This is a genomic window from Salinithrix halophila, assembly GCF_042650125.1.
GTDB classification, from domain to species: domain Bacteria; phylum Bacillota; class Bacilli; order Thermoactinomycetales; family DSM-45169; genus Salinithrix; species Salinithrix halophila.
In genome coordinates this window covers 403,025-459,611 of sequence record NZ_JBHSAP010000007.1, presented here as the reverse complement: position 1 = coordinate 459,611, position 56,587 = coordinate 403,025, and the positions used below count along the sequence as shown (strand labels likewise).

At 50.3% G+C, this 56,587-nt stretch carries 57 protein-coding genes (2 of these 57 cut by a window edge); 34 read left to right on the top strand and 23 right to left on the bottom strand.

The window, feature by feature from the left end:
- The 5 genes from ACFOUO_RS04320 to ACFOUO_RS04300 form a co-directional block, all read left to right on the top strand.
- On the top strand, positions 1-447 hold the final stretch of the coding sequence (locus ACFOUO_RS04320) for a LutB/LldF family L-lactate oxidation iron-sulfur protein (RefSeq protein WP_380702511.1). Its footprint begins 978 nt before the window's first position; only the last 447 of its 1,425 coding nucleotides appear in the window; the start codon falls outside the window, past its left edge; the stop codon is at positions 445-447.
- Positions 440-1,120: a LutC/YkgG family protein gene (locus ACFOUO_RS04315; protein WP_380702509.1), complete on the top strand. Its 681-nt coding sequence runs from the start codon at positions 440-442 to the stop codon at positions 1,118-1,120. Before ACFOUO_RS04320 ends, ACFOUO_RS04315 begins: the two co-directional genes overlap by 8 nt.
- Positions 1,121-1,286: 166 nt before the next feature.
- A complete protein-coding gene (locus ACFOUO_RS04310; protein ID WP_380702507.1) occupies positions 1,287-2,765 on the top strand; it encodes a 4-hydroxyphenylacetate 3-hydroxylase family protein in 1,479 nt (492 codons plus the stop codon).
- A 356-nt stretch (positions 2,766-3,121) separates the two neighbouring features.
- The gene (locus tag ACFOUO_RS04305; protein ID WP_380702505.1) at positions 3,122-5,032 is read left to right on the top strand and encodes an OPT family oligopeptide transporter; all 1,911 of its coding nucleotides are present in this window, start codon (positions 3,122-3,124) and stop codon (positions 5,030-5,032) included.
- A gap of 15 nt (positions 5,033-5,047) precedes the next feature.
- Entirely contained in the window at positions 5,048-5,407 is a 360-nt protein-coding gene (locus tag ACFOUO_RS04300; RefSeq protein WP_380702503.1) for a PqqD family protein, read from the top strand.
- A 55-nt stretch (positions 5,408-5,462) separates the two neighbouring features.
- On the opposite strand, the gene ACFOUO_RS04295 is transcribed toward ACFOUO_RS04300, so the two are convergent.
- Entirely contained in the window at positions 5,463-5,822 is a 360-nt protein-coding gene (locus ACFOUO_RS04295) for a DUF3899 domain-containing protein (RefSeq protein WP_380702501.1), read from the bottom strand.
- 379 nt (positions 5,823-6,201) lie between these two features.
- Between ACFOUO_RS04295 and ACFOUO_RS04290 the strand changes: the two genes are divergently transcribed.
- The 5 genes from ACFOUO_RS04290 (at position 6,202) to ACFOUO_RS04270 (ending at position 12,208) form a co-directional block, all read left to right on the top strand.
- A complete protein-coding gene (locus ACFOUO_RS04290; protein WP_380702499.1) occupies positions 6,202-7,830 on the top strand; it encodes a peptide ABC transporter substrate-binding protein in 1,629 nt (542 codons plus the stop codon).
- Between the two features lie 476 nt (positions 7,831-8,306).
- A complete protein-coding gene (locus ACFOUO_RS04285; protein ID WP_380702497.1) occupies positions 8,307-9,236 on the top strand; it encodes an ABC transporter permease in 930 nt (309 codons plus the stop codon).
- A gap of 5 nt (positions 9,237-9,241) precedes the next feature.
- Positions 9,242-10,162 (top strand): ABC transporter permease, encoded by a 921-nt coding sequence (locus tag ACFOUO_RS04280; protein ID WP_380702495.1) that lies wholly within the window; start codon positions 9,242-9,244, stop codon positions 10,160-10,162.
- Positions 10,163-10,178: 16 nt separating this feature from the next.
- Positions 10,179-11,207 (top strand): ABC transporter ATP-binding protein, encoded by a 1,029-nt coding sequence (locus ACFOUO_RS04275; protein ID WP_380702493.1) that lies wholly within the window; start codon positions 10,179-10,181, stop codon positions 11,205-11,207.
- Positions 11,204-12,208, top strand: a complete 1,005-nt coding sequence (locus ACFOUO_RS04270; protein WP_380702491.1) for an ABC transporter ATP-binding protein — start codon at positions 11,204-11,206, stop codon at positions 12,206-12,208. Before ACFOUO_RS04275 ends, ACFOUO_RS04270 begins: the two co-directional genes overlap by 4 nt.
- 139 nt (positions 12,209-12,347) lie before the next feature.
- Here the strand turns inward: ACFOUO_RS04270 and ACFOUO_RS04265 are convergent, their stop codons facing one another.
- Both ACFOUO_RS04265 and ACFOUO_RS04260 read right to left on the bottom strand, forming a co-directional pair.
- The gene (locus ACFOUO_RS04265; protein WP_380702489.1) at positions 12,348-13,625 is read right to left on the bottom strand and encodes an Nramp family divalent metal transporter; all 1,278 of its coding nucleotides are present in this window, start codon (positions 13,623-13,625) and stop codon (positions 12,348-12,350) included.
- Positions 13,626-13,746: 121 nt separating this feature from the next.
- A complete protein-coding gene (locus ACFOUO_RS04260; protein ID WP_380702487.1) occupies positions 13,747-13,968 on the bottom strand; it encodes a NifU family protein in 222 nt (73 codons plus the stop codon).
- Positions 13,969-14,228: 260 nt separating this feature from the next.
- Here ACFOUO_RS04260 and ACFOUO_RS04255 point away from each other — a divergent pair, with 260 nt between their 5' ends.
- The 4 genes from ACFOUO_RS04255 (at position 14,229) to ACFOUO_RS04240 (ending at position 17,273) form a co-directional block, all read left to right on the top strand.
- Positions 14,229-15,152, top strand: coding sequence for a PLP-dependent cysteine synthase family protein (locus ACFOUO_RS04255; RefSeq protein ID WP_380702485.1), 924 nt, complete (start codon positions 14,229-14,231; stop codon positions 15,150-15,152).
- A 2-nt stretch (positions 15,153-15,154) separates the two neighbouring features.
- Positions 15,155-16,288: a bifunctional cystathionine gamma-lyase/homocysteine desulfhydrase gene (locus tag ACFOUO_RS04250; RefSeq protein ID WP_380702483.1), complete on the top strand. Its 1,134-nt coding sequence runs from the start codon at positions 15,155-15,157 to the stop codon at positions 16,286-16,288.
- A 62-nt stretch (positions 16,289-16,350) separates the two neighbouring features.
- On the top strand, positions 16,351-16,683 hold the full coding sequence (locus ACFOUO_RS04245; protein ID WP_380702481.1) for a YuzD family protein: 333 nt from the start codon (positions 16,351-16,353) through the stop codon (positions 16,681-16,683).
- Positions 16,684-17,003: 320 nt separating this feature from the next.
- Complete coding sequence (locus ACFOUO_RS04240) at positions 17,004-17,273, top strand: HPr family phosphocarrier protein (protein ID WP_380702479.1); 270 nt, start codon at positions 17,004-17,006, stop codon at positions 17,271-17,273.
- A 337-nt stretch (positions 17,274-17,610) separates the two neighbouring features.
- Here ACFOUO_RS04240 and ACFOUO_RS04235 read toward each other — a convergent pair whose 3' ends face one another.
- Positions 17,611-18,222, bottom strand: coding sequence for a sortase (locus ACFOUO_RS04235; RefSeq protein WP_380702477.1), 612 nt, complete (start codon positions 18,220-18,222; stop codon positions 17,611-17,613).
- A gap of 153 nt (positions 18,223-18,375) precedes the next feature.
- Entirely contained in the window at positions 18,376-19,785 is a 1,410-nt protein-coding gene (locus tag ACFOUO_RS04230; protein ID WP_380702475.1) for a hypothetical protein, read from the bottom strand.
- A 390-nt stretch (positions 19,786-20,175) separates the two neighbouring features.
- Between ACFOUO_RS04230 and ACFOUO_RS04225 the strand changes: the two genes are divergently transcribed.
- Together ACFOUO_RS04225 and ACFOUO_RS04220 are read left to right on the top strand one after the other, a co-directional pair.
- Complete coding sequence (locus tag ACFOUO_RS04225) at positions 20,176-23,499, top strand: phosphodiester glycosidase family protein (RefSeq protein WP_380702473.1); 3,324 nt, start codon at positions 20,176-20,178, stop codon at positions 23,497-23,499.
- Between the two features lie 134 nt (positions 23,500-23,633).
- Positions 23,634-23,894, top strand: coding sequence for a DUF1450 domain-containing protein (locus tag ACFOUO_RS04220; protein WP_380702471.1), 261 nt, complete (start codon positions 23,634-23,636; stop codon positions 23,892-23,894).
- Between the two features lie 51 nt (positions 23,895-23,945).
- On the opposite strand, the gene ACFOUO_RS04215 is transcribed toward ACFOUO_RS04220, so the two are convergent.
- Positions 23,946-25,013, bottom strand: coding sequence for an aminopeptidase (locus ACFOUO_RS04215; RefSeq protein ID WP_380702469.1), 1,068 nt, complete (start codon positions 25,011-25,013; stop codon positions 23,946-23,948).
- A gap of 319 nt (positions 25,014-25,332) precedes the next feature.
- Between ACFOUO_RS04215 and ACFOUO_RS04210 the strand changes: the two genes are divergently transcribed.
- From ACFOUO_RS04210 to ACFOUO_RS04195, 4 genes are all read left to right on the top strand, one after another.
- A complete protein-coding gene (locus ACFOUO_RS04210; RefSeq protein WP_380702467.1) occupies positions 25,333-25,557 on the top strand; it encodes a Spo0E family sporulation regulatory protein-aspartic acid phosphatase in 225 nt (74 codons plus the stop codon).
- Between the two features lie 122 nt (positions 25,558-25,679).
- A complete protein-coding gene (locus ACFOUO_RS04205; RefSeq protein ID WP_380702465.1) occupies positions 25,680-26,036 on the top strand; it encodes a HesB/IscA family protein in 357 nt (118 codons plus the stop codon).
- Positions 26,037-26,297: 261 nt separating this feature from the next.
- The gene (locus ACFOUO_RS04200; protein ID WP_380702462.1) at positions 26,298-26,585 is read left to right on the top strand and encodes a hypothetical protein; all 288 of its coding nucleotides are present in this window, start codon (positions 26,298-26,300) and stop codon (positions 26,583-26,585) included.
- 166 nt (positions 26,586-26,751) lie between these two features.
- A complete protein-coding gene (locus ACFOUO_RS04195; RefSeq protein ID WP_380702460.1) occupies positions 26,752-27,261 on the top strand; it encodes a DUF2179 domain-containing protein in 510 nt (169 codons plus the stop codon).
- A gap of 34 nt (positions 27,262-27,295) precedes the next feature.
- On the opposite strand, the gene ACFOUO_RS04190 is transcribed toward ACFOUO_RS04195, so the two are convergent.
- From ACFOUO_RS04190 to ACFOUO_RS04180, 3 genes are all read right to left on the bottom strand, one after another.
- Entirely contained in the window at positions 27,296-27,559 is a 264-nt protein-coding gene (locus ACFOUO_RS04190) for a hypothetical protein (RefSeq protein ID WP_380702458.1), read from the bottom strand.
- Positions 27,560-27,564: 5 nt separating this feature from the next.
- Positions 27,565-27,756, bottom strand: coding sequence for a hypothetical protein (locus tag ACFOUO_RS04185; RefSeq protein WP_380702456.1), 192 nt, complete (start codon positions 27,754-27,756; stop codon positions 27,565-27,567).
- Positions 27,757-27,847: 91 nt separating this feature from the next.
- Entirely contained in the window at positions 27,848-28,852 is a 1,005-nt protein-coding gene (locus ACFOUO_RS04180; protein WP_380702454.1) for an NAD(P)/FAD-dependent oxidoreductase, read from the bottom strand.
- A 457-nt stretch (positions 28,853-29,309) separates the two neighbouring features.
- Here ACFOUO_RS04180 and ACFOUO_RS04175 point away from each other — a divergent pair, with 457 nt between their 5' ends.
- Entirely contained in the window at positions 29,310-30,506 is a 1,197-nt protein-coding gene (locus tag ACFOUO_RS04175) for an NAD(P)/FAD-dependent oxidoreductase (protein ID WP_380702452.1), read from the top strand.
- An 85-nt stretch (positions 30,507-30,591) separates the two neighbouring features.
- Here ACFOUO_RS04175 and ACFOUO_RS04170 read toward each other — a convergent pair whose 3' ends face one another.
- Positions 30,592-31,422: an aldo/keto reductase gene (locus tag ACFOUO_RS04170; RefSeq protein ID WP_380702450.1), complete on the bottom strand. Its 831-nt coding sequence runs from the start codon at positions 31,420-31,422 to the stop codon at positions 30,592-30,594.
- A gap of 212 nt (positions 31,423-31,634) precedes the next feature.
- Between ACFOUO_RS04170 and ACFOUO_RS04165 the strand changes: the two genes are divergently transcribed.
- Positions 31,635-31,769, top strand: a complete 135-nt coding sequence (locus ACFOUO_RS04165) for a YuiA family protein (protein WP_380702448.1) — start codon at positions 31,635-31,637, stop codon at positions 31,767-31,769.
- Positions 31,770-31,808: 39 nt separating this feature from the next.
- On the opposite strand, the gene ACFOUO_RS04160 is transcribed toward ACFOUO_RS04165, so the two are convergent.
- Complete coding sequence (locus ACFOUO_RS04160) at positions 31,809-32,555, bottom strand: chlorite dismutase family protein (protein WP_380702446.1); 747 nt, start codon at positions 32,553-32,555, stop codon at positions 31,809-31,811.
- Between the two features lie 223 nt (positions 32,556-32,778).
- Here ACFOUO_RS04160 and ACFOUO_RS04155 point away from each other — a divergent pair, with 223 nt between their 5' ends.
- A complete protein-coding gene (locus tag ACFOUO_RS04155) occupies positions 32,779-33,036 on the top strand; it encodes a YuiB family protein (protein ID WP_380702444.1) in 258 nt (85 codons plus the stop codon).
- Positions 33,037-33,237: 201 nt separating this feature from the next.
- On the opposite strand, the gene ACFOUO_RS04150 is transcribed toward ACFOUO_RS04155, so the two are convergent.
- Positions 33,238-34,044 (bottom strand): cobalamin-binding protein, encoded by an 807-nt coding sequence (locus tag ACFOUO_RS04150; RefSeq protein WP_380702442.1) that lies wholly within the window; start codon positions 34,042-34,044, stop codon positions 33,238-33,240.
- Positions 34,045-34,113: 69 nt separating this feature from the next.
- On the opposite strand from ACFOUO_RS04150, the gene ACFOUO_RS04145 reads away from it, so the two are divergent.
- Positions 34,114-34,677: a GNAT family N-acetyltransferase gene (locus tag ACFOUO_RS04145; protein ID WP_380702440.1), complete on the top strand. Its 564-nt coding sequence runs from the start codon at positions 34,114-34,116 to the stop codon at positions 34,675-34,677.
- Positions 34,678-34,688: 11 nt separating this feature from the next.
- Here ACFOUO_RS04145 and ACFOUO_RS04140 read toward each other — a convergent pair whose 3' ends face one another.
- Positions 34,689-35,171 carry a divergent PAP2 family protein gene (locus tag ACFOUO_RS04140; RefSeq protein WP_380702438.1) on the bottom strand — a complete coding sequence of 161 codons (483 nt, stop codon included), beginning with the start codon at positions 35,169-35,171 and terminating at the stop codon, positions 34,689-34,691.
- Positions 35,172-35,327: 156 nt separating this feature from the next.
- On the opposite strand from ACFOUO_RS04140, the gene ACFOUO_RS04135 reads away from it, so the two are divergent.
- From ACFOUO_RS04135 to ACFOUO_RS04125, 3 genes are all read left to right on the top strand, one after another.
- A complete protein-coding gene (locus tag ACFOUO_RS04135; protein WP_380702435.1) occupies positions 35,328-35,771 on the top strand; it encodes a hypothetical protein in 444 nt (147 codons plus the stop codon).
- A 34-nt stretch (positions 35,772-35,805) separates the two neighbouring features.
- Entirely contained in the window at positions 35,806-37,647 is a 1,842-nt protein-coding gene (gene ctaD / locus ACFOUO_RS04130; protein WP_449329108.1) for a cytochrome c oxidase subunit I, read from the top strand.
- Positions 37,648-37,819: 172 nt separating this feature from the next.
- Positions 37,820-39,901 carry an amylo-alpha-1,6-glucosidase gene (locus tag ACFOUO_RS04125; protein WP_380703249.1) on the top strand — a complete coding sequence of 694 codons (2,082 nt, stop codon included), beginning with the start codon at positions 37,820-37,822 and terminating at the stop codon, positions 39,899-39,901.
- Between the two features lie 48 nt (positions 39,902-39,949).
- Here ACFOUO_RS04125 and ACFOUO_RS04120 read toward each other — a convergent pair whose 3' ends face one another.
- From ACFOUO_RS04120 to ACFOUO_RS04105, 4 genes are all read right to left on the bottom strand, one after another.
- Positions 39,950-40,243, bottom strand: a complete 294-nt coding sequence (locus ACFOUO_RS04120; RefSeq protein ID WP_380702431.1) for a hypothetical protein — start codon at positions 40,241-40,243, stop codon at positions 39,950-39,952.
- A gap of 144 nt (positions 40,244-40,387) precedes the next feature.
- The gene (locus tag ACFOUO_RS04115; protein WP_380702429.1) at positions 40,388-40,900 is read right to left on the bottom strand and encodes a GDYXXLXY domain-containing protein; all 513 of its coding nucleotides are present in this window, start codon (positions 40,898-40,900) and stop codon (positions 40,388-40,390) included.
- Complete coding sequence (locus ACFOUO_RS04110; RefSeq protein ID WP_380702427.1) at positions 40,897-42,129, bottom strand: DUF2157 domain-containing protein; 1,233 nt, start codon at positions 42,127-42,129, stop codon at positions 40,897-40,899. The genes ACFOUO_RS04115 and ACFOUO_RS04110 overlap by 4 nt, the downstream gene beginning before the upstream one ends.
- A 158-nt stretch (positions 42,130-42,287) precedes the next feature.
- Positions 42,288-43,085: a hypothetical protein gene (locus tag ACFOUO_RS04105; RefSeq protein ID WP_380702425.1), complete on the bottom strand. Its 798-nt coding sequence runs from the start codon at positions 43,083-43,085 to the stop codon at positions 42,288-42,290.
- Positions 43,086-43,285: 200 nt separating this feature from the next.
- On the opposite strand from ACFOUO_RS04105, the gene ACFOUO_RS04100 reads away from it, so the two are divergent.
- Entirely contained in the window at positions 43,286-43,648 is a 363-nt protein-coding gene (locus tag ACFOUO_RS04100) for a VOC family protein (protein WP_380702423.1), read from the top strand.
- A 198-nt stretch (positions 43,649-43,846) separates the two neighbouring features.
- On the opposite strand, the gene ACFOUO_RS04095 is transcribed toward ACFOUO_RS04100, so the two are convergent.
- Positions 43,847-45,172 carry a tetratricopeptide repeat protein gene (locus ACFOUO_RS04095; RefSeq protein WP_380702421.1) on the bottom strand — a complete coding sequence of 442 codons (1,326 nt, stop codon included), beginning with the start codon at positions 45,170-45,172 and terminating at the stop codon, positions 43,847-43,849.
- Between the two features lie 158 nt (positions 45,173-45,330).
- Between ACFOUO_RS04095 and ACFOUO_RS04090 the strand changes: the two genes are divergently transcribed.
- Entirely contained in the window at positions 45,331-45,564 is a 234-nt protein-coding gene (locus ACFOUO_RS04090) for a hypothetical protein (RefSeq protein ID WP_380702419.1), read from the top strand.
- Between the two features lie 98 nt (positions 45,565-45,662).
- On the opposite strand, the gene ACFOUO_RS04085 is transcribed toward ACFOUO_RS04090, so the two are convergent.
- On the bottom strand, positions 45,663-46,772 hold the full coding sequence (locus tag ACFOUO_RS04085) for an endonuclease/exonuclease/phosphatase family protein (RefSeq protein WP_380702417.1): 1,110 nt from the start codon (positions 46,770-46,772) through the stop codon (positions 45,663-45,665).
- A 335-nt stretch (positions 46,773-47,107) separates the two neighbouring features.
- Here ACFOUO_RS04085 and ACFOUO_RS04080 point away from each other — a divergent pair, with 335 nt between their 5' ends.
- Both ACFOUO_RS04080 and ACFOUO_RS04075 read left to right on the top strand, forming a co-directional pair.
- Entirely contained in the window at positions 47,108-47,686 is a 579-nt protein-coding gene (locus ACFOUO_RS04080) for a TetR/AcrR family transcriptional regulator (RefSeq protein ID WP_380702415.1), read from the top strand.
- 178 nt (positions 47,687-47,864) lie between these two features.
- Positions 47,865-49,088 (top strand): cytochrome P450, encoded by a 1,224-nt coding sequence (locus ACFOUO_RS04075; RefSeq protein WP_380702413.1) that lies wholly within the window; start codon positions 47,865-47,867, stop codon positions 49,086-49,088.
- Positions 49,089-49,129: 41 nt separating this feature from the next.
- Here ACFOUO_RS04075 and ACFOUO_RS04070 read toward each other — a convergent pair whose 3' ends face one another.
- Both ACFOUO_RS04070 and ACFOUO_RS04065 read right to left on the bottom strand, forming a co-directional pair.
- The gene (locus tag ACFOUO_RS04070; RefSeq protein ID WP_380702411.1) at positions 49,130-49,900 is read right to left on the bottom strand and encodes a DUF4184 family protein; all 771 of its coding nucleotides are present in this window, start codon (positions 49,898-49,900) and stop codon (positions 49,130-49,132) included.
- Positions 49,901-49,919: 19 nt separating this feature from the next.
- Positions 49,920-50,651: an AAA family ATPase gene (locus tag ACFOUO_RS04065; protein ID WP_380702409.1), complete on the bottom strand. Its 732-nt coding sequence runs from the start codon at positions 50,649-50,651 to the stop codon at positions 49,920-49,922.
- A gap of 252 nt (positions 50,652-50,903) precedes the next feature.
- Here ACFOUO_RS04065 and ACFOUO_RS04060 point away from each other — a divergent pair, with 252 nt between their 5' ends.
- Complete coding sequence (locus ACFOUO_RS04060) at positions 50,904-51,419, top strand: hypothetical protein (protein WP_380702407.1); 516 nt, start codon at positions 50,904-50,906, stop codon at positions 51,417-51,419.
- 100 nt (positions 51,420-51,519) lie between these two features.
- Here ACFOUO_RS04060 and ACFOUO_RS04055 read toward each other — a convergent pair whose 3' ends face one another.
- On the bottom strand, positions 51,520-53,133 hold the full coding sequence (locus ACFOUO_RS04055; RefSeq protein WP_380702405.1) for a M1 family metallopeptidase: 1,614 nt from the start codon (positions 53,131-53,133) through the stop codon (positions 51,520-51,522).
- Between the two features lie 239 nt (positions 53,134-53,372).
- Here ACFOUO_RS04055 and ACFOUO_RS04050 point away from each other — a divergent pair, with 239 nt between their 5' ends.
- A complete protein-coding gene (locus ACFOUO_RS04050; RefSeq protein WP_380702403.1) occupies positions 53,373-53,591 on the top strand; it encodes a hypothetical protein in 219 nt (72 codons plus the stop codon).
- A gap of 301 nt (positions 53,592-53,892) precedes the next feature.
- The gene (locus tag ACFOUO_RS04045) at positions 53,893-56,187 is read left to right on the top strand and encodes a glycoside hydrolase (RefSeq protein WP_380702401.1); all 2,295 of its coding nucleotides are present in this window, start codon (positions 53,893-53,895) and stop codon (positions 56,185-56,187) included.
- A 68-nt stretch (positions 56,188-56,255) separates the two neighbouring features.
- Here the strand turns inward: ACFOUO_RS04045 and ACFOUO_RS04040 are convergent, their stop codons facing one another.
- Positions 56,256-56,587: the final stretch of a VanZ family protein gene (locus tag ACFOUO_RS04040; RefSeq protein ID WP_380702399.1), read on the bottom strand. It continues 376 nt past the right edge of the window; only the last 332 of its 708 coding nucleotides appear in the window; the start codon falls outside the window, past its right edge; it ends in the stop codon at positions 56,256-56,258.

Here is a 56,587-nt window from a genome sequence, read left to right as displayed (position 1 = left end):
CAGATTGGGGGACATGCTTATGGGGGTGTCTATCCCGGTCCGATTGGGGCCGTGCTGACCCCCTTGTTGGAGGGATTCGATGAGTGGGAGGAACTCCCCTATGCCTCCAGCCTTTGCGGTGCCTGTACGGATGCCTGCCCTGTCCGTATCCCTCTTCATGAGTATCTCCTCGACCTGCGGGCTGATGAAGTGGAGGAGAAACGGACACCGTGGGCAGAACGCCTCGCCTTCAAAGGATTTGGCTTGGCGACGGAAAACCCTGCCCTCTTCTCTGCTGGTGCCAAGGGCGGCCGTCTGGCCGCCGGGCCTTTCACCGATGAGGAGGGGATGGTTAAGAAGGGGCTGGGCCCTCTCGCCGAATGGATGGAAACCCGGGACTTTCCGGCACCCGCTCGTCATTCCTTCCGGGAATGGTGGAAGAAAGAAGGGAGGGAAGGGGGTGACTGATACCGATAAGAGCCAATTTATCGCACGGCTTTCCGAACGCCTTGGCCGTCCCCTCCCGACGGCTGTTGCTCCTCCGGAATGGGAGAACCACCCTTGGGATGATCTGAACGATGGGCATGACCGGGAAGACGTGATCCGACAGTTCATCGACAACCTGTCCGCCGCCGGTGGCGAAGCGGTTCGTGTCCCGGACCGTGCCGCGTTGAAAGAACAGATCCATCGGGATCTGGTAGAGAAGGACTTAAGAAAGCTTGTTCTGTGGGAAGAGGAAAACCTTGCTTCTCTAATCCGCGAGGCGGATTTGTCGGAAGTGACCTTGTGGGATTCCAAATCGGAGGCAGAAGCGTTGATCACCCGCGCGGAGCGGGCGGACGCCGGGCTGGTTGAAGCAGAATGGGGCCTCGCTTTCTCAGGGACAGTCCTTCTGTGGAACGAACAGGGACGCGGTCGCAGTGTCAGTCTGCTTCCCAGTCACTGTCTAGTCGTCCTCTCCGAGGATCGGATCGTTCCTCGGATGGAACCGGCTTTAAGCTGGATTCGGGATCAGCGGGATGTTCCTGCATGTGTCAATTTCATTTCCGGCCCCAGCCGAACGTCAGATATTGAGAACGACCTCAGTATCGGCGTGCACGGCCCGGGTTTCCTCCGCGTCTATATCGTGGGCGAAGAATAAGGGGTATCATGCAAATATCAAAAGCTCGGTGAGCCAACGGATGTTGGAACACCGGGCTTTTTATTGCCTTGGTATACGTATCCAATTGCTGTTTAGGACAAGCACAAGCTATTTAAAAGCTGAATAAACTTGATGAACATACTCAACAATTCGTTGTTCGAACTGGATGCTAGGATGGATAGCTGACAGCAGAAGGGAGAGCCGTTCCTTGATACGGAGTGAGAAGTATTTGAAAAGCTTGGATGATGAGCGTTCTGTCTGGTTGAAAGGAAAAAGGATCAAGGTCTATGAGCATGAAGCATTCCAGGGAACCCTTCAAACCATTTCGGCCTTGTTCGATATGCTGGACGATCCGGTTATGCAGAAGCAAGTGGGGTATCCGAGTCCGAAAACAGGCGAATATGTCCATACCGCTTTTTTGGTTCCGAAAGGCCCAACTGACCTTCAGCAAAGAAAAGCCGCCTTTGAATCCTGGAGTGAAGCCACGGATGGGATGATGAGCCGCCTCTCGGACTATGCCCGTTCCCGCCTAGCGGGATGGTATGCGGCTAGGAAGCAGCTTTCCCGGCATTATCGCGATTTTTCGGAAAAAATCACCCGCTATTATGAAACGGCGAGGGACCAGAATCGTTTTATTACGATTGTTCAACGGGATGTCCAAATCAATCGTTCCAAGCAGTACGACGAGCGTTGTTTCGAAGAAGCCGGCTTATTAAGGGTTACAAAAAAGACCACGGAGGGTGTCTATGTAAGTGGGGCCAAAATGATCGCGACAGCCGCCCCTTACACCAATGACTTCCTCGTATATCCCGTCATGAAGCTAAACCAGGCGCAAAAAAGCGCCGCCAATCTGTTTATCGTACCTGCTGATGCGAAAGGCCTTCACATTGTATGTCGGGAGTCTTATGCGAAACCCCTGAGTGAAAAAAATGACTTTCCTCTCAGTGCCCAGTTTGATGAGATGGATGCACTGTTGATTTTCGATCAGGTACTGATCCCATGGGAACACGTGTTGCTGTTGGAAAGCCCGGAAGGAATCTGGGAGGTGAAGACCAACCCGCACTCAGCCAGTCTTGCCTATCATCAGGCGTTGATCCGTTTAAAAACCAAACTCCAATTCATCACCGGGCTGGCATGCAAAATCGCCGATACGATTGGTTGTACTCAATTTCTTCACGTACAAGACAAATTAGGAGAATTGATCGGCCAAGTTGAAACCATCCATGCTATTCTCCTCGCCGCCGAATCGGAAGGGAGGAGCATAGAGGATGGGGTATACCTCCCCCGATTTTCTGCGATCGAGACCGGGAGAAACCTAGGGGCTTTCTATTATCCTCGGGCCATCGAAATTTTGCAGCTAATCGCGGCGGGGGGGCTCATTCAGGTGCCGGCTAGTATCGAAGATTTCCAATCTGCACTCTCACCGTTGATGAAAACCTATTTCCGAGGGGCTAACCTCCAGGCAGAAAAACGAGTCAGGCTGTTCAAATTGGCCTGGGATGTGATCGGATCCCCTTTTGCTTCCCGGCATGAACTATATGAACGGTTTTATGCCGGAGATCCGATCCGCAATCGGGCCGCTCAATATCTCTCTAGTAATAAAAGACTGCTTCTGACCAAGATAGAGAAGTATCTTTCAAACTAGAACCCTACTGAATTCCCATCGAGCATCTGTCTTCGTCCAATCGTCACAGCCGATAGCTCTGCTTCTATACGGGAGGGGCCATATTCTGCAAGTAACTTCTAGGAAGTGAACGTTAAAGATACGAGTGACGGCAGGGATCTCTCAATCTTTGAGGGTTTACCTGCCATTTAAATTTCTATTTATTTACTAAATACCCCATTCATTATTAAAATATATAGTGATATTATGGACAAAGATTGGATTTGGGCCCTTGATTATCCTGACCTATCCATCCTTCCATTTCTAACTCTAGCCGTAGGGAAAGAGAAGGTGCTTGTAAAAGGATCATGAAAACGCAATCAGAAAGGGAGAGGAAGATGAGTAAGGAAAAAAACAACCGAGCGACGGGGTTCGTCCCCTACATACCTTCAAACAAGTCATTGCCCGAACTAACCCTGATTGCGTGTGTGTTGGGAATCATCCTAGCGGTCGTTTTCGGTGCTGCCAACGCTTATTTGGGTTTGAAGATCGGACTGACGGTCTCGGCCTCGATCCCGGCTGCTGTGATCTCGATGGGAATCTTGCGGGGGATATTTCGCCGAGAGTCCATCCTAGAGAACAATATCGTACAGACGATGACCACCGCCGGGGAAGCGATCGGAGCGGGGGCGGTCTTTACCCTTCCGGCTCTGTTCCTGTGGGATCTTGAGCCCGGTCATGCGATGATCGCCTTCATCGTGCTGACGGGGGGGTTTCTGGGCGTCTTTATGATGGTACCGCTCCGACGCCTGCTGATTGTCAACGAGCACCAAACCCTGCCGTATCCGGAGGGGACGGCTTGTGCCGAGGTGTTGAAGACCGGTGAAACGGGTGGGAAGAATGCCCGTTTGGTGGCTGGTGGCTTCCTGGTCGGTGGTGTAGTGAAAGCCTTGGGGGACGGGTTTAAATTCTTTAAAACAGAGATTGAGACGCAGATCGCCCAATTCAAAAACGCCGTGGTCGGGATGGATACGTTCCCGGCACTTCTAGGTGTCGGTTACATCATCGGCCCCCGGATTGCAGGCCAGATGCTGGCAGGGGGCCTGCTCGCCTGGATCGTACTGATCCCGATGATCAGCTTTTTTGGAGCGGGTACGGATCAAGCGATCTTCCCCGCAGAGGCACCGATCGCTGATCTGGACGCCTGGGGTATCTGGAAGGGTTACATCACCTATATCGGGGCCGGTGCTGTGGCGGTCGCGGGTTTGATTACGATGGTGAAAACCCTCCCCACCCTGATCCGCTCCATCCGAAATACGGCTCGGAGCGCCAGGGAAAATCAACTCAGCGGACATGCTCTTGAGCGTACGGAACAAGATATCCCCCTGAAAGGAGTGGGGGTGGGCGTCCTAGCCGTGGTGTTACTCTTGGCTTTCACTCCGGTTACCAATATCGGGATCGTAGGGGCGCTAGCCATCGCTGTTTTCGGTTTCTTGTTTGTCGCTGTCGCCTCCCGCATCGTCGGGATCGTCGGCAGTTCATCCTCCCCGGTGTCAGGGATGACAATCGCCACGATCCTCATTGTCACTTTCATTTTCAAGCTGACCGGCATGGGTGGGATGCATGGCATGGTAGCCGCCCTTACTGTGGGGGCCGTTGTCTGTACAGCTCTGGCAGTGGCTGGAGATATCTCTCAGGACTTGAAGACAGGGTATCTCGTTGGCGGAACTCCTTGGAAACAACAGGTCGCGATGATGATCGGGGTTGTCGCCTCGGGACTAATTATCGGATTTGTCTTGGTGATTCTTCATGAGGCTTATGGGGTTGGTTCCAAGGAACTGCTCGCCCCGAAAGCCGTTTTGATGAAGACGATCATCGAAGGCATGATGCAGGGGGACCTGCCATGGGATCTGATTTTCCTCGGTGCGGCGATTGCTGTCGTCATCGAATTTTTGGGCCTGAATTCCCTGGTGGTGGCAGTCGGTGTCTATCTGCCAGTCCACGTAAGCGCCCCGATCATGGTTGGAGGAGCGGTCCGTTGGTTGATCGACTTCTTCACCAAAGAAGAGGGGCTAAGGAAACTTCGTAATGATACAGGCGTGCTTTTTGCCTCTGGATTGATTGCGGGTGAATCGTTGATCGGTGTGGGGATCGCCATCCTAATCGTGGCTGGTATCCCGATTCCGGCACACCCTCTGACTGATAACGGACTTGTTTCCCTCATCGTCTTCATGGCTGTGACGTTGCTTCTATGGTATATGGCGCAACGCGCGAAAGCGGAATTAACGGAAACCCGCGACCCATCCTGATAACGGTGGTGTATGATGATGCTTGGTAAGAAGAAAAAAGAGAACATGCTCACGATGAAGCCAGTGCTCAAGGAGGAATACCGGCTGGAAACCGGGAGCGGAGAGGGGTTGATCCTGGTCATTCCGCGCACGAGTTGGCTGGAGCGTCTCTCCATCCGTTGGTTGAATCAACCGGATGCTATCCGTGTCCAGCTGGACGACTTGGGAAGTTTCGTATTGACTTACTGCAACGGCAAAGCCACCGTGCGGGAAATTGCCGACGGGCTGGAGAAGGTCTTCGGAGAAAAGGCGAAACCGGTTTTGCCACGATTGGTCCAATATCTTCGCATTGCAGAAACAAACAGTTGGATCGCGATGAAGCCGTCCACCCGGTAGCATTTGAAAAAAAGCCCTGCAACGCATTGCAGGGCTTTTTTTCATTCTTTTTCATTCAGAGGAAGGACAAAAGCAGGAAGGAGAGGGCCGTATCAACCAGGCCGACAGTGAAAGCAACACTTGTTATCCACCGGGCCATGCGTTCTTTTCTTTCTTCCCGGGTTTCGCCGTTCAGGCTATCCTCAAAACCATACTCTTTCTCTTTGATAATTCGAAGACGTTTGAGGCCTTCACTAAAAACGTGGAAAAATCCGCCGTTGATGACATAAACTCCTCCCGCTACAACGAGCAGCAGGAGCCCAATCATGAACATCGCGTTAATCCAGTGCTCCAGCATGCCGCCCGACCAGAGGTAACTGGCTGCTGCGCTGGCTAGGATCAAGAGGCTAATCCAGCTTATCCGTTTTCGCCACATAGACTTCCTCACCTCCGGTTGTTCGTTCCGACCTGTCCTATAGCCGACCCTCAGGAAGTGGACTCTATTCTATTATATATGACCCCAGGGGGGCATTCTATTTTTCCTGACTCTGGAAGGTTAGCAAGGTCGGATAGAGTTGCTTTACAACTTCTGCCTCAAAGCCTAGGGAGCGTTGTCCGACAAGGTCCATGGGAGAAGGTCGTTCATGCTTTAAACCGTTCGATTTTTCGACATCCTTTTTTTCTGCGGGGAATTCCTTTATAATAAACAAGGCTTATCCAATAAGCTATCGGTTCAAAACGGGGTCATGCTCTTTTGTTCCAATATTCAGAGGAGTTGGATGGGTGAATTCAAAGAAATCTGGGGGGACAGATTAATGAAAAAACGGGTTTTTGCAGCCTTATCATGTCTGCTGGCGATCAGCATGGTTCTGACGGCCTGTGGCGGTGTCAAAACTGGAGCGGGAGGCGGCACCGGCGGGGTCGACAAAAATCAAGAGCTGAACATGACCATTACGGCGGAACCGGCTTCGCTGGATCCTTCGATCTCGCCGGACACCGTCTCTTTTCGTGTTCTAAACAACATCAATGAGGGCCTGTTCCGGATGAACAAAGATAACAAACCGGAAGAAGCCATCGCTTCGCGTGTTGAAGTTTCCGCCGATAAAAAGACGTATACATTCACCTTGCGGGATGCTAAATGGAGCGATGGGAAGCCGGTGACGGCGAAGGACTTCGAATACTCCTGGAAGCGGACGCTCAATCCGAAAACCGGTTCTGAATACAGCTTTATCCTTTTTCCTATTAAAAACGCCAAGGCCTACAACGAAGGTAAGGTAGACGCCGACCAGGTGGGTGTGAAGGCAGTCGACGATAAGACGCTGAAAGTCGAATTGGAGGAGCCTTCCCCGTATTTCCAAGGGCTCACCACTTTCACCGTTTACGGGCCCCAACGGAAAGATATCGTCGAAAAATACGGGAAAAAATATGCCACCGAACCGGACAAGATGGTGACCAATGGACCCTTCGACCTGGTCGAGTGGAAACATGAGCAGAGTTTAAAACTGAAAAAGAGCGACACCTATTGGGACCGTGGGGCTGTTAAACTGGAGACGGCCAATATGAATATCGTCAAAGATATATCGACGGGTGTGAACCTCTACACCTCTGAACAGACGGACATGACGCAACTGAATGCGGAGCTGGCAGACGCCTTCAAAAAGAGCCCTGATTTCACGCCGGTGACCGTTTCCGAGTCTCAGTTCATCGTCTTTAATCTGAAGAACGAATTCCTTTCCAATAGCAAGATTCGGAAGGCGATCAGCTATGCCATCGATCGGGAGGCCCTGGCGAAGCTAATGAAAGACGGATCCAAACCTGCACTGGCCCTCGTACCGCCGACGATCACCGGAAATGATAATGAACCCTTCCGCAAGAAGGCTACTCATGGCCACCTGTTTAACCCGAGGGAAGCCAAACGATTGTTAAAAGAGGGAATGAAGGAAGAGGGCTTTACCGAAAAGCCGAAGCTGACTCTGTTGAGCTTTGATGACTACCGCAAGCAGGCGTCGGTCTTCATCCAAGAGCAACTCAAGACGAACTTGGGCCTCGATATTCAGGTGGATCCCCAGCCTAGGAAACAGAAGATTGACCGGGAGGACAATTCGGAGTTTGAGCTGAATTACACCGCCTGGAACGGGGACTACAACGACCCGATGACTTTCCTCGATCTCTTCCTTGACAGTGGGGTTTTCAGCACGGGGCATTGGGATAATAAAAAATACAAGGACTTGGTCGAGAAAGCGAAAGGAAACCCCGATTTCAAGGAACGTACACAGCAATTGGTGAAAAGCGAGGGGATTCTGCTGGATGATGCAGCTATCGCTCCGGTTATTTACGGGGGCAAAGCTTATCTCCAGAAGCCATATGTGAAAGAAATCGTCCGTCATCCAATCGGGGCGGATATGACCCTTAAGTGGGCCTATCTGGACGGCAAAGATAAATAATTAAGAGGAAAAAAAGACCCGTTTCCGAAACACAGGAAACGGGTCTTTTTGTATGAAAAAATGCTAGACCTAAAAAAAAGGAATTTGATATGTTTTTATCGAATTAATAGTTTTGGGTAGCAGACTTGAAATGGATTGTTGCTACTTTGCGGGTTGCCGTTGGCAGACCGTTTAAGCTTGGTAATATCCTGTCCGTTGACGAGAGTTCCCAAGAATCCCTTGCCTTTAGACATGGGGAGTGTCAAACTCTCAAGGGGGAAAACTCATGGGTAAAAAGGTGTCCAGGAGACTGTTTTTTTCATGGGTTTCCGTTGTGGGGAAGAGCGATCGTTTCTGATTGGCAGAGCTCATCAAGCGTGCAAGAAGGTATATGCCGTCACGGCATATACCTTCTGTGCGCTCATGATGGGGGTTTTTATTCAGTACGTGGTTTTTTTATTCATTCATTTCGTCCGTAGAGAAAGGGGAGTGGAAATGTGCGCCGTTATTTCCTGCAGCGTATGACGTATATGCTCATTACGCTATGGGTCATTATTACCTTTACATTTTTTCTGATGCATACCATGCCGGGTTCGCCTTTGGAGAATGAGGATAAGATTCCCCGGGAGTTGAGGGAAGCTCTCCTAAAGGAGTACGGGTTGGATCAGCCGCTGCCTGTCCAATATGCTAAATTCATGGGAAATCTGATCCAGGGAGAGCTAGGGTATTCGTTCCAGTATGACGGTCGAAGTGTGACTAACCTGCTCATGCAAGGATTCCCGGCTTCTTTACAACTGGGTGTGCAAGCAATCTTATTCGGAGTTCTGATCGGCATGCTTTTGGGAACCATCGCCGCACTTCGCCGTGGAACCTGGGTGGACAATACCTCCAATGTGATCTCCGCGCTGGGTTATTCCGTACCCAATTTTGTGATGGCGGCTCTGCTTTCCTACTATGTCGGGGTCAAGTGGGGAGTTCTTCCCGTCGGTTTATGGGGTTCCTTTGAACACACCATTTTGCCGTCGCTTTCCCTCTCGTTCCTGGTCATCGCCACGATTGCCCGCTATGTGCGGACAGAAATGCTCGAAGTGCTGGGGCAGGACTATATGAAAACGGCGAAGGCTAAAGGGTTGAGCCGATTTACGACGATCAGCCGTCATGCCCTTCGGAACGCTATGATTCCGGCAGTGACAGTGTTGGGTCCTTTGTCCATCGGATTGATCACGGGCTCCATGGTAGTGGAACAGATCTTTGCCGTTCCGGGAATGGGTAAGCTGTTCGTCACTTCCATCACGGTCAATGACTATACGGTCATTATGGGGGTAACCGTTTTCTACAGCACCTTGATCATCCTCAGTATGTTTCTGGTGGATATCCTTTATGGCTTGATTGACCCTCGGATTCGGGTTGCGGGTGGAAAGGAGTGAGAGAGATGGAGACAGCGCGAAAATTGACGCGGGAGATGTTTGAGCCGGCGACGGTTGATACAGAAGAAAAGGTTGTCGGTAAACGGGTTACTTTCTGGGGAGACGTTTGGCGGCGATTTAGCAGTAACAAGGGGGCACTCATTGGCCTGGTCCTTCTGGCGGCGATTGCATTTTTAGCGATTATCGGGCCTGATTTGAATGATTATACCTATCGGAGTGCCAATTACGATCAAACCAATAAAGAAGCTTTCGGGGATCATTGGTTCGGAACGGATAAGATGGGGAGGGACTTGTGGACACGAACCTGGTATGGAGCGGGCATCTCCCTCCTCGTCGCTCTGCTGGCGGCTGCTTTCGATCTTTTCATCGGGGTTCCCTATGGATGTATATCCGGTTATTACGGAGGAAAAGTGGATAACTGGATGCAACGGATTATCGAGGTATTGTACGGAGTCCCCAATTTGATTGTCATTATTTTGCTGCTGTTATGGATGGATCCCGGGATATGGCCCATTGCGTTAGCCTTGGGTATCACCGGTTGGGTAACCATGGCCCGTGTGGTCCGGGGGCAGATGTTGAAGTTGAAATCCCAGGAGTATGTGCTAGCTGCCCGAACCCTGGGAGCCAGTACACGACGGCTGTTGCTTAAACATATGCTTCCCAACGTGATGGGACCCGTTATTATTACAATTATGTTTTCAATCCCAACCGCGATCTTTTTTGAGGCCTTCCTTGCTTTTATCGGTTTGGGTATCCGTCCTCCTGCAGCAAGCCTGGGTGTTTTGATTAACGAGGGGTACAAGGTATTGCAGCTTTTTCCGCACCAGCTGTTTTACCCTGCGGCTGTCCTATCCCTGATTATGTTCAGTTTCAACCTGGTGGGGGACGGTCTGCGTGATGCCCTGGATCCCAAGCTACGCCAATAAGGAAGGAGGGACCTCTATGGAAAAAAACAATGTACTGGAAGTTAACGATCTCCACGTTTCTTTTAAGACCTACAACGGTGAAGTGCAAGCGGTACGCGGCGTCTCCTTTGAGGTGAAAAAAGGGGAGACCGTGGCCATCGTGGGGGAGTCCGGGTGTGGGAAGAGCGTCACCTCCCAAAGCATCATGCGGCTGATTCCGCAACCGCCAGGCTTTTTCAAAAAGGGGAAAATCCTGTTCGAAGAGAAGGATTTAACCCGTTTGACGGAGAATCAAATGGAGAGGATCCGTGGCAAAGATATCGCGATGATTTTCCAGGATCCGATGACCTCACTTAACCCGACGATGACGGTGGGTCGACAGATCATGGAGGGTTTGGTCAAGCATCAGCGGCTAGGGAAGGCAGAAGCGAAAAAGAGGGCTCTGGATATGCTGCATCTGGTGGGCATCCCCAGTCCTCGCTCTCGAATCAATCAGTATCCCCATCAATTTAGCGGTGGGATGCGGCAACGGGCGATGATCGCGATTGCATTGGCCTGTGCGCCGAAGTTGCTGATCGCTGACGAACCGACAACGGCCTTGGACGTGACAATCCAGGCACAAATCCTCGATCTGATGAACGATCTGAAGGAAAAGTTGGAGACGTCGATCATCTTGATTACCCATGATCTGGGTGTGGTGGCCGAAACGGCGGACCGTGTCGTCGTCATGTATGCTGGGAAAGTGGTCGAAACCGGCACTGTGGAGGAAATTTTCAACCACCCTCGTCATCCGTATACATGGGGGCTGATGGGTTCCATGCCGAGGCTGGACCTTTCCCGTGATAAGGACCTAGCGCCGATTCTAGGGACCCCGCCCAACCTGCTCTCACCGCCGAAGGGTTGTCCCTTTGCTGGACGTTGCAAACATGCAATGAAGATCTGCAAGGAAGAGATGCCTGAAACAACTGATGCTTCCGGTTCTCACCAGGTGGCATGTTGGCTGGAGCATCCGATGGCGCCGGCCGTCCAGGCTCCTTATAAATTGGTAGGAGGGGGTTTCCAATGAGCATGGCCGAACCAAAAGTGGAAAAGATCCTCGAAGTCAATCAGGTGAAAAAACACTTCAGCGCCGGTAGGGGTCAGGTCGTACAAGCCGTCGATAATATCTCTTTTGAGGTTTACAAAGGGGAAACCTTGGGCCTCGTCGGGGAGTCCGGCTGCGGCAAATCTACCATCGGTCGGACGATCATTCGTCTCTATGAAGCTACCGAAGGAGAAATTCGCTTCAAAGGAAAAACGACGAAAGATCTGAAGGGGAGAGATCTGAAGCGGTTCAATCGGGAAATGCAGATGATCTTTCAAGACCCCTATGCTTCTCTGAACCCACGTATGACCGTCGGCGATATCATCGCCGAGGGGCTGGACATCCACGATCTCGCCAAAGGACGGGAGCGTCGCAAAACAGTAGTGGAACTCCTTAGGACAGTCGGTCTGAATGAGGAACACGCTGATCGTTTTCCCCATGAATTTTCCGGCGGCCAGCGGCAGCGGATCGGGATTGCTCGAGCTCTAGCGGTGGATCCCGATTTCATCATTGCCGACGAACCGATTTCGGCCCTGGATGTGTCGATCCAAGCCCAGGTCGTCAACCTGATGAAGAAGTTGCAGCGGGAAAAAGGGTTGACCTACCTTTTTATCGCTCATGACCTATCGATGGTGAAATACATCAGTGATCGGGTAGGGGTGATGTACCTCGGCAACTTGGTGGAGCTTGCCGACAGCCAGGAACTTTATGATACCCCTCTTCATCCTTATACAGAGGCTCTCCTGTCAGCTGTACCGATCCCGGATCCGAACAATGAGAAGCGCCGGGAGCGGATCATCTTGAAGGGGGACGTGCCGAGCCCGATCAACCCGCCGAGCGGTTGCCGGTTCCGCACGCGTTGTCCGAAGGCGATGGACATTTGTGCCAACGAGGTTCCGACCTGGCAAGAAGTCCGCCCGATGCACTGGGTTTCCTGTCATCTGTATCAGGAAGAGTCATTGAAAAAAGAAGAAGGGCAGTAACAGGGATAAGGCTCCAATAAAGAATGGTTAAAAAACGGATATCTGACGCCAAAACCCCCGGGGGAAAAACCCCAGGGGTTTTTGGTTCTAATTGAATAGGGAGGCGGGGAAGCTGACCATCGTTCCAGGATCGTCACCTTTAGAAAACGTCGAAGATTTCCCGGAAGGCGAGCACGGCAAACAGGAGGACACTTCCGCCGAGAAGAAGGTTGGTTACCCAACCGTTTTTAAACGGATCTCCCACTCTGGAGGAATTTAGGAGCCAGATTAGGGTGAGGGAGAGAAAGGGCATAAATAGAGCGCCAAGGGTGCCGTAAGCGATCACCAGGGCGAAAGGCTTGCCGAGAAAGAGGAGAAGCATCGGCGGGAAGGTGAGCCAAGCGAGGTAACTGCGGTAGGGTTTGCTCTTTTCCGAGATGTATTCGCCGCTCTGTTCCTTCGGAATGCCTTTGGTCAGCCGGACGAAATCGGCAAACAGGTAGGGAACGCCGTTCCAGACGCCCAGCAAGGAAGTGAAGGAGGCTGCCCAAAATCCGATCAGAAACAGCCAACGAACGATCTCACCGAGGCGTTCTCCGAGGAGACGGGAAAGGTCTACCATCCCTTTCTCCCCTTCCAGGATGATTCCCGTCCCAAAGAGGACTTCCGCCCCGATGACTAGCAGGGAGAGGGTGAAGATACCAGTTATGGTATAGGCGACAGTGGTGTCTAGACGCATCGTGGGGATCCAGGAGGGGCTATTCCAACCTTTTTTCCGCAGCCAGTAACCATAAGAGGCCATGGTTACCGTCCCGCCGACTCCACCGACCAATCCCAGAACATAGAAGAGGGATCCTGACGGAAGCTGGGGGACTAAGCCGAGGGAGAGATTTCCTAGGTTGGGGAAAAGGATGACTGCGGAGCCGACAACGGTCACAAACATGATGCCAACCAGCATCAGCATCACTCGCTCAAAGAACAGGTAACGGCCGTTCCAGATCAGGAGAAAGCCAGTCAGGGAGTGAAGGATCGCCCAGGCCCATAGGGGCATGATGGGAAACATCGTGGCTGCCGCCAATGCTGTCGACGAAGCGACGGCTGCACCGAATACCAAACCCCAGAGGATCACATAAACACCGAAATATGCCATGGCCCATCTTCCCAGAGAGTGCCACCCTTCAAGGATGGTTTGCCCTGTAGCTAGACACCAACGGCCGATTCCTTCATTTAGGATATACTTCAGGATCGAGCCGATGACAATCGCCCATACAAAGACATGGCCGTATAGGGTTCCGGCTACCAAGGCGGCCACGAGATCACCCACACCGACCCCCGTCGCTGCCATAACCAACCCAGGGCCGATATGTTTCAGTCGACTTTTAGCGGAGGCGGGAGCCGGAGAGACGGGGTCTGTGTGGAGCGTGGTGCGGGATTTCATTAAACCCCTCCTTTTAAAGCAGAAAATTAAATGATTTCTTTCATCATACACGATTTTGAATTCTCCGCAAATGGAAACCGCCTCCAAGGAGGAGGCGGTTTCCGATGGATCAGATGGAGGTTTAAAGAACCTGCTCCACTTCGGTAACGCCGGGGACTTCTTCAACCAGGGCACGTTCAATCCCTGCTTTAAGGGTGATCGTGGAGCTGGGGCAGCTGCCACATGCACCGAGGAGGCGAACTTTTACCACTCCGTCTTCGATGTCCACCAATTCTACGTCCCCCCCGTCCCGTTGAATGAAGGGGCGTAGTTTATCCAACACTTCCTGTACTTGCTCTCTCATGGATGATGCTCCTTTCATCAAAGGCCCAGTGGAAAAGGGCGCTTTGCGTTCATGTATATTGTAATCAGGATCAGTTGTGAAATCAATCGGTACGACCGGAATCCATTTCTCATCATATAGTATATCGATCTTTTCAGCCGTTGTCTTTCAAAGCGTGGAGAAGCCGTCACCGTCACGGTTTTTCTGCAACTGACAAAAATGATAAGATGGGATAAGTGTGACCGATGCTGATTAGTGTGCTTAGGAAGAGGGAATCGACCATGAAAAACGTGTATGAAGATATAAAAGATCTGATCGGCAATACGCCGATTGTCCGGGTGAAACATTTTCCGCTCCCGGAAGGGGTTCGCATTTATGCGAAGTTAGAGTCCTTCAATCCTGGTGGCAGTGTCAAAGACCGCCTGGGACTCGCCTTGATTCGGGCGGCGGAAGAGAGTGGCCAGTTAAAGCCGGGAGGAACGATCATTGAGCCGACGGCGGGTAACACGGGTATCGGACTTGCTCTAGCTGCTATCGGGACGGGGTATCGGGTGATATTCGTCGTCCCGGAGAGATTTTCCCAAGAGAAACAGCAATTGATGCGCGCCTTGGGGGCGAAGGTGGTCAATTCCCCCACTGAAAAAGGGATGAAGGGAGCCATCGCGCGCGCGGAAGAACTGGAAAGAGAGATCGAGGGTTCCTTCTGTCCGCAGCAGTTTCAAAACCCCGCTAACCCGGATGCCCACTATCGAACCACGGGGCCGGAAATTTGGGAACAGATGGATGGCCAGGTCGACATTTTCGTGGCTGGAGCGGGATCCGGTGGAACCTTCATGGGGTGCGCCCGTTATCTGAAGGAACGGAATCCGGATATCAAAACGGTGATTGTGGAACCGGAAGGCTCTATTTTGACCGGTAAGCCCGGCCCTCACAAGACAGAGGGGATCGGGATGGAACTGATGCCGGGTTACATGGATCCCTCCTATTTTGACGGTATTCACATGGTGACGGACCGGGACGCCTTTGATATGGTAAAGGAACTTTCCAAACGGGAAGGGCTGTTGGCTGCGAGCTCTTCCGGAGCTGCTTTCTGTGCTGCTCTGCGGGAAGCTGAGAAGGCTCCCTCCGGTACCAATATTGTCGTGATTTTTCCTGACAGTAGCGAACGATATCTTAGCCAGCAGATATACGAGGAAGGAGAATAAACATGCGAATCGATACGAAATTGATCCACGGCGGCGTCTTTGGGGACGACCGTACCGGGGCCGTCAGCGTCCCGATCTACCAGGTTTCTACCTATAAACAGAACGGGATCGGTGAGCATAGCGGATATGAGTACTCCCGAACGGGCAACCCAACTCGGGAAGCCCTCGAACAATTAATCGCGGAGCTGGAAAATGGGGCTCGAGGCTTCGCTTTTTCCTCAGGGATGGCTGCTATATCGACAGTGGTTGCTCGGTTTGATCAGGGTGATCACCTGGTGGTCGGGGATGATATCTACGGAGGAACCTACCGGGTCCTTTCCAAAGTGTTCAACCGATTTGGCATCCGTTCCACCTTCGTAGACACCAGCCGTCCCGAAGAGGTGGAAGCGGCCATCCTACCGGAAACGAAGGCCGTTTATTTGGAAACACCCAGCAACCCGTTGCTTAAGGTAACGGACATCGGAAAGGTGGCGGAAATCTGCCGCTCCAAGGAACTCCTTCTTATCGTGGATAACACCTTTCTCACCCCTTATTGGCAAAATCCCATCGATCTCGGAGCGGATATCGTCCTGCACAGCGCCACGAAATACCTGGGTGGTCACAGCGATGTGGTCGCGGGATTGGTTGTCACTCGCGATAAGGAAGTGGGGGAAGACATCCACTTCCTACAAAACTCCATGGGCGGCATCCTGCCGCCCCATGATTCCTGGCTTCTGATGCGGGGGATGAAAACACTTGGCCTTCGTATGCGTCAACATGAAACGGGTGCTAGGAGGCTAGCGGAGTGGCTGGTGAGCCGCCCTGACGTCGGATCGGTTTATTATCCGGGCTTGAAAACCCACCCTGATCACGATATTGCGATCCGTCAGGCCCGCGGTTTTGGGGGAATGATTTCCTTTGACGCGGGCGATGGGAAGCGTGCCGAGGAAATCCTGTCCCGCACCCGCTGGTTTACCCTGGCGGAGAGTTTGGGGGCGGTAGAAAGCCTTATATCGGTCCCGGCCCGGATGACTCACGCATCGATTCCACCGGAACGACGCCGAGAGTTGGGAATCACAGACGGATTGATCCGCATTTCTGTAGGTGTTGAAGATGTGGATGACTTGATAGAGGACTTGGAACAAGCCCTGCGCTGACCCCGAACAAGGACATCTCCGGTCTCGCCCAGGGAACCGACGGGAAAAAGGAGGTCTCTCCTATGACTGATCCAATCGTTATCCATGTTTACGGTGCTGAAGATTTGTGTGCCAGTTGTGTCAATCTGCCCTCGGCGAAGGAGACCGCCGCCTGGTTGGAGGCAGCTTTGGGCCGTCGTTACGGGGAACGGATCCTCGTTCGTTACGTCGATATCCATCACCCGAAGGGGGAGGAGGAGGCTGCCTTCTCCCGTCGGGTGGTGGAGGAAGATCTCTGGTATCCGGTGGTTGTGATCGATAATGACATCGTCGGCGAAGGAAATCCGAAACTGAAAGAAATCAGGCGGAAACTGGATTCTATGGGGCTTATGCCGGCCTTTGAAGCCGACGCTTAACATCATTGGATCAGCTCCATAAGTGACTATAACAACGCCCCCCTCATCCCAGAGGGGGGCGTTGTTATGGGGATTTTTCAAAGGACTATATGTTAGGTAATGTAACACAGGGAAAGGATAATGGATGGATATGAGATAATACGTCATATTATTCAACAAAAAGGGAGGATTTACCGCTAATGATCAGGGGGGATAAGATGTAACCGCTTTTCCTGTGTAAAATAACATGACATAATGTTTGTGCCTGCTATGAATAAGCGATATAGTGAGGAGCAGAAGCACATATGGAGCGGATAAAATCTGTTCAAGGGGGAAGGTTGATGCGAAAAAAACGAATCTTTTCTGTGCTCGGTAAACCATCTGTCCGAGAGGTCACCCGTTTTGTGGAGACTGCCCGTTCTTTCGCCAGCCATATCATGATCTGCCACGGTAAAATCACAGCAAATGGGAAGGGCTTGCTCGGTCTGATCTCTCTCTTTATCGGAGTGGAAAAGGGAGACCGGCTAATTCTCACCGCTGCTGGCCCTGACGCAGACCGTGCGTTAGAAGAGCTGGTTCATCTCTTTCAATGGGTTCACTATGACCTTTGACCACTCCCCATGCGTAAACGCAGGGGATTCTTGGGTAATCTCCAGTAACCCGGAGAAATGGACCAAGCGAACCCCGTGGGCCCCACGGTTAAAAAAGAGTTTCGTTACCATGTCTCAGGCTGAAATGACTGCTTGGTTTTCGCATGACATTCCAACCATGGAGGTACGCATAGCATTTTACATGCAAGACGATTGGTTTGCACAACCCCATATGCTATCCATTTTTCAAAGAGCAACTACTTTTAATTTAGGCTCCATAGATAAATCTAAGGGTTTTCCCCGCTCGCAAAATATATAAAAAAAGCTTCGGCGTGAGCCGGAGCTTTTTTTATACTGACTAATTATTTTGGGGTTTGCTTCCGATCAAGTCTGCCCGGATGATATAGCGTTGAGGAGCACTGCCTACCAAGTTGAAAGGATAGCACGTGATGAGGGACATATCCGGTTTGTCGTGGGGGACGATCACACTGCGATCCTCGTCATCCACAATGAATGTTTTCCGGATTTGGTAGGTGTGGATGAACCCGTCTATTTTGACGTAGAGCTTGTCGCCCTTCTTTAGTTCGTTCGCCTGGCGGAAGACGGTTTCCCTGTGGCCCGCCAGGACAGTGTGACCTTTCTCTCCTGGCAGCACGGTTCCAGATCCGATATATTGGCCCACTCCTTTGGCCAATTCCTTCTCCCCTGTTCCATAGACAATGGGGAGGATTGCGCCGATCTGAGGGATGATCAGCTCCCCAATGACCGCACCCTTTTTCGGATCTTGTTTTCGTTTTATCCCCTCTTTTTTTGAGGGCTCTGCCCGTCGGTCGTCCCAATCCTTCGCGATAGCCATCGCCAGTTTCGGGTCATGGACAGCCACATGGATCTGATCCCACCACTGATAAGCGTTATAGGCGACCATCGAGCTTCCGGCCAGTATTAATATAACAGCAAAGACTCGGATCAAGGCGGGTCGACCCCCTGGTTCATTCCGTTTTCAGAACAACCGTATCTTATCATGGGCTCACCAGAGAGACAACAAATAGGTTCGCTCTACCGAAGGTTGCAAGACAAAAAAACCCTGCACTCGGAGAGAACAGGGGGGAATGCATGGCGGGAATTAGTTTTTGTTAAATTTCCGTCGGGTGGCGAAGACAGTCAAGCCGATGAAGGTAAGGACGCCTCCCGTTAACATGCCAGTCGGGTAGCGGACGGAGGTTTCGGGCAGTTTTTCACCGTTCTTGATTTTGCCGGAGGTTTCTTTATCTTTACCCGGAGAGGGAGCGTCTTTGCCGTCATCTGGCTTTTCTCCCTTGTCACGATCCTCTTCCCCTTCGTCGGTGTCAGGGACGGTGACACACGGATCGTCGGCTTTTAGATTGTTGTTGGCCACGTTATATAAACGGACGGGAACGCCGTTATCCATGGTTCCCTGATAGTCCGCGTGGACGATATATTCACCGGGGGTGATGGTTTTCTTGGAGAAGAGGGCACGATGGATGGGGGATTCCGTGGTCCCGGATTCCTCTCTCTGTTGTTTCTCACCGTCGAGGATGAGTGTCCAATTGCCGTTGGTATGCTTGGCACCGAGCAGTTCACCTTGGACTGCCACGCCTTTTTCCGTGCAAGAAGCGGTGACATCGACGTTGACGAAGCGGACAGCGATGTCATTGGACGCGCGAAACTTCTTACCTTCGGATTTGCCGTTGAACGTCACGCGCACCTTGAAACGTTGGCCGGGCTGTGCTCCTTCGTCCCTCAGACCGAGGGTAGCTTTCTGTCGGACTCCGGTGACGTTTTTTAGGGTTTCTGTATGACCGTTCAGGGTAAAGGTCCAGGTTCCTTTTGCACGCTCAGCATTAGGGAGCGCCGCATTAACCACAAATCCTTCATGGTAGACCCCATAGGAAAGGTCCAAATTGTCGGCTCCAGGCAGATCCGGAACGCGGTATTCGTCCTCAGCGTGGAGAGAATAGGCGTTTCCTTGAATGTTTCCCTCGAACCGGACATCTATTAGATGGACGGTTCCCGCTTTCAGCTCACTTTTCGGAAGTTTGAATTCCACTTGTTGTTGCGGGCTTTTTCCCTTGCGAATGATTGTTTCTGAACCCATCTGGAAGGTCCAAGTTCCGTCGGCGTCCCCGTTGGTAATTTCCCGGATGGACGCTTTGACAATCAGCCCATCTTCAGTCGGTTCATGCTCGAGGGCGATATCGAAAGTTCCTTGGGAGGGTGTTTCCTTTTTCGGGTCGGGTTTTTGGTCCTTGGCTGGAGGTTTTGTTTTATCCATAGGAGGGGTCTTTCCCGGGTTCGGTAAGACGGGGGTGGTCACTTGATCGGCGGGGCCTTCTTTGGCTGGTGACCCTTCCCTTTCTTGTTGCGGGTTTTCTGTGTTTACCCCTTCTTTCTCAGACGGGTGCTGTTCATTGGCGGACGAGTCTGCTGGAATGGGTGCCGCCTGGATCAGCCCTGCAGGTGTCAGTGTCAGCATCAGTATGAGAGCCAAAGCTGACAAAATCAATTTTTTCAACGCTCCTACTCCCCCTGTGTTCTTTGATTTTACATGCTAGTTGAAACCGCTATTTCTTTTACAAGAATATTTTACTTCCCCCTTTATTCTGTTTCAATAGTAAATGGATCATCGTCTATTAATATACCGTTTTATGAATGAATAAAGGGTATAAAATGGGATGGTTAAACACTCTATATAGCGTGGGTGCGAAAAGAAGTTTTTTTATACGACTTTTCATCTGATCCTGTCCCTTTTACGACTAAAAAAAGGGGAGACAGGAAAACGGCAGAGAGGACTAGAAGAGGTCCCATTATTCGGATGATTTTGACAGAGTTAACATCATGAGCGTCTTCACTGGATCCACTTTCAATGGAAAAGAGCCGAGAAGAGAAACGGAGGGGTTAGCGGATGGGTTGGCGGAAGGGGATTGTCGTCTGGCTCGTGCTGTCCTTGGTTTGGGCTCCCATACCGTTGCAGGCACAGGACCCGGTCCATGAATCGGGAGAGGATCTGCTAAAGTCCCAGACTCCATCTACTGATGTCTACGGTACAAAAGCCCCGGCGGTCATCCATGAGGAAAGGTCGGGGGAGGCCATCGCCAAAGGAGTGGCCCTAATGAGCGTTAACCGGTTTGATACCCGCGGCTGGATAGAAGGTGCCACGCTTACTGTCGATCTCGCAGAGCCGGCAGTGAAGAGCAGTCTGTTGACTGCGGGAAAAGTAGCCAGTTCGCAATCGCTGAGTGAGCAGATGAAGCGGGCCGGAGCCATCGCCGGGGTGAACGCAGATTTCTTCGACATCGGTAATACGGAAGCGGCTTTCGGGGCGGAGGTGTCAGAGGGAAAGATCCGTAAGAGCGGTGGAGACCGGTTGGCGGTTTCCGTTACTCGGGACCGCCTGGGGCAGGTGGGCCAGCTGCTTCTGGAGGGAAGAGTGGTATCTCCCTACGGGGAGCGCCGGTTGGATGCGATCAACGCCCATGTTCTTGGGAAGGAGGACCTGGGTTTGTACACATCGGACTGGGGGAAAGCTTCCCGCCGTCATCTCGTGGGTAGTCCGGCAGACTACACCGAGGTGACTCTCAATGAGGGAAAGGTGACGGAAGTACGAGAAGGAAGTGTTCGTGAAGGGCAGCTGGAGGAAGGGCAGGCCATCCTCAGCGGAAAGGGGAAAGCTGCTAATTTTCTTCGTCAGCTGAACCAGGGGGATGAGGTATCCGTGGAATACGGCACTCGGCCCGATGCGAAAAACCTCCTCTTCGCTGTCGGAGGTGGAGCGATGTTGGTGAAGAATGGAGAAATTTCCAATCACGACGACGGTGCTGTCCATCCCCGGACGGCCGTCGGATTCAGCCGTGACGGAAAAAAGATGATTCTGACAGCCGTTGATGGACGCTCTAAAGAGAGCCGCGGGATGACCTTGTGGGAGTTAGCCCGCTGGATGAAGGAACAGGGTGCATGGACAGCTATTAACTTGGATGGAGGGGGCTCTACCACCCTCATCGCTAGGGAATTGGGACAAGAAGGGCTGAAGGTGATCAATACTCCCTCAGACGGAAGGGAACGACCCGTTCCCAATGGAATCGGGATTTGGAACCAAGCCAAAACCGGCCATTTAAAAGGATTCAACATTCATTCGACTTCACCTCGGGTATTTAAAGGTTTTACCCGCCGGTTTCGCGCCGACGCTTTCGATACCGCTTTCGCCCCGATGAAAATCGATCCACGCCGGATCCGCTGGAAGACAAAACCTGCTACTCTCGGAAGATTCGAGGGGGAGATCTTCCGAGCGGCTCGTTCCGGAACAGGTAAGGTAACAGTCCGGTCTCAGGGGGTGAGGTCCGATGCGGACATCCACGTTTTAGGCAGACCGGTCACACTGTCTATTGAGCCGAAACAGATGGGTTTGGAAAAGGGAAAGGAAGCTCGGTTTCTTGTCACCGGTAAGGATAGGAATGGGTATCGGACCTATATCGAACCTGGGGATATCCGTTTTACTATCGAGGACAGCTTGGTCGACCTGACCCCCAACCCAGATGGCAGTGTGACCGTCACACCTAAAAAAACGACAGGGTCTGCTGTTTTGACAGCCAGGGTCGGTGGATTGACCGCTCAGGCAGGAATCACCATCGGCTTGGAAGAAAATCGGGTAGAAGATTTTGAGAAGAATACACCCCCATGGACTTTTTCCAAGGCACCGGCTGAAACCACCGGGAGCCTTACCTGGGTGGATGCTCCGGAGCGCGGGGGAAAAGCGATTCAGTTAGACTATGATTTCACTGCTTCTACCAAAACGCGGGCGGTTTATGCCAACCCTCCTGGAGGTCTGATGGATCTGCCCGGAGATGTACGAAAAATTGGGGTATACGTCCATGGGGACGGGAATGGGCACTGGCTTCGTACCCGGATCAAGGATGCCGTCGGAGTCTTCCACACATTGGACTTAGCCCGGAACGTGGACTGGATCGGTTGGAAGTATGTTGAGACCGAAGTACCGCCAGGTGTTCAATACCCGATCAAGTTAAACCAGATCTATTTGGTAGAGCCCGATGGTAAGGTGCAAGACAAGGGATCGATCATGCTGGATGATGTAACGGTTCGCATCACAGAAACCTTGAACCTCCCCCGAACAAAATCGCTTCCTCACCCGATGGTACGGCAGCACAGTTTCATTCCTGCGAGAAAATGGAAATATGCGGTGATGAACGACCTTCATCTGGACAGCACCCATCCAAGGAGCAAGGAGGTGGAGAATGCGAAGCAAGCCCTCCGGGAGTTGTCGAAGGAAGACGTGGACTTTGTCATCTTTAACGGAGATGTTGTGGACACGGATACCAAAGAGAACTATACCTTTTTCAAAAAAATCCTGGAGGAAAACCTATCAGCCCCTTCCTATGTCATACCAGGAAATCACGAGACTTACGGCAGCGGCAATCTGGACAATTTTGCGGATGCTTTTGGCCGGGAATCCCTGTTTCGCACCTTCGTTCACAAAAGGACGCGTTTTATTCTATTCAACACTTCCTTCGAAGGGCTGCGGGTAAGCGATGCCAACCAATGGTTCCGATTAAAGCAATTGCTCAAGGAAAGCGAAGAAGATGCCAAAGTGGAAAATTTGGTCATTCTGGGTCATCATCCACTGAGAGACCCTCTCCCGGCGAAGACCTCCCAGTTTAAAGATGGTGGAGAAGCTGAATTACTGGAGAAACTGTTGACCCGTTTTCGTGAAGCGAGTGGAAAACCGGCGGCGGTTATCAGCGCTCATGCTCACGTGAACCACTGGGGACAGTTGGATGGGATTCCTTACGGGATCATCGGCCCAGTCGGAAAACGGGCCTACGGGGCACAGGATGACGGAGGTTTTTACAGCTATGCTGTCTTTGGGGTTGGCAGGGCCGGAAAGCGGAAAGTTCCCTGGATGACAGTGGAAGTTCGCCCGATTCTGCAGGATCTCATTTTGGAGAAACAGGTATTTACAGTTGGTGAGCAGGAAAAGGTGCCTCTCCATGGGGTGCAGGCAGAAGGGTGGACCTTTCCACTGGGCTATCCTGCCATGGTTCGGTACGAAGGTACGAAGGGGTTGATTATTTCGAACAAAGGGTCTATGGATTCCCGGGCCATAGCCCGTTTTAACCCGGTCACCGGGACGATTCGTTTTTACCGTCGGGGAAGCGTGGAGTTAACGGTTAAAACCGGCGGGATGGAGAAACGTTTTTCTCTCAAAGGCCAGTGAATATCCAACCCGACGATTATAGAAGAAATTCGTTTTTCATTGGTACCTTTTGTTTTTTCCGGATGGGAGGTACAATAATAGGCAACCCTGTAGCCAGGCAGGGAATCATCCGGACAGAGCAGGAGTGAACGACGATGCAACCGATGGTGGAATTTTGCCTTAACCGTCTAACACCGGATGTCGAGGAAATTCGTGATGAGCTGGCTCAGGACCCTGAAGTGGAGGTACTGGAGACCAGCTGCCTGGGTAACTGTGAAATCTGTGCCGCATCGCCCTATGCCATGGTCAACGGGGAGATCGTTACTGGTGAAACGGCGGCTAAGCTCAGAGAAAACATCCAACAAGCGATCGAAGACCATAAACGGAAGATGGAGGAGCTGTTCGATCTGCTTTAATAAGGGACGGTTGCGATAGATAGGGGTGCCCTTTTGGGCACCCCTTCCGTTTTAGAATAACCATTGTCCGTTTTTCTGCACCGGTTTTCCGTCGAGGTGAATTTCTCCCCCCTTGCGAAGGTCTTTTACCATGTCCCAGTGAATGGCGGATTGGTTGGTACCTCCGCATTCTTCATAAGCCCGGCCCAGAGCAAGGTGAACGCTGCCGCCGATTTTCTCGTCGAAAAGGATATTCTTCGTGTGTTGTTGGATGCCGAAGTTGCACCCGATACCCAATTCACCGAGGTAACGGGCCCCTTCATCCGTATCGAGAGCTTTTCGGAGGTAATCCTCCCCTTTATCCGCCCGGGCTTCCACTACCTTTCCTTCCTGGAAGGTAAGCCGGATGCCGGAAACTTCCTGACCAGCGATGACCGCTGGCCATTCATAGGTGATGATTCCCTCTGTTTTCTGTTCCAGCGGGGCGTAAAAGAATTCGCCGCCGGGCATGTTGTTCTCCCCGCCGTCAATCACTCCTTTACGGCCTTCGATGCTGAGAGTGATGTCGGTCCCTTCGCTGAGGATACGTACTTCCTTGGCTTCGTCGAAACGGGCGGTGGCTGCCTCCATTGTCTTCTTTAATGCGTTCCAATCGATGTTGACGGCTTCGTAGACAAAATCTTCGTAGGCCGATAAGGGCAGGTCCGCATCTTGAGCGAGGGCGGGTGTGGGAAAGAGGGAAACGACCCAGCGGGCTTCACCTTTCATAAATCGCTCATTGAGAGGCATCATTACCTTGTTGCGCTTCTGGAGCTTGACAGGGTCGATTCCTGTCATCTCCCGCCTGTTGACAGGGGCATCAATGTAGATGTTGGCATCCGCCCGTTCCAATATGTATCGCGTGATATCGGGAACGCTCTCCAACTGTTCGTCATCCGCCTCTTCGAAGAATATGCGGGTAAAATCGTTCCCTAGCAATAGGTGGGGGTGGCCACCTCGGCGGACAATGAGGCGGTATATTTCCTCCAGGAGGGGGCGGGCCAGGGAAGTGGAGCGAATGATCACCTCGTCCCCTTTTTTTACTCCGACGGAATGGTCCACTAGAGTTTCTGCCATCTGTTGGATACGCGGATCGGGCAATTGAATCATCCTCTCGGCATAGTCTACGATCTTATTTTGACAGTTCATCAAACACTGGGCAAGATTCCGAACCCTGATAAAAAATAAATTGGTAAAATTGGGTGAAAAAAGGCGGAAGAAAAAAGGAAACGGACGTTCGTACGGCGAATGTCTACTCGATGCGCCAAAATGTCCATATATCCTGCACGTTTGAGGTAAGAATATGACAAATCATTTTCCTGTTGATGGGAAAGAGTTTCATCAACAACTAATTTTGGGTATTATGGAATTTAACCATTATGATCAAAGACTGGATACGAGTATCAGGGGGGCTTTCATTATGGGCCAGTATTGGCTGGAAAGAGAGATAGAAATCACTCGTGCACGGATGGAACAAATGGCGAGAGAATTGGGTTTTACCCATCCTGCTGTGGTGAAGATCAGTCAACAGTTGGACGAGTTGCTCAATCAATGGAACGAGTCGGAATCCCTGGAGAGCCAGGGGGTCTATATCATCCGCCGTTATACATCCAGGATCCGCGAAGTAGCTGTCGGTCGTGCATGAAAGGGAGATCGAAGCTAGGATTAGTGGGCGTTGGTTGTGCCGTGATTCTCTTCTCTGTATAATTTAATGGAGAGGGATGCAATCGGGATCGTAAGCTCACCCTGAAAAAGGAGGAATCCTGTATGATCGAGCTTTCTGAACAAGCCGGCCATAAGATCCGGGAGATGCTGAAGGAAGAAGAAAGCCCGGAAAACCTGTACCTCCGTGTTGGCGTCCAGGGCGGCGGGTGCAGCGGGTTTACCTACGGCATGGGATTTGATGAAAATAAAACCGACCAAGACCAAGAACTAACCATCCAGGGGATCCGCGTATTGGTGGACAAGGACAGTGAAAAGCTGATTCGCGGTCTTCAGATTGACTACAAAGAATCGATGATGGGCGGCGGTTTTACCATCCACAACCCTAACGCGATCGCCACCTGCGGCTGCGGCACCTCGTTCCGCACCGCCGATGAAGAAGGCACCCCGGAGAAATGTTGACGTTTAATTGGACGGCGTGAAAAACGAAAAAGTTGCGGTTTAGGCGATAGATTTTTATCGGTAAGCGACCGTTGATTTAGTCGATAATCTATACCGTCTCCTGCGGTACTTCACCGTAAGGGGGCGGTTTTTTATTTTCCATGGGGACTTTGGGACCATGTTTAAATTCAGCGGAGGTGTGGAAACCCTTTAACAACAATAAGGGATCTGAGAGGGATGGGATTGGCTCCGGCGGTGAGACTATTCTCGGAGGTGTTGATGATGAGCCCGAACAAAAAACGGGAACGCAAGGAGATTGACCGCATGGTGGACGAAGGGCTGGGTGGCGGTCGCACTGGCAGTGCAACTGGACAAATTGATAATCAGGAAGAGCTTGAACAAAAATGGCGTAAAGAGCAGGTGATGGCGAAAGATATCGAAAACGGGGGCCTGGGTCGGTACGACATGGAAATCGACCGGATGGTAAACGAAGGGCTGGGTGGCGGTCGTGTCGGTGAGGGTACTGGGCGGATCGAAGAAAGTGACACACCTCGAAAAGAAGAGGATTGAAAAGGGGATTGAAAGGTGCGGCGCCCGTGAAAGGCGCCTTTTTTACTGATAAAAATCAGACTTCCCATCCCAATCTTCTGTGTTGTATGATGTGGTGAGAATTGGCTTTCTCATACAATCGTGTAGGGAAAAGATCGGCTTGGCCAAGCGGGGGAGGCTGAATGCAGTGGGTGTCGTTCTCTTTATCTTGTTTGTGCAAATCGCCTATGTCACCATCTCCACTATCCGGTTGATCGTGATGATGAAAGGCAATGCAAAGCTGGCTTCGGTGGTTAGTTTCGGTGAAGTCTTTATTTATATGCTGGGTCTGGCCACGGTTTTGGAGAATATCGATGTCTGGTACAACCTGGTCGTCTATTGTTTCGGGTTCGCCTTAGGGGTCTATACTGGTTCCTTGATCGAGGAGAAAATGGCGATGGGTTACGTGACGGTTCAGGTGATTACTCGCAAAGAGGATACAGACATGCCGCAGCAACTAAGAAACGCCGGATTCGGTGTTACTTCCTGGGTCGGAGAGGGCCTTAGCGGGGAACGGCTGGTTCTGATGGTCCTGACCAAGAGGAAGCGCCAAAAGGAATTGGTGGACAAAGTGAAACAAGTCGACAGCCAGGCCTTTGTGGTCTCCAGTGAACCGAAAACTTTTATCGGCGGCTTTTGGATGCGCCGGGTTCAATAGAAAGAGAAAAACCGCCCGGATTGGTGGCGGTTTTTTATAGGCGTATTTCGTGGATCATGATAACTTCTTCGTAGCCGCACTTCCGGCAGAACAGCTGATGAGGGCACAACGCTTCTTCAAGATCCCGGAATCCGTCCGTCCGCTTTAAATCGTCAATGGGGCGGTATGGGCTGTAATCGGCCAGGATATCGAAAAACCGCCCCCGGTCTTCCATCCATTCGCTGCAATGGGGACAGGCGGTGTTTTGTGTTTCAAAGCCGTTACAGACGGGACAGCCGGTCGATAGCAGCCTGTCCATGGCGATCACCGCACTTTATTGGGAATAAGAAGCCAAGCAAGCAGAAGAAGAAAAGAGAGGATCGCTATACTCGTGACCGTGACGATACTTAATCCCTGCCCTTTCATCCCAAAAAAGATCAGAAGAGGGATTACCAAGGTGGCCCCTGTTATCAGGAAGTGGTAAAGGGGGGCGGAGATGTTGCGAACTCGGTTCATAAATTTCCTCCTCTATTTTTTTGTTAGCTTGTCACCTCTCGTCAAAAACATCCATCCAATCACTAAAAAACCCCTCGTAAGAGGGGGGAGGTCAAAGTTTCATATTGGAGCTGTGGCCCGGTTGAAGGCGGGCTTTAGGATCCATGTATTGTTTTGCATTGTTGACGGCAGTGGGGGCTTCCCCGAAGCCGACGGCAATCAATTTCACTTTGCCGGGATAGGTGGCGATATCACCGGCGGCATAGATTCCGGGTATGTTTGTCTCCATGCGGGAGTTGACCACCAGGGAGCCTTTTTCGATTTCCAGCCCCCATTCCTGGATCGGACCCAGGGAGGAAACAAATCCATAACTGACGATGACGGCATCCACATTCAATTCTTCCACCAAGTTTTGTTTTTTATCGGCGATTACCGCTTTTTCGATGTGATCTTCTCCATGGAGGGCGAGGATTTCCCGCGGGGTCACCACTTGCACACGGGAGTTTCGCATCTTCTCCACGCTGGTTTCATGGGCGCGGAATTGATCCCGTCGGTGGATGACAGTCACTTGGTTGGCGATCGGTTCCAACATATTAGCCCAGTCGACCGCTGAATCACCGCCACCAGCAATCAAAACGTCTTTGCCAGCAAACTGTTGTAAATCCTTCACGAAATAGAAAAGGTTGGTATCTTCATACTTCTCACTGCCTGGAATATTTAGCTTTCGGGGTTCGAAAGCGCCACAGCCGGCGGTAATGATGACGGATTTGGACAGATGAACACGCTTGTCTGTGGTGATTTCAAAAATTCCGTCCGCGTTTTTCTCTAAATGAAGTACTTTTTCCTCTATGCAAAAATGGGGGTTGAACAATTGGCATTGTTCTACCAGGTTATCGACGAGTTCTTGAGCCCGAACCTTAGGAAAACCAGCTACGTCGTAAATGTACTTCTCAGGGTAGAGGGCTGAGAGTTGGCCGCCCAGCTGGGGCATGCTCTCGAGTACCTTGACCGTTGATTTTCGCATTCCAGCATAAAATGCGGCAAAGAGGCCTGTGGGGCCGCCGCCGATAATCGTGATATCCATCACTTCAGTTTGTGGTGTATCATCCACTGACATGGGGCGTTGCACCTCCGATCCAATTCTCAAAAGCATGGCGCCTTTGGGGTAGGCAAAAACCGTATGACATGTATTCTACCATGAACCTGAAAAAGGCACCAATCGAAAGGGGGAAAGAAAACCGTGAGCCGAATGGATAGTCAGGGATGAGGCCCAGTGGATTCGAGTCAATAGGGATTCCGTTTTTCCCCTTTGTTGCCAATCATTATTGTACAGTTAATTCTTGTCACCTCACAAGGCTTTTGCGGAAGAGAAGGAGAGAGGAAAAGGATGAGGAGGTCTTTGTGAGGCATTTCACCTAATCTTCGCTTCGGATAGGGAAAGCGGAGGGGGGAAAAATGTGAATGAAGAGACCCCTTGTCAAATCGTTATGAAAATCTTATGATGGACTAGGGAATCGGATGTAGCGGCTGCTTCATTGTGAGATTTTTAACATAGTTAAATGGATGTGGTTATGATGGGTCTTCCTAAAATTGTCGTATTGGGAGCCGGTTACGGGGGTTTGATGACCGTTCTCGGACTCCAAAAACAGCTTAACCATCAGGAAGCGGAAATTACGCTGGTGAACCTGAATCCTTATCATTATGTAACAACAAAACTGCACGAACCCGCTGCGGGTACATTGGATCCCGATTATGCGAGGGTGTCGATTGACTCCCTCATTAACAGGGACAAAGTACGCTTCGTCCAGGATAAGGTAACTGGATTCGATCCGGAAAAAAAGCAGGTTCATCTCGAGGGCTCCGAAGAGCCGCTTTCTTATGACTACCTGGTGTTCGGGCTCGGTGCCGAAACCGAAACCTTCGGTACCAAAGGGGTATTGGAAAATGCCCTCCTGATCAATAGTCTAAACAGTGTCCGGATGATCCGGGAGCGGATTGAATACAATTTCTCCCGCTATCAGATGAGTGAAGAAAAAAGCGACGAATTGATCACCATTGTGGTCGGAGGTGCCGGATTCACTGGAATCGAATTTGTCGGTGAGCTGGTTGATCGGCTGCCTAAGTTGTGCAGGCAGTTCGATATTCCGCGAGAAAAGGTACGGCTGGTCAATATCGAAGCGGCACCAACCGTTCTTCCCGGTTTCGACAAAGATTTGGTCGATTATGCCGTCAAATACCTTGAAGATCGGGGTGTTGAGTTCCGAATCAGCACACCGATCGAAGCGGTTACTCCTGACGGGGTCGTCTTAAAAGGAGGCGAAGAGCTCAAGTCGGCCAATGTAGTTTGGACTTGCGGCGTTCGGGGGAATTCCTTGCTGGAGAAAGCTGGCTTGGAAACCATGCGCGGCCGGGTGAAGGTGGATGAGTTCCTGCGGGCACCGGGTTATGAGGATCTCTTTATCATCGGGGACAACTCTCTGATCCTTAACGACCAGGAGCGTCCTTACCCTCCAACGGCCCAAATGGCTATGCAACAAGGTGAAGCTTTGGCCAAAAACCTGACCGCGATTCTGCGCGGAGGTTCACCGACTTCCTTCCGGTTCCAACTCAAAGGTACGGTGGCTTCCCTCGGAAAAGGTTCTGCCATCGGAATCGTCGGCAATCGAAAAGTCTTTGGTACACAAGCTAGCCTCATAAAAAGGCTCATTGATTGGCGCTGGTACTATATGGTTGGCGGTCTTCCTCTAGTCTTCAAAAAAGCGAAATTCTAATCCCCATCCCTATTGCCTCGTTCCATAGCGGAACGAGGTTTTTTTTATTACAAACAACCGGCGTTAGAACGCCAGTTGTTTTGATTCAGAAGTGGAAGTTGTCCGGGTCTTGGCCTACCCGCTGGCCCCGGTTAAGGTCATTGATTTGCGTCATCTCTTCTTGACTTAGTTCAAAATCGAAGATGTCGGCATTTGCTTTTATCCGATCTTCCCTAACCGATTTGGGAATAGTGACGATCCCGTGTTGCAGATCCCACCGCAGGATGATTTGTGCCGGGGTTTTTCCGTGTATCCGAGCGATTCGTGTAAGTACTTCATGGTCGAGGAGCCGCCCTCGCATCAATGGAGACCAAGCCTCCAGTTGGATGTGATTTTCCCGGCAAAAATGGTGAAGTTCCTTTTGGGTGAGGCGGGGATGGTATTCTACCTGGTTGACCATCGGTTTGATCCGACTGTGTTGCATCAGATCCTTCAGGTGGTGGATGTTGAAATTTGAAACACCGATCGCCCTAGTCTGTCCTTCTTCATATAAACGTTCCATGGCTCGCCAGGTCTCTCGGTACTTCCCTTTGACGGGCCAATGAATCAGGTAGAGGTCAAGGGGACCACAATCCAATTTCCGGCGGCTTTCCTCAAAGGCTCGTAGGGTTTTGTCATACCCCTGATCGGTGTTCCATACTTTGGTGGTGATAAACACCTCATTCCGATTGATTCCGGACTCTCGGACTCCCTGTCCGACCCCTCCTTCGTTTTGGTATAGGGAGGCGGTGTCAATGCTGCGGTAACCATGGCGCAAAGCTGCCGCTACCGCCTGGACGACTTCTTCGCCTTCCATCACTTTGTATACGCCCAGACCCAACCAGGGCATGTGAACCCCATTATGTAGGATGGTCGTATCGGTTATCTCTCGGATCATGGATGGGTACCTCCTTTGGGGTGTTCAGGCCAGTCCTTCGTGATAAAATCTCCGATTTGGTGAAAATCGGAGCATCCTGATGATGATGACGCTTACATAGAGGGAGGGAGCGTTGATATCCAGTTATTCCCTCTTTCTTTTTTTTCGAGATTCCTGTATGATTATCTGAAAATTAAAGAAACGTAACTTCACACCACAGGGGGTTTTTGGTTATGACAACAAATACCTTGATCCGCACGGAGGAAAAGTGCCTCTATTGCGGAGGTCAAGGATATTATCAGTTGCTTTTAGGCGGATCGGAGACTTGCGGGTGCTGCGAAGGCACCGGCAAAAAGCCGAAAAAATGATCAAAGCTCCGGCCATGAGATAGGCCGGAGCTTTTCGTATCAAAGGGTATTGAGACAATCCATCACTTCCGGGTAATGGACACAGGTAAACATTGGCACATCCCGTAAGGTATAGCGGCTGGCCTCTGTCTCCCTAAGCTCCTGAACCAATATGGAGAAATCAGTGATTTCATCCGTTTCGAAGGCGACTACGAACTCGTGGTCATCGATCCCGAAACTGTAGGTGGTATTCAGTTTGACCGATGGGTACTTGCTACCCACCTGGATGTGCTCGTCCATCATGCCTTGGCGGGCCGGATAGGAGAGTTGATACCAATCCCGTGTTTTGATAAAGGGATAGACGAAGAGGTATTTTTTCATTCCCGGAATGATATAAACCCGGGGATTCTGATGTTCAGGATCCATTTTATCCACGTACATACTCCGTTTGGTGAAGGAAAGGTAAGAGTAGGTGATTTCCAGGTATTTGCCCAGCCCTGTATGAAGGAGTCGATGGCTCATCTCTTGGAAAGTCTCCACCTGTTTAGCGATCCGCCACAACATAAAGTCAGCATCAGAACGGATCCCCACCATGGAGTAAGCATTGACCATCGTGCCACTGCCTTGGTATTCCTTCACGACAGCGGTGAATTCTTCTTTCCCTTTTTGTTGCTCATCCGCACTTAGACGGCGGAAAGCGGGGTCGACTTTGAAAAAGACAAAATTGACGAACTGGGTCGGCAATTTCGGCCTGGACTGTTGGTCAGCGCCGGCTTGCGGGCCGGAAGCTGTGCCCGGGCGACCCATCGGAGGTCTTCCTCCCGATTGTGGACGCATGCTGCAATCCCCCTATATTCGCGACTTCACAACCTATTGTAATCCAAAGCTGAGCCTTCCCGCAAACAGACCGGGAAAGTGTCAGTAGAAAGCCACAAACCGTCCTCTTCGTTCATTGACCCCATTCCCGATTTTCTGTAAACTGATCGATGATTGAAGGTTTCATTTTCAGCTTCCTTTCGGAGGGATGGTTGTGAGTCTGCCCCAAATTGTCGTCGCCGTATTACTGTTCACTTTTATGGGTTTTGGAATTTCCTTCATTTTAAATATGATCCTGAAAACCACCTGGGTGCCGTTAGTTCTTTACGCCGGTCTCCTCACTTATTATTTTGTCACCATGGGAGTGTTGAAGAGCGGTGACTATCTGATGTTGGCCATGGGGCTGATCGGGATCCTGGCGGGAAGTTGGACGATCCGATACCTTAGGGTAAACGGATACCGGATGTTTTAAAACCGGGCTACAGTCCGGATCAGGGGTGGAGGGCCGGATTTCCGACTCCGCGCCCGATGTACCTCCCGCAGATGCAGGGAATGTCGCTCCGCTGAGTGGTCGGTCGAACAGGCGCTTCGCCGGAAACCGGCCCGCCTTTGTGGTGCAGGAAGGAACTTTGTCAGCAGTCTCAACGCCTCCGAGTGGAGGCGTATTTCTTTATCACAAGGGGTTATCGGGATCGGCTTCATGGAACACGTCGGGGTACAAAAGGTGAGCCAAGTGTTGGATACCCGTCAGTATCCGTTGGGAAGGACGGCAATACCAGCCTTCCTCCAGGATGTGGACTCGCTCTTCCCTGGCGAAAGGAAGGCCCTTCCATGGGGGGCGGTTGAGGATGAGGCTTTTTTTAACTCGATGGATAGGGACGCCGGTCCAAGCAACCAAGGTGAAATCCGGCCTCCGTCTGGCGACTTCATCCCAGTCCGTTTGAATCGCTTGGCCTTCATCATCTCCGAAGACATTGATCCCTCCGACAATTTGGCTGACATCGGTCAACCAGTTGGCTTTTCCGGGGGTAAAGACCGGTTTTGGCCACCATTCCCAATAAAGGCGAGGAGAGGGCCGATTAAGGGGGACCCTGGTTTTGATTTCATCCAGTCGGGATTGGAATTTTTCAGCCAATAATCGGGCAAGGTATTCCACTCCTGCCTGTCGCCCCACTTTTACCAGGTCGGATGGAATACCTTCAATCCGATCCGGGTATAAAACCACATGAGGAATACGTTCTCTTTCCAGCTTTTCGATGTTTTTCTCCATGCCCGGGACGCTAAGAGATGCTAGCACCCAGTCTGGCTTGAGAGCCTTTACTTTTTCTATATCAATATTCAGGTCCGGGCCGAGGCGAGGGAGTTCATTGACCGCTTCTGGCCAGTCCGAATAATCGTCTACACCGACTACTTGGTCTCCCAGCCCCAAGGCAAATAAGATTTCCGTGTTACTGGGACAGATTGACACGATACGTTGCATTCCCACTCAACTCCTTTGACGTGTGAAAAAGTGAAAGGCCCCAATGATCCGAAAGGAGAACCCATTTTCATGGCTGTTGATATGAAAAACGTTGTAAAACCTTTTCAATGGCGACGCAATTTTCGGATAAAAGGACAAGCCGTAACCCTCCGACCCGCTAACGAGGACGATGCGGCCGAACTTGCCCAGCGTCTCGCGAAAGTGGTGGAAGAACAGGTTTATCTGGACCAAACCCCTGACAAAAAGCCGAACAAAGAGGACGAGAGGGCGGAGATACGCAAGATACAGGATAACGGCGGAATGTACACCGTGGTAGAGGTTGATGGTAAGATTTCCGGGGTTGCCCTGTTAATTCGTGGTTCAGAAGGAGTGAGCCACCATACGGCAAAATTCCGCACATGGTTGGTCCCCGGTTACCGGGGGACGGGCCTCGGAAAAAAGCTGATGGAATACACGATCGAGTGGGCAAGTAGAAAAGGCATCGAGAAAATCAATCTGGATGTGTGGTCCAGCAATAATCGGGCGATTCAGTTGTATAAGAAATATGGATTTCGCCTGGAAGGAAGGCGCCGCCGACAGGCGATCCTGAAAGGGAAGTATGTGGACGAAATCTTTATGAGTCGCTTTCTTTGATTTCCGGCGTATCAGATCCACAACCAGTAAAGGAGCAAGGCGATTCCTATGCCAAACCAAGCACCTATAAAGACCTCGATGGGTTGATGACCCAGGATCTCCTTTAATTTCACCCCTGTTTCCCGGGGTGATTTTTGTTTGATATGACGGATTTCATCCAACACCTGAGAGAAATCTTCGGCTAATTGATTAAGTACCTGTGCTTGCATCCCAGCCTGACGCCGAACTCCTGTCGCGTCATACATGACAATCAGGGCAAGGACGGTGGTGATGGCAAAGAAAGGAGAGCCGAATCCTTCCCAGATCCCGATGGATGTCGCCAGGGAGGTGACAGCTGCTGTGTGTCCGCTGGGCATACCGCCGGTGTTGAGCACCCAGTTCCAGTCCCACTGACGGGTGATCGTATAGTTCCAGGGAACCTTCAGGAGCTGGGCCAAAGTAATGGCCGTTAGGGCAGCCCAAAGGGGGTAGTTGTCCAAAAGCGTGTTCCACATCAGTATATGCCGCCTTTCATTTCAATCATCGATCATACTGGATCTCATGTTGTCGTTAAAAGGGAAGCGATTTTTATTTTACCGCTTCTCGGACGGGAAAGGAAGTTCAAAAGGAGGATGGCTGGGGAAAAGGTGCGTAGTAGGAGAATTTGGATCATGAGTCGATTCGGAGGGAGAGGCATGGATCGGATAAAACAATGGGTGATGGTCGGCTTGGTAGTCTCGGGTCTGCTCTGTATGGCAGGGGCACTCTCCTTCGGTCTATACGCTTCCAAGGAGTTGTCTCCCTTTGACCAACTGAATGTACCCGATAGAGATATTCCCTCTTACCGAGTGGAAGAGCGGGTGGATCGGCCGGGAGAAGAGGTTCCTTTCTTAAAGGCAAAACTTTCCACACAGGCACAATCGGAAATGGATCTAAAAAAAGTGGCAGCGGATTATATGGATCGGAATAAAGCGGGATATGCTTATATCCGGGTTCAGGTGATGGCAGGAGAGAAACGGCGGCGGGGAACCTTTGTCCAATCGGGTCGGGCAGCGGATCTCCTCGGGCTGGAGCGAACCCACCAATACCCTGCTGTTACCTATGATCGCCGATAAATAAAGGGAGATATGAAGACAAAGGGGGAGGATTTTGTTGACACTAGATGTTTTCCGGGTATGGAACCGGACGTTGAAGTGGCTCTCCACCGTGGATCACAAAGAAATCGGTATCCTTTACCTTGTTTTTGCAGGCTTCAATGCCCTTCGCGCGGGAATTGACGCGATCACGATCCGAACGCAGCTGGCGCTTCCCGGAAACACCCTTATCACAGGAGATAAATACAACGAATTTATGAGTATGCACGGGATCGTGATGATTTTTTTCGTGGCGATGCCGTTGTTGATCGGGTTGATGAATGTGATTGTACCTTTGCAAATCGGGGCGAGGGACGTAGCTTTTCCCTATATGAACGCTCTTAGTCTCTGGTTGTTCGCTTTCGGTTGCCTTCTCGTCAATATCAGCTTTCTTCTCGGCGGGGCGCCGGATGCGGGGTGGACTTCCTATACCCCCGTCGCCCTTAATCCATTTAGCCCAGGGCCAGGCATTGACTATTACGTACTGGGTGTACAGATCTCCGGGATCGGCACATTGGCCACTGGGATCAACTTTCTTGTCACCATTTTCAATATTAGGGCCCCAGGAATGTCATTTTTACGGATGCCCCTTTTTACCTGGACTTCTTTTATCACCTCGGCTCTCATCCTGTTCGCCTTCCCACCCTTGACCACGGGACTCTTGCTTCTCATGTTCGACCGGGTTTTCGGTACCAATTTTTTCTATGAATCCTTTGGCGGCAATCCCTTGATCTGGCAGCATCTCTTTTGGATTTTTGGTCATCCGGAGGTGTACATTCTCATTCTACCCGCTTTCGGAATTCTGTCTGAGGTGATCAGTACATTCTCCCGAAAAAGGTTGTTCGGTTATACCTCGATGGTGTTTGCCACGTTGCTGATCGGCTTTCTTAGCTTTATGGTGTGGGCTCATCATATGTTTACCGTTGGATTGGGGCCCGTAGCCAATTCCATTTTTGCAGTCGCGACGATGACGATTGCCGTCCCGACGGGAATCAAAGTTTTCAACTGGCTGTTTACGATGTGGGGCGGCAAACTGCGCTTTTCGACGGCGATGCTGTTTGCTGTGGGATTTATCCCTACATTCGTGTTGGGCGGGGTGACAGGGGTGATGCTGTCGGTGGCTCCTGGGGATTATCAATTTCATGACAGCTACTTCGTGGTCGCTCATTTCCATTATGTCCTGATCGGAGGAACCATCTTAGGTATTTTTTCGGGGCTTTATTACTGGTGGCCCAAGTTCTCTGGCAAACGATTGGGTGAAAAGCTTGGCCGATGGCATTTCTGGTTCTTTTTTATCGGTTTTCATTTCACCTTCTTTCCCCAGCATTTTCTCGGGCTGTACGGTATGCCACGTCGGGTCTTTACCTATTCATCGGAGCCGATGCTAAACGGGCTCAACCTTCTGAGTACCGCAGGTGCCTACCTGATGGGGATGGGAATGCTGTTTTTCCTGGTAAACATGGTGATCACCATCCTATATGGAGAACGAAAGGATGAAGCCGACCCCTGGGACGGCCGCACCCTGGAGTGGTCGGTCCCTTCCCCCGTGCCGGAAGTGAACTTCACCCGTCTGCCGCGTATCCATTCCTTGGATGCCTTCTGGCAAAAGAAACACGGAAACGAAAAGGCCCTTGAGGAGCAGAAGCAGAGGGAGCCGATCCATGTGCCCTCTCCTACCTTTCAGCCGCTTTTTCTGGCTATGGGGCTCTTCCTGGCGGGATTGGGCTTCATCTGGCGTTCGCTGGAGTTTGAAGTCGGGGGTCTTCTCTGGGTGATTGGGTTCCTCTTTTGGCGTTCCTTTGACCGAGATCAGGGTGTCCTCTTTGATCCCGATACCCTGAAACGGTTGAAAGGGTGAGCGAGGGAGGCTTGGTCAGATCGGCCATCTTCGCGTTGACCGATGGGGAGGGGATTGGGTATGCTGGGTTCGCACACATCAACCGCCGGACGGCAGACAGCCCGTCTGGATCACTCTGAGGCCCCACCCCTTACCAAGAAACACATCCAGGGAGGCGAATCGATTGACCCATGTGATCAAGGAAGGCGATCTATTTCTATACACGGACGCCCGGGGGGATATGCCCCGAGACAACGAGGAAAAACTAGGCTTGTATATGAAAGATACCCGGTTTCTCCACCAATGGGAATGGTCCCTAGGGGAGGTTCCTCTCCGGCTTCTTTCTGCGGAGGCCGATGGGGCGGAAAGCTTATATCGGTATACCCAAGAGGAGGGCGTTCAGCTCTCCGGTGAAATCCTGAAGCGGGATACCATAGAGATTAGCCGTCGCCGTCGAATTTATGAGGGGGTGCTCTACGAGACCTTTACCTTCCTCAATCGGGGGGGTAAGCCGGCAGCAGTTCCCCTCCATTTCCAATTTGACGCGGATTTTTCCGATGTGTTTTTCATCAAGGGAAACAAAGAGGTGGAGATGGGGGAACGAGAGCCGGTCCGTTGGACGGAGACGGGCCTTCACTTTGACTACCAAGGTACGGATGGGCTTAAGCGCTCGACGGCTATCCAGATCGCTCCGGCACCGGATTCACCGGGAGAGGGGGGAGATCTTCGGATGACCCTCTACTTGGAACCCCACCTTGTCAAAAGAGTGAGTCTCCGGATTCTTCCGACCGTGGACGATGAAACCCACTCTCTCTATGAGGAAAGTGTTGTGGAAGAGACGATCGGGGACCTGTATCGAGAGTGGTACGAGGCATCACCGGAAGTGGAATCGGATTCCGGCGCCTTCGACGAACTGTACCGGCGGAGCCTGACCGATTTGCGTATGTTGCTGATCGATCTCGGAGAGGGCCCGTTTCCTGCGGCGGGTCTCCCCTGGTTCGGAGCCCCTTTCGGTAGAGACAGCCTGATCACGGCTCTTCAGTCTCTCCCTGTCAACCTAGAAATGGCTAAGAACGTCGTCCGCACCCTGGCCCGTTATCAAGGAAAAGAGGTCAATCCTTACCGAGAGGAGGAACCGGGAAAGATTCTGCATGAGGTTCGCTTCGGTGAATTGGCGGCGACGGAAAAGATTCCCCATACGCCATACTACGGCTCCATCGACGCGACTCCCCTCTACCTGATTCTCATCGCCGAAGTTTACCGCTGGACGGGAGATATGGATTTCGTTCAGGAGATGCTTCCCAGTGCACAGAAAGCCTTGGAGTGGATGAACACCTTTGGTGATCCGGGGAATTTGGGCTATACGGCGTTTTATTCCCGTTCCGAGCAGGGGTTGGCTTACCAAGGGTGGAAATATTCCAAGGAATCGGTTATCCATGAGGACGGGGGGCAGGCAAAGCCGCCGATCGCCCTTGCCGAGGTGCAGGGCTATGTCTACTGGGCCAAGCGAAGCTGGTCGGATCTCTTTCATCACATGGGCAACATCGAAGAATCCCGGCGCCTGTCAAAGGAAGCTGAGGCTTTAAGAACACGGTTTCGCCGGGATTTCTGGGTCGAGGAGGAAGGATATCCAGCCATAGCCCTGGACGGAGAAAAGAAACGGGTAGAAACAGTATCGAGCAACCCCGCCCACTGCTTGGCGGCGGGTATGTTTAATCAAGAGGAAGCCTTTCGTGTCGCCAGGCGCCTCTTCATGCCCGATCTATTCAGCGGGTGGGGTATTCGCACCCTGAGTAGCGAAGCGGGTTCTTACAACCCTTTCAGTGTTCATAACGGCTCTGTCTGGCCCCACGACAACTCTCTTATTCTCCTCGGACTAAAGAAGATGGGTTTCCATGATGAGTCGGATCGGCTGATCATTGGGCTGCTAGAGGCGGCAGCCTGTTTCCCGGGCCACCGCCTTCCTGAGTTTTTTTGCGGCTATGGGAAGGATGAGGGAAGTCTTGTTCCCTATCCTGCGGCCTGCTCCCCTCAGGCTTGGGCTGCGGGTACCGGCTTTGCCATTCTGCAGGCGATCCTCGGGATCGTTCCCGATGCCGCTCGCCGTAAGTTGTATTTGTCCCCGCGCTTGCCGGAGGGGATCAACCGCCTGACCATTCGGCGGTTGAAAGCGGGACAGGGTAGCCTGGACCTAAAATTGAGCCGAGTCGGAAACGCCACATATGCTCAATTGACTGAGAACACGACAGGTTGGTCGGTCATTCTTTCCACCTAAATTCAATAAAAAGGTGCCGTGATTCACGGCACCTTTTTATTGGGAAGCTCACGGGCGGAAAGAATTTCGTTGTCCTGCATTCCGGGGAACCTTCGCCGTGGGGCGCCCCCGTGTATGCCAAAGACCCGCCAAGCTGATCAGGAATAGGGAAAGCCCCCCCAAGAGCATCCAGCCTCCGGTAGTATGAAACAAAAGCCATCCGAGGTGGGCAGCGGAGGCGAAGCCTGGCGGGTCCAATAGGGTAAAATAGAGTCCGAACAAGAGGAGGACCAATCCCAACGCATGGGCAACCACCAACACCGCTCCGCCGGATTCCTTGAACAAATGGTTGTTCGTTCCCATCGATCAACCGCCTTTCCGTGGTTGTCCTTGTCACAGAAAATTCCCTTTTATTTTTATATATTCCGCAATGGTTCTCTGAACCCTTTTTTTGTCTGTAACATTTTGATTACACGGGACGATTGATCCAGATAGGAATTTTTGGTACTATTCCCGCTTGAGGGAAACGATCTTGGCTTGCCCCCAGGGGGACGTCTTGACGGTGACGAGTAAGGGTTTGCGTGTCTGTTCCAAGGTTCGGCCGGCACCTTCGGGGACATAATACCGCTCTAGGCCGTAGTCGAGGTGAATGGTTCCGCTATAGGTATCAGAAGCCTTCGCCCGCAACACGACATCACCGCCGGTACTCTCCGGTTGGTCCTCGGATACCGTTCGGACAGTCCAGCGTTCTCCCTTGAGGGTGAGCCGTACATAGACGGAAGTCGGACTTCCTTTCCATTCATTCGGTTCCCCTTTCCATAGGGAGGCGGGCACATCACTCACCTCATAATCGAGGGCGACATAATCCCCGTAGAGGAGGTCCCGGGGGTCGATGGGAACGGTCTTTAGTTGGATTTCTTTACCCCATATATCAATGGCGTACCAGCTTGCAGTTATGCCGGCAAGGATAAGCACCTGGATCACGACGAAAAGGATGAGCCAGCGACGTCGATGAGTCATCGCGCTTCACCTCCCTGGGAGAATGAAACCCGTTTTCGTCGTTGCAAAAGGAAATTCAGCCCGAATAAAAGCAGGCCGCCGATGAAAAAGAAGAGAGATTTGGGAAGAAAGTCCCAAGCCAAGTTAAAGTAGGCGTTCAGAGTAACCAGCAGAAAGAGAAGGATTCCCGTATTGATTCGGAGACGGGACTCTTTTTTGAACCCCTGCATTAATGTATGGACGGTGAATGTGTAGAGGACCAAAAGGTAGATAACGGTATGAATTCCTTCCGGCATTGCCTGGGTAAGGAAGTACCAAGGAAGAAACAAGATCCAACCGACGGTATCCGAAAATTGGCCCTCGCTTTTTTTTCGCCATAGAGATAGGGAAAACAGAATCAGGAATATCGGCGCCGTCCAACGCCAGTCGGGTAGGGCAAATAGATCATATTTAACGACTTCTTGAGGGGACTGGTAAAACCATAAAAGGGTGGAAATGAACCCGACAGCCATCGCAGGCACCCGCAAGGGAAAAGCCCATCCGGGAATTTGAAAGACTTCGGTCAAGGTGTAGACCGCTGCCGCAACGCCAACCATCCACAGGGGGGAGATTTCCGCGGCTACGACTCCCATCATTGCCTGGAACACGATTCCTACACCCGTGAGCCATCGATAGAGAGAGCCCCCTCGTCTTTGGGCGTCCCAAGCCAGCCCGAGTGTGAATAAGACAGCTGTAATCCAGCTGAAACGGTCAAAGGTAGCGACGCTGTATATTTGGGAGGCGGTCAGGATAAGAAAAGGGAGGAAAAAGAGTGCCGGGTGTCGGTAAAGATACAGAGCGCCTAGAGCAGACAGCCCCCAGAGGATAAACAGGCGCGCGTCAAAAGCAGTCAGATGGAACATTTGGCCGACTAGGATCATAGCTGCCCCGAAGCAGATCACTCCAAGACCGGTCAGAGAGGCCCCGGTATGAGAGTGCCCTCGAGAGGTCCGAATTTCACCCGCCCCATAAAAGGTGGCGATAGCAGCAATCAGGATACTTAGGCGGACCAGGGGCGGGATTCCGTTCCAGTTGGAGGCGGTATAAGATAGGATGGCGAGGCCGATAAGAACAGCCGCCAGAATGGGGAGTAATTGCCCCTGGATGGTTTTAGCCGGATACCGTTCCAGGATGTGGCGGAGTTGCCCCTCCGTAACGATTCCTTCCTTTACCCACTCCTCCCCCTCTTTTTTTAACCATTTTCTTGACATGGTGATACCTCCGTTTCCAAGATGATACCTGTAGTATATCGTACGAACATGCCTTTTGGCATAATTTTCTTCTCGAGGAAGATTGAGCGCAGTTGGTCCGCTACATATGAAAGGCCGCTGATCCGACTGGATCAGCGGCCTTTAAAAAACTTTCCGTATCACGATTGCCCTTTTCCCTGGTCATCCTCTGACTGATTTTGCCCTCCTGCTATGTCGCAATCAAAGGCGAGGTTGAGATATCGGTGGAGAGGCATCGTTTCGCGGGCCTCTGTTTTCCAGTAGAGATAGGCTTTCAAAACTAGTTGCACATCCCCCTCCGCGGCTTCTTCCACCAAATGACGAAGAGTGGAGGAAGCTCGCCAACGATCATAGAGGGCCTCGGCGGCAGTTTTTCCTCGATTGGCCGCCCCATACTCCCAGAGAGGGTGGGCACCCCATTCCTTTTTGTGTTGATAGATGAGGGATTCCTCCGCCAGGTACAAAGCCTCGAAACGTTCCGGGGAGAGAAGCCGCTTCCGCGGGAGATAAGAACAGAAACCTTCAATAAACCACTGGATATCGTTCCTGGTATCAATGAAGGAATCGCTGAAAGCCGCAATATGTCGGGTTAATTCCCCACCGGCTATGGCTGCGATGTCCAAATGATTCAACGACGTGAAATAACCGGTGGGGTCATTCGTATCGGTTTCGGGCTTGATCGTGGAACGGAATATTTCTTCCCAATCTCTAACTAGCGGATCAAGGTGGATCACTCCCTGGGAGGTCCAAACCGGTAAGGGGCCCCCTGTGAAAAGTTCCTTTGCTGAACGCCAATCATGGAAGACGATTCCTTTCGGTTCATGGGTTTCGAACCCGCTCTGCAACCAATCGAAGGTATCCTGAATCAGGGGAAGAAGTTCTTCACCCGCTTGGAAGACATCGGAATCCTGTTGGGTGGCTGAATAGGTGACATGCATGGGGTTGTTTCTCCTCTCTCTGTGGTTCTCCCGTGATTCTATCATGTCTGTCGTGGTTACGCTCTTTAAAACCCAATAATCGGCTTTTTTGTATGAAGAACAAGAGTGACAAAAAGGAAAAAATCCATTAAGATGGAACAGAAGGAAAGATTTATCCAGGAGAGGAATTGAGGGAGAATGAATCGCAAAGGAGCATGCTTATGATTCAACAGATAGAGACGGTCGCTGTCTATGTAAAGGATCAACAGAAATCCAAACACTTTTGGACAGAGAAGGTCGGTTTCGTCGTTCATCGGGACGAGCCTATGGGACCTGAGGGGAACTGGCTGGAAGTCGGTCCCGAAAACGCAGCTACTCGGCTGGTCCTCTATCCCCAATCGATGATGCCCAATTGGGAAAATCTGAAACCCTCGATCGTTTTCAGTTGCCATGACATCCACGCTTTTTACGAGGAAATGAAGGGAAAAGGGGTGAAGTTCTTGGATGAACCCAAGAAAATGGCCTGGGGAACCTTTGTCCAGTTTGAGGATCTCGATGGGAACCGCTTCATTCTGAAAGGATGACGACAAATCGCTCCGCAAGCAGATATCCGAGCATAAAAAAAAGAGGGGGTTCTCGTCCCCTCCGCTTAGCCGTGTATGGGGTCGCTGGACTGGGAATCAATTTTGACGATAGGGGGCTGGCTTTTCCCTTGGAACGAGGCTTGAACCGCGTATCCATAGAGGAAAAGTCCGGAAATAAAAACCAAAATAATAATTGCCTTACTCCATTTCGTCAAAAATGTCCACCTCTTTTCGTTCTCGCATCATCTTTATCTCATACATATTCCTTAAGTGTTTTTGAAATTCCTTTTCATCTGCCTGGTCCCATATACTTGCGAGGCGGAGGTGAAGTTTTGCTTCCAGCCGTGGATTGCGCGACCCGATGATTTCCAGGGTGCGTTCATAATAGGAGACGGCTTCTTGGATCTGCCCTTGTTTTTTGTAAAAGTCCCCCAGGAAGAGTAGGGCGTAGGATAGGCGAACCAAATCATCTTGTGAAAGATTGACGGCTTCTTCCAGCGTCTTTTTAGCTTCATCCCAGTTGCTCTCATTCATATACAACACACCAAGACGAGTATAGGTGGTTGCGAGCGCACGGGTGTCTCCAAACATTTCTCTGGCATTGATGGCGATTCGGAAGCAATCTTTTGCTTTTTTCCAATCCCCTGCTTTCGAGAAAATACTACCCATCGTATTTAAAAAATCCAGGATACTTTTGTTGTAGCCGTTGCGGCGAGACATTTCCAATCCCTGTTGTGCATGGTGGAGTGCTTGGTCGAGGATCCCCATTTTACGGAGGAATTCGGCTTTCAGCCAATAGAGCAAAGCGATATGTTTGGATTCCACTTCACTATCGATGGAATCCCATACTTCTTGGATGGTCTGCATTCCTTCATTGACCCGGTCCAGCTTATCCAGATAGATGGCTTTATTGCAACGCAAGACGAATTTGAGATGGGGGGCGTCTCCGGATTCCTGGTAGGAATCGATCGCTTGGTTTGTAAACCCTAGAGCCTTCTCGATTTCGTTTTGCTGATAACAACAAATCGCTAAATCGTTGAAGCAGAGAGCTTCAACGCTGGTTGCTTGGGAGAGGGGGGATTGGCTGCTCAGCTTAATGGCGTAGTATAGTTCTCTTTCAGCTTTGGCCCATTTTTTTTCAGTCAGGTAGCAGCGTCCCTTTAGAAAGTGCTTTCTTGGAGCGAGAGGGTGGGCATCATCCAATTCCAATTTCTCGAGGTTATATAAGGCTTCCCGCAACTGTCCCAATGACCATAATAAATGAGAAGAATCTAGCTGGAATTCGACATCTTTCATTTTGTTCGCTTCTTCTTCCATTTTGCTGGGGATGTCCATCAGGTTGACCCCGAGTTTATCCAGAAGGTACTGAATTTTGTTGGTATTTACATGCGGGACCCCACGCTCGATATTGCTGATGGTGGCAGGGGAGATGTTTTCATCAGCCAAATCTTCCAGCCGGAATCCTTTTTCTTTGCGGATTTTTCGAATCACTTCACCAATCTCGTTGATTTTTATCGCAGACATCGATCTCACCCCATTATTAACATGGACCTAATTATTGTTTATTTTATCCCAAGATACTGATAATGGGAAATATATTCGAAGGGATCGTAAAAAAATTACAGGAACCCATATGGGCGAAGAGCATATATTGTAGCCAACTGATATGGGAGGGGATTCCATTGCATCATCATCCCATGCCCCCGGGTTTTCCTGTCCTCCAGTCCGTCTCCCCGGCGGTTTATCATGGAATTATGGAGCATGCTGCAGGCCTTTCTTTACGTCATGTTTTATACCAGACGAACGCGATCGCTTTCCTCATGGGCCGGGGCCTTCCTTATCCCCAAGCACTCCGCACGGTCGAATCTTGGGAGAGAAATGAGCAGTTTCCTTATTTCGAAGGACAGCCGATTTGATCCTTTCGTTTGTAAAATGCTCAAATAAACAAAAAGCCGCCATACAAAGCGGCTTTTTGTCGTTTCTATATAGATCTAACTGTACCTGTGACGATGGCTTAAGGGTTAATGGTGAAGGTGGAAAGGACTCCGGCATGGTCGGAAGGCCACTCATTGTCTTTGTGTTGTCCATAGGGTTTCGGACTCCCCGTGACAAACACTTGTGATTGGGTGGCGTTGGCTCTTCCTTTTGAATAAATGAAGTCAATTCGGTCTTGGGGTTCATAATCGTATGCGGAATCCCACGGGTGGTCCGATGTGTATACGGGTGACCAGGTATTGCCGGGGGATTTGGCCGGATCAGGATGGATCTTCCGGTAGGAGTCTGTCATCCCGGCCTGTTTGATTTTTTTGGAAACCGGCCATTCGATGGTATAGCCGTTATGGGATTTTTTTGTCGAATCAACCCAGTCTAAGTGCGAAGGAGCGTTAAAGTCTCCCAGCAGGAAGACCGGCATGTTGGAAGAGAGATAGGGTTTAAGTGTGCGTAGAATAGCTGCTGCTTCAACCCCTCGCCTCTTTTCTTCAATCTTGATGATTTCACTGGTTTTTTTGTTTTCAAAATGGGCTGAATAGGGGCCGTACTCTTTGTAGTCCAGATGGGCGGAGGTTACTATCGCTTCTTGTCCGGAAGATAATCGGACCCGGACGGTGGGTGCTGAAGCGCCGGGAATTTCAAATTTCTCTACGATGGGATATCTGCTGATGATGCTCCCGCCGTTAGGCGATTGATAGAAATGCCATCCTAGCTGTTTCGCAACCGTTTTGGCTGGGTCCGGTCTCTCTTGGAAACCGACAACATCGGCACCTGAACGCTGCACAGCGCGGACGATTTTGTCGGTGCCGTTGTTTACCTTTCCTCCGCCATGCCATGTATTCATGGTCAACATCTTTAATTTAACAGGGGATTGGGATGACGTTTTTTTGCTCGTGACCGTGATGGGGACGTCTTGGCTGATTTTTGTGTAGCTATCATTCTTAAAAAATCGGAGATGATAGGTTCCCGGTTTCAATCTTCCTTTGAACGTGACCGTTCCATCGGTATACCCTTTGGTAGCTGTTTGTGAGCCATTGACATACGCCCAATCCACATAGGATCGATTCGAAGCGCCTTCTCGGTAAAGGCCGATCCAATCCTTGGCATTGCCCGGCCCGTGCGAAAACTTCACTTGGATGGCTTCCCCTGTACTATAAACCGGTTTTTTGGAATCAAGGGAAGGAGTATCTGCGGCATTCGCCTGTGTTACCGACAAAAGCGAAAACACCAAACAAATGCACAATAACAAGATTGGAATGAACCTTGCTCTACCTATTTTTTCGCTAATCATCATTCCACATCCCTCCAAAAAGCTACTATAGGTTTAATACTATTAATGTAAGGGGTCTGTGTAAATGGTATGTTAAGGGATGAAAGGGATTGTGTTAATTTCCGATCACCCTATATAGGCCATCCTTTATCCGTAGAAGGTCGTTAGCGGCCATGATTAGAAAAGGAGGATGCCGAATGTCAAAAAAGATGGATCGTCGGATTAAACGAACCCGTGAAAATATCAAGAAAGCCATGCTGGAGCTAATCGCAGATAAAGGGTTCCAGGCTGTTACGGTCCGGGACTTAACGGATCGGGCGGGCATCAATCGCGGGACATTTTACCTTCACTTTCAAGATAAGTATGACTTGCTGGAACAATGTGTGGAAGAAGAAGTTCAGGCTTTGTTTCAAATCATGAAGCCAAAACCGGGAGAACCATCTACCCCTCTCAACGAACAAGCGTTAGAACGATGCTTTCAATACTATTGGGATCATAAAGGGTTTTATCAAACGATGATGGGTCAAGTCCCCCAGCTCCGAGATTTAATTTTCAAAGCTCACCGGGAACAGGCCAACAAATTGGCCGAGAAAAGCAAGGTTCATCCCTCCAGGTTGCCGGTGGACCCGGATATTGTGATTAGTTACACCCTTCATTCCATGCTTGGCGTCACCATGTGGTGGCTGGAGAACGATATGCCCTATCCTCCTTGTCAAATGGCGAAACAATTGAATTGGCTAGTCTCCCACCATGTTAACGACCTAAAGAGTTTTTGATCAGTTGTTCAACATTTCACCCCCGATTGCCGTTTAATGAACGGAATGAAGGAATCTGTTTATTGGATCATGGAAGGTTCTTCCTTATAATTTTAACCAGGAGCACCTATACGGGTTTAAGCTCTACCACCGTTCTATCTAAGTTTTTCCTGGAAAACGTGATAAGGGGGAGTCCGGGGTGAGTGTTAAAGATCCGATTTTTATTGAAGAAGTAACGGGTCTGAAGACGAAACGGGAGAAGTTTGACCCTTACTCTTGGTACCAGGAGATGAGGGAGCGTAACCCTGTTTACTATGATCCAAAGCAACAAGTATGGAATGTCTTCTTGTATGACGATGTCAACCGTGTCCTATCTGATTACCATCTGTTTACCAGTCAGAAATCCAGGGTACCCTCAGGGTTTCCCAGAATTTCTTCCGCTTCTGAACGGGTCCGTATGAACGAAATGGACCCCCCGCAACAGGTCAAGATACGCTCATTGGTTTCAAAAGCATTCACTCCCCGAGCGTTAAGGGATTGGGAGCCCCGGATTCAGACGGTTACCGAGTTTTTGTTAGATCAATTGGACGAACAAGGGCCGATGGATATCTTAGAAGATTTGGCGATCCCCCTCCCCGTCACGGTGATTTCGGATTTGTTGGGAATTCCTTCGGCGGATTGGAAAAGGTTTAAAAATTGGTCCGATATTCTCTTTACCCCAGGCAGTCGGGAGACCTACGCCGATTTAGAAGAGAAAAAGGCCCAAGCTCGCAGGGAATTAGGGGAATATCTCTATCCTGTGGTACAGGAAAAGAGAGAAAATCCACAAAACGATATCATCTCCAGCCTGACACAGGCAGAGTTTGAGGGAGACAAACTGAGCGATCTGGAAATCATTCATTTCACCATCGGGTTGCTTGCTGCAGGCAACGAAACGACAACCACCTTGATTGCCAATGCGTTCTATTGCTTTTTACGGGACACCCCGGGTATTTATCAGCAATTAAGAGCCAATCCAGAATGGATTCCAAAGGCTATCGAAGAGGTGCTGAGATATCGTTCTCCTGCCCAGATCATGACGAGACGGGTGAAAAAAGATACCGATGTCTTTGGTCCGGTTTTCAAAGAAGGGGAACACGTCATAGCATGGATCGGGTCAGCCAACTGGGATAAAAAGCAATTTTCGCACCCTGAACAATTCGATATCCACCGATCGAATAATCAGACCCATTTATCCTTCGGCAAAGGAGCTCATTTTTGCCTTGGAGCACCACTCTCCCGCTTAGAAGCAAAAATCGCCTTAACAGAGTTTGTCCGCCGTTACCCCGAGATCTCCCTTCCCAGGGGATGGGAGCTTGAAGACTGTTTGGAAGAGGGTTTTAACCGATTGAGCCGGTTTCCCATCATCACCGCAAAAATATAAGGCAGTAGAGCCTAGAAGGCAAGCGAAAGCGACGGTTTCTTTCACCGTCGCTTTTCTTCGTTCAATCGGGGTAACCTGCGATGAAGCCAGGCGACACAAACCAGGGAGAAGAATCCGCAATTGATGAGCGAAACGACGATTTCACCTACCTGACTAAGGGAGAGCCCTCCTTTGAACAGGAAGAGGTAAATAAAGAAAAGAAAAGCCAGGGCTCCTGTAGAAGCCCAAAACCACAGTTTTTGAGCGGGGGAATATTCTTCTGGTTTACGGGGGGAAGTGTTTTTGCGGCTGTACAGGTAGGCGGCGAGGATCAGAAAACCGATCAAGGTGCTACTGTGTTGGGCGACTTTGTAAAAGGGGATTTCCAGTGACAAGATGTGAAATCTCTCTCGCAAAAAAGGAAGGTGTTCTACAAAAAAGCCTGTTGAATGGGTAAAAGCATCCCATAAAACATGGGTGAACATTCCCAGGATCGAAGAATAAAACAACACGAAAAACTTCCTCACGGAGGAAAACTTCCAAGGGGGATTTGTGGAATGCCGATACCATTGTGAAAAAGGGCGGGGGAGATGAGTGATGAAAGGTTCTTTGATCACACGGTGAAAGATCCAGGCCAAGAGGATAACCAGCGGAAAGTTCAAGTAGAAAAAACCCAGCAACGTATGCCCGATGACCCCATGAGGTTTAAAATGAAGAAAATATTCCAGGTCCGGCGCCATACTTCCTAAAACCAACCCCGTCAAACTGAAGTACCGTCCCCAACGCAGGTGGATGGGAATCACGGCTGCTGAGTGTGCGAAGGTAAACGGCATCCTCCTTTCCCCCTTCCGCTCAACGGAGCAAATCTTGGACAAATTGATCGCGATCGGTTAAAAAGCGTTTGGTAATTAGGTAATGAGAAGTATCCGTATAGGCGATTTCAGAGATAGGGGACGCATCAAAATTGTATAACTTGGCATTCGGGTATCCGAGTAAAATCGGTGAATGCGTCGCAATGATGAACTGTGACTCGGTTTGGTTTACCAATTGGTCAATCAGGCGCAAAAACGCCAATTGGCGCTGGGGGGACAGGGCTGCCTCCGGTTCATCCAACAAATACAATCCTCTCTCGTTAAATCGGTTAGAAAAAAGGGAGAAGAAGGATTCTCCGTGAGATTGATGATGGAGCGAACGGCCGCCATATCGTTGATAGATTCCCGCTGGATCGACTTCATCGATGTAAGAGGCAAAATGATAGAAGGATTCCGCCCGCAGGAAAAAGCCTTCTGTCACTTTAGGAAGCCATGAAAGGCGAATATATTTCCCTAAGACGGCCTGGGACTCATGGACATCATATACATGATCCCGGGAACCACCCGCCGTATTAAAGCCGCACTGATAAGCAATGGCCTCCATGATGGTCGACTTGCCGGAACCGTTTTCCCCTACAAAAAACGTCACCGAGGTATCGAGGGACAATTGATTCCAGCCTTGCAGTGCGGGAATGTTGAATGGATATTCATCGCGCTTCGCCTTCGTCTGCCCGTCCTCTCCCAACCGGATTTCTCGTAAAAAAACGCTCATCTTTTTTAGACCTCCATCGCCCTGTCGTTTTCTGAGAGGCTCTCTGTTAATTTGTAGGATTGCCCTTATTGTAACGTTCTTCGGGGAATAGGTCTAGAACATACGTTTTGTGATTGGTGCGTGGGGATTATTTTTTTAAAAAAGAGAAGAAAAGTATTGAAAAAACACATAGAAGCATTTACAATAAACCCAAGTTACACTTTTCAGTATTTTGGTGTAACTAAAATACATAGAGAAAAAGGTGGGAGAGAAATGAAGAAAATTGGTCGTTTTGCTGTAGCTTTGTGCCTAGGAGTGACGCTGCTGGTGCCGGCTACCATGAGCCAAGCGTTTGCCGCCGACGAAAATCCTAACGTCTCTGAAAAAAATGCGGAGGAAAAAGCCCAAGCAAGCATGGCGCCCACAGTTGGTATCGGTGCCAACTTAAACGTTAACATTGATGTACTGGGAATTGCCGATAAGATTGAGAGTGCGATCAATGATAATGCTCATCGTTCAGGCTTCGTGAAAAATCTGTCGAATGCTGCTTATTATGGTGCGGAACAGAAGTATAATGTGGTAGTTCAGAATCTGGAGCAACCTCATGACCCTACAAAATTACAGGGCGTTAAATTTTATGGCTCTGCCAAGTATGGGAAGATCACGTATGGAATCTGGGTCTTTGAAGGCGGAGAATTTGAAAACCAAGGTGATGGTGGCTGGATTAACTGGGCCTATTGGGCTCCCAAAGGTGTCGAACGGAATGGCGGCCACCTCAAATTTCCTTAAAATCTGACGACAGAAGTAGCTACCAACTAGCCTTTTCCCAAAGGAAAGAAGAAGCCTGCTCTGGTAAGGAGCAGGCTTGTCTTGTTGTTCGGGTTTAGGTTTATTTTGTTGTGGGTGATGGCTCCTGAGGAGCTTGGTGTTGATCCTCCGAATCGAGCTCAATCAACTTGATCTTATCTCCGAGAATCTTTTTTTCTTTCGCCGTCAGTTTCAGATGGTCCGGATTGTACCCAGGCTTTGTAAAGGCTTTTACCATGTAATCCCGTACTTTTTTACCCGCTACTTGTTTCACCGCTTCGAAGAAGTCTGGGAAGGTGGCGTTTTTGAATTTGTTCAATTGATAGTGGGTACGCATTATTCGGTCAAACTTGGCTTCTCCAACCTTCTCATACAAGTCGATCAAAGCGACAGGCCCTTTCCCGTAGATATATTGCATGTATGGCATCGCGCCACCGTAATGGTTTACAGGCCGGTTGATGGCGCCGGTTAGTTCGGGCAACTGATCCTCTCCAACAAACAGATGAGCCTTCATGCCATCCGCGCTGTATTTCCCGTACTGTTTTGAAAAGTAATACGTTGTAACAAATTCCGTGAAGCTTTCATCCAAAGCCGGGTTGACGGCAGGATTATTCCCAATCATCCCGTAAAACCATTGGTGGGCTAGTTCGTGGACGAGTGCATGGTTCGGGCCGGATTGGGGGTGGTATTTTCCCATTTGAATAATGGTCGGATACTCCATCGCCACCCCTTGAATCCCGGTTTCGACGATATCAAACTCCGGGTAGGCATAGGGGCCGACCTTTTTTTCGAAGAAAGGAAGGGCTTTGGCGACTTCATTTAACGCCTTCCTCGCCTGAGCCTTTTTGTATTTGGCGGTATCTTCGTAGACACTGTTGATGGTCACCCTGCCTACTTTCTTAGTGATCTTTTTGTAGTGGGGGCTGGCAAAAAAGACGAATTCTCTCACATTCGGTGCATGGATGCGAATCGTTTTCTCATTACCGCGGGTGGTCTCTTTTTCCGTACCAGTCGCAGCGACGGTAAAGTTTTTGGGTACGCGGAGTTTCATGCGATAGTCCGAGAAATCACTGTAGTCGGATTCACCAATGCGGGTGTAGGGGGTTTCATCCCAACTTCTTGTTTTCGGATCATACATGGCTAGCACAGGATACCATTTAGTCAGGGAGAGATTGTCCTTGTAATAATTGAGCCGTTGGTTCCCATAGGGGAGTTTGACGGTGAAGTCGATGCGAAGCTGAATTTGCTCCTTTGGCTTGGCCGCTTTTGGAAGCTGGACTTTTAAGACTTGGTTCTTTTGAGAGAAGCGGACCTTCTTTCCTTGGGCTTTCACCTTTCGAATGTGGATATCCCCCAAGAAGTCCTTTTTCTTAAGACCGGGGTTTTTCTTCATTTCTTTTTGGATCATTTCGGGCGTGGGCCGAGTAAAGTCACTCATGGTCTTTAATCGATTGTAGGAGTCGGGGTATAAGTGGAAGGCGACCTCACGCAATGAATGAGGGTATTTGTTGGTAAAGGTGACGGTTTCACGAGCCTTTACTGTGTGGGCTTTAGGTTTCACCTGGGCCTTGATATCGTATTGGGGACGCTGGTTGCTTCGGTGATCTTTTGCTTGAACTGGTGCTGTGTAAAGAAACCCAAAAGCCGTACTAGCGGCTAAGATACCGGCTACGGAGAGTTTGAACCATGTCTTCATTTGCCAACCTCTTTTCCTGTTGATATTGCATCCATTGTAACATTCCAAGATGAAATGACGCTTTCATCTAGCTTACAATGTTGTAAGGGTCATATTAGGTTCATGAAAGCGCAAAAAGGCCGCCCGTATTTAATAAGGGCGGTTTTTGTTATGAAGTTATTATAGCTTTTATTCCAGTGACACAGGTAAGAGGCCATAAGCATAACATATCGGAATTTTTGCCATCGGGGTGGTTGTAAATGGGGAATAAGATGATGGTCCAATTTCATTCGATCAATGTCAATGCTATTGAGACGGCTTCCGGAATTTTTGTGGGGGAGAACTTCCAAAATTACTGGAGCTCCCACAATAAGTCCAATGCAGGATTCGGTGGAGTGATCGGATGGCACAATACGGTGGCTCGTAACATGAACACGGTGGACGACCGTGACCACATCGATACACCCATTGATGACTAGGATGTCATTATGGTGGATAGATCCCTTCTTTCTCTTTCATGAGTGGGAGGGTCTGGCTCGATCACGGGGGGCTTTTGCCGATTAATGACCAGGAGTAACACCGAGTCTGCCATACAGGGATTTTGATAGAGCTTCCCACTACGCAACCCAATGGATAAAAGCCCGGCCCTTTGATAAAAGGAGAAGCCGGGTTTTTGTTGGATATAGGTGTTAGGTACCCCCAATAAAAAAATACATTGTATTACAATGTATTTTCAATTATCATGTGTGTATCCGAAAATCTTGAGAGGGAGGAACGACAATGAAAAAATGGCTGATATGGTCGATGACCCTTGTTTTGCTCATGCAAGTCTTAGCCGGTTGTAACCAAACGGAGGCGTCCCAACCTTCGCAGAAAGTACGTTATAAGAACTTTTCGTTTGACGTGAAACCGGAAACCTTTGAAGTCTTTGTCACGAAAGATGGCGTGAAAGAGAGGGCCTCCGAACCGTTACAAAAACGAAAGGTGACCGATTTCAAAAAAACGGCTCGGTCTGCGTCGTGGAAGTATCCCGATGACAACGTGGAGATTTCCCTCAAAAAGAAAAAGCATGCCTTGAAAGTCGATATTCGCTCTACCGGTGCTAAAGCGTTCACTTGGCCCAAAGTGAAGGCAAAAAGTTATACACTCCCTCTATGGGAAGGGAAATATATCCCCAGTCGTGATCGCTATTGGAAAAAATTTTTGAAAGACCAGAGCTACAGTTTCATCGAATCCTTTTCCATGCGTTTCTTCGCTTTGAACAAGAAAAAGTATTCCATCTTGTATGTAGCAGATAACATGTTTAACGACACCGTCGATTTTGATGTTAATCCCCAGATTTCCTTTTCATTTACCCATGAATTTCCTCGTATTAACCCGAAAAAATCCTATGGTTTCAACATCTACGTGACGGATAAGGATCCGGTGAGCGTAGCTAAAATTTATAAGAAGCATGTTTCGGACAGAGGAGAGTTTAAAACCCTCCAGGAAAAAGCAAAGCAAAACAAGAACATCGAAAAACTATATGGTGCCCCCCATATTTACCTGTGGAACAACAAGTTTTTTTCGGAAGAGGATATACGTTGGAGCCGGTTGCGTAAGCAGTTGGATGACAAGTTCGTTCAATGGATCAACCAGTTGTCTCGGCGCTATGTGGACGACGGGGCCGAGACGGAAAAACTATTCAAGGATATTCAGAAACAAGCATACGTCGCCAAGTATCAACGACAAGGTGTTCTTCGTGCCTTTAATGAACTATTGCGCTTAAAGGAGCTGTACAATCCCAACGTCTTTACCAAGCTTGACGAAGAGACGAAGAAGACGGCTAAAAACATCGACCGTTTGAATGAAGTGCAGCTCTATTCGCTCAATAAGAAACTCTTGAAAAGTGTTTTGCAAGATTCGGTCGCCCCAACAGACCATTGGGATGATGCTGACTCCGTGAATATCCTGAAAGGAATGCGTAACTCGGGAATTCGGCGGTCCTGGATCGGCTTTCCCGATTGGACGCAGGGGTATATGAACCCGAAATTTGTTAAGCAGGTCAATAAGGCGGGTTATCTGATCGGACCCTATGATTCGTATCATTCGATCCATAAACCGAAAGATGAAGAGTGGAATACCGCTTCCTTCAAAGATAAAACGCTGTATGACCAAGCGACCATCACGAATAAAAACGGGAAAAAGGTTAAGGGCTTTTTAGGAAAAGGAAGGAAGTTGAACCCGACGCTTTCCTTGCCGAGTGTTCGATACCGGGTGAATGAGATTTTGAAAACCGGTGTGGCGTTTAATTCCTGGTTTATCGATTGCGACGCGACAGGTGAAATTTATGACGATTATTCGCCGCAACATATCACCACCCAAAAGCAAGATTTAAAAGCCCGTATGAAACGCATGGCTTATATTCGGGATGAAAAAAACATGGTGATCGGGTCAGAAGGCGGTAATGATTTTGCCAGCCAGACGATCGCCTTTGCTCACGGAATCGAATTTCCTGGCCTCCCTTGGGGAGATACCGATGTCCGTTTAAATAAAAACAGCCCCTATTATGCGGGAGGATATTGGTCACCCGATGGCGGTGTGCCTCCCGTGCACGGAAAACCAGTCCCTATCAAAAAGTTGTATCAGCACATTTACTTAAGCCCCGCTTATTCGCTGCCGTTGTTTAAGCTGGTGTATAACGATTCTGTGATTACCACCTATCATTGGAGTTGGGGTAGCTTAAAGATCAAAGGTGAAAAAGAGAGACGCATGCTTTATGAAATGTTGTATAACGTTCCCCCAATGTATCATCTGGATCAGAAGAAATGGAAAGAGAGGCGGCAGGTTATCCAGCGTCATGTCAACGCTTGGTCTCCCCTTCATAAAAAAGCGGTAACGAAGGAAATGACCGACTTCAAATACCTCTCCAAAGACCGCTCCGTTCAAATGACAAGGTTTGGTTCGGATCTCAAGGTGATTGCAAACTTCTCCAAACGGGATTTCAAGTACCAAGGGCAGACGATTAAGGCGAAATCCACCGTGGTCATAGATGGGAAACAAAAACGAACCTACACACCCCAGGCTGATGAATGAAAAACGGATAGGAAGACATGAAGAAGGAGAACGGGCAAAGCCTGTTCTCCTTCTGTTCATGTATCCTCTTATTCTGCCTTGGTTCGTTTACGATGAATGCGTACAATCAATCGGTAGATCAGAAAGCCCAATCCACCGCCGATCAGGTTGAGCAGCATATCATCCACATCAAAGCGGCCCATATCAAAGAAAGCCTGTAGCGTTTCAAAACAAAGGCTGACAGCAAAGAGATAGGCAAAAAGGCGGCTGAAGAAATGACATCCGGAAAAGAGGAGCGGTAGCATTAACCCAAGGGGGATAAAAAGGAGGATGTTTCCGAAAAGATTGCAAAACCAGTTGTAGAGGGTGTAGTGATCCGCATAGACAAAGTAGTTTTTAATCGTGCGAAAGGGAATCAAAT

What these genes read in the sequence shown, in the direction of transcription:
- ACFOUO_RS04185 (WP_380702456.1), bottom strand. Translation starts at nt 27,756, where the DNA reads ATGAACCGAGTTCGCAACATCTCCGCCCCCCTTTACCACTTCCTGATA.
- ACFOUO_RS04055 (WP_380702405.1), bottom strand. Translation starts at nt 53,133, where the DNA reads ATGAAGACATGGTTCAAACTCTCCGTAGCCGGTATCTTAGCCGCTAGT.
- ACFOUO_RS04120 (WP_380702431.1), bottom strand. Translation starts at nt 40,243, where the DNA reads ATGGGAACGAACAACCATTTGTTCAAGGAATCCGGCGGAGCGGTGTTG.
- ACFOUO_RS04305 (WP_380702505.1), top strand. Translation starts at nt 3,122, where the DNA reads ATGAGTAAGGAAAAAAACAACCGAGCGACGGGGTTCGTCCCCTACATA.
- ACFOUO_RS04110 (WP_380702427.1), bottom strand. Translation starts at nt 42,129, where the DNA reads ATGTCAAGAAAATGGTTAAAAAAAGAGGGGGAGGAGTGGGTAAAGGAA.
- ACFOUO_RS04045 (WP_380702401.1), top strand. Translation starts at nt 53,893, where the DNA reads ATGAAAAAATGGCTGATATGGTCGATGACCCTTGTTTTGCTCATGCAA.
- ACFOUO_RS04160 (WP_380702446.1), bottom strand. Translation starts at nt 32,555, where the DNA reads ATGGGTCGCCCGGGCACAGCTTCCGGCCCGCAAGCCGGCGCTGACCAA.
- ACFOUO_RS04270 (WP_380702491.1), top strand. Translation starts at nt 11,204, where the DNA reads ATGAGCATGGCCGAACCAAAAGTGGAAAAGATCCTCGAAGTCAATCAG.
- ACFOUO_RS04255 (WP_380702485.1), top strand. Translation starts at nt 14,229, where the DNA reads ATGAAAAACGTGTATGAAGATATAAAAGATCTGATCGGCAATACGCCG.
- ACFOUO_RS04205 (WP_380702465.1), top strand. Translation starts at nt 25,680, where the DNA reads ATGATCGAGCTTTCTGAACAAGCCGGCCATAAGATCCGGGAGATGCTG.
- ACFOUO_RS04170 (WP_380702450.1), bottom strand. Translation starts at nt 31,422, where the DNA reads ATGATCCGAGAGATAACCGATACGACCATCCTACATAATGGGGTTCAC.
- ACFOUO_RS04310 (WP_380702507.1), top strand. Translation starts at nt 1,287, where the DNA reads ATGCTAGGATGGATAGCTGACAGCAGAAGGGAGAGCCGTTCCTTGATA.
- ACFOUO_RS04115 (WP_380702429.1), bottom strand. Translation starts at nt 40,900, where the DNA reads ATGACTCATCGACGTCGCTGGCTCATCCTTTTCGTCGTGATCCAGGTG.
- ACFOUO_RS04060 (WP_380702407.1), top strand. Translation starts at nt 50,904, where the DNA reads ATGAAGAAAATTGGTCGTTTTGCTGTAGCTTTGTGCCTAGGAGTGACG.
- ACFOUO_RS04240 (WP_380702479.1), top strand. Translation starts at nt 17,004, where the DNA reads ATGCGAAAAAAACGAATCTTTTCTGTGCTCGGTAAACCATCTGTCCGA.
- ACFOUO_RS04225 (WP_380702473.1), top strand. Translation starts at nt 20,176, where the DNA reads ATGGGTTGGCGGAAGGGGATTGTCGTCTGGCTCGTGCTGTCCTTGGTT.
- ACFOUO_RS04065 (WP_380702409.1), bottom strand. Translation starts at nt 50,651, where the DNA reads ATGAGCGTTTTTTTACGAGAAATCCGGTTGGGAGAGGACGGGCAGACG.
- ACFOUO_RS04070 (WP_380702411.1), bottom strand. Translation starts at nt 49,900, where the DNA reads ATGCCGTTTACCTTCGCACACTCAGCAGCCGTGATTCCCATCCACCTG.
- ACFOUO_RS04280 (WP_380702495.1), top strand. Translation starts at nt 9,242, where the DNA reads ATGGAGACAGCGCGAAAATTGACGCGGGAGATGTTTGAGCCGGCGACG.
- ACFOUO_RS04200 (WP_380702462.1), top strand. Translation starts at nt 26,298, where the DNA reads ATGAGCCCGAACAAAAAACGGGAACGCAAGGAGATTGACCGCATGGTG.
- ACFOUO_RS04210 (WP_380702467.1), top strand. Translation starts at nt 25,333, where the DNA reads ATGGGCCAGTATTGGCTGGAAAGAGAGATAGAAATCACTCGTGCACGG.
- ACFOUO_RS04135 (WP_380702435.1), top strand. Translation starts at nt 35,328, where the DNA reads ATGAGTCGATTCGGAGGGAGAGGCATGGATCGGATAAAACAATGGGTG.
- ACFOUO_RS04150 (WP_380702442.1), bottom strand. Translation starts at nt 34,044, where the DNA reads ATGCAACGTATCGTGTCAATCTGTCCCAGTAACACGGAAATCTTATTT.
- ACFOUO_RS04275 (WP_380702493.1), top strand. Translation starts at nt 10,179, where the DNA reads ATGGAAAAAAACAATGTACTGGAAGTTAACGATCTCCACGTTTCTTTT.
- ACFOUO_RS04050 (WP_380702403.1), top strand. Translation starts at nt 53,373, where the DNA reads ATGGGGAATAAGATGATGGTCCAATTTCATTCGATCAATGTCAATGCT.
- ACFOUO_RS04260 (WP_380702487.1), bottom strand. Translation starts at nt 13,968, where the DNA reads ATGAGAGAGCAAGTACAGGAAGTGTTGGATAAACTACGCCCCTTCATT.
- ACFOUO_RS04145 (WP_380702440.1), top strand. Translation starts at nt 34,114, where the DNA reads ATGGCTGTTGATATGAAAAACGTTGTAAAACCTTTTCAATGGCGACGC.
- ACFOUO_RS04140 (WP_380702438.1), bottom strand. Translation starts at nt 35,171, where the DNA reads ATGTGGAACACGCTTTTGGACAACTACCCCCTTTGGGCTGCCCTAACG.
- ACFOUO_RS04105 (WP_380702425.1), bottom strand. Translation starts at nt 43,085, where the DNA reads ATGCATGTCACCTATTCAGCCACCCAACAGGATTCCGATGTCTTCCAA.
- ACFOUO_RS04190 (WP_380702458.1), bottom strand. Translation starts at nt 27,559, where the DNA reads ATGGACAGGCTGCTATCGACCGGCTGTCCCGTCTGTAACGGCTTTGAA.
- ACFOUO_RS04220 (WP_380702471.1), top strand. Translation starts at nt 23,634, where the DNA reads ATGCAACCGATGGTGGAATTTTGCCTTAACCGTCTAACACCGGATGTC.
- ACFOUO_RS04095 (WP_380702421.1), bottom strand. Translation starts at nt 45,172, where the DNA reads ATGTCTGCGATAAAAATCAACGAGATTGGTGAAGTGATTCGAAAAATC.
- ACFOUO_RS04290 (WP_380702499.1), top strand. Translation starts at nt 6,202, where the DNA reads ATGAAAAAACGGGTTTTTGCAGCCTTATCATGTCTGCTGGCGATCAGC.
- ACFOUO_RS04245 (WP_380702481.1), top strand. Translation starts at nt 16,351, where the DNA reads ATGACTGATCCAATCGTTATCCATGTTTACGGTGCTGAAGATTTGTGT.
- ACFOUO_RS04180 (WP_380702454.1), bottom strand. Translation starts at nt 28,852, where the DNA reads ATGTCAGTGGATGATACACCACAAACTGAAGTGATGGATATCACGATT.
- ACFOUO_RS04250 (WP_380702483.1), top strand. Translation starts at nt 15,155, where the DNA reads ATGCGAATCGATACGAAATTGATCCACGGCGGCGTCTTTGGGGACGAC.
- ACFOUO_RS04295 (WP_380702501.1), bottom strand. Translation starts at nt 5,822, where the DNA reads ATGTGGCGAAAACGGATAAGCTGGATTAGCCTCTTGATCCTAGCCAGC.
- ACFOUO_RS04175 (WP_380702452.1), top strand. Translation starts at nt 29,310, where the DNA reads ATGGGTCTTCCTAAAATTGTCGTATTGGGAGCCGGTTACGGGGGTTTG.
- ACFOUO_RS04080 (WP_380702415.1), top strand. Translation starts at nt 47,108, where the DNA reads ATGTCAAAAAAGATGGATCGTCGGATTAAACGAACCCGTGAAAATATC.
- ACFOUO_RS04300 (WP_380702503.1), top strand. Translation starts at nt 5,048, where the DNA reads ATGATGCTTGGTAAGAAGAAAAAAGAGAACATGCTCACGATGAAGCCA.
- ACFOUO_RS04265 (WP_380702489.1), bottom strand. Translation starts at nt 13,625, where the DNA reads ATGAAATCCCGCACCACGCTCCACACAGACCCCGTCTCTCCGGCTCCC.
- ACFOUO_RS04100 (WP_380702423.1), top strand. Translation starts at nt 43,286, where the DNA reads ATGATTCAACAGATAGAGACGGTCGCTGTCTATGTAAAGGATCAACAG.
- ACFOUO_RS04165 (WP_380702448.1), top strand. Translation starts at nt 31,635, where the DNA reads ATGACAACAAATACCTTGATCCGCACGGAGGAAAAGTGCCTCTATTGC.